Source organism: Ralstonia sp. 25C (assembly GCF_051904805.1).
Lineage (GTDB): Bacteria > Pseudomonadota > Gammaproteobacteria > Burkholderiales > Burkholderiaceae > Ralstonia.
The window spans coordinates 3,923,791-3,979,874 of the sequence record NZ_CP196737.1 but is presented as its reverse complement, the minus strand read 5'-3'; the positions used below and the strand labels follow the sequence as shown (position 1 = coordinate 3,979,874).

Here is a 56,084-nt window from a genome sequence, read left to right as displayed (position 1 = left end):
CGCCTATCGGCACGGGCACGCGGCCGCCGGTACAGACGAACACACCATCCCGCCGCAGGCCATCAAGCCGGTTCATGATGCCGATGAAATCCGCCACATGCCGGTTGGCCGGCTGGAAGTAAATCTCACGCGGCGTGCCGATCTGCGCGATGCGGCCGGCTTCCATGACGACGATGCGATCGGCCAGTGCCATCGCCTCTTCCTGATCGTGCGTGACGTAGATGGTGGTGATGCCGAGGCTGCGCAGCAGGCGGTCCATCTCGGCACGCACGGATTCGCGCAGCTTGGCGTCGAGCGCCGTGAGCGGTTCATCGAGCAGCAGCACGCGCGGCTCCGGTGCCAACGCGCGCGCCAATGCCACACGTTGACGCTGCCCGCCGGAGAGCTGGCTGACGCCCCGATCGGCATACGGCGTGAGGTGCATCATCTCCAGCAGCGTGTCGGCGCGGGCGCTGATCTGCGCATCGGACAAACTGTTGTGCCGACGTTGGATGCGCAGGCCGTATTCGACATTGCTGCGCACGCTCAGGTTGGGGAACAGCGCGTAGCTCTGGAACACCATGCCGACGCGGCGGCGCTCAATCGGGCGCGCGGTGACGTCTTCGTCGCCAAAGTGCACGGTGCCGCCGGCATCGGGCGCCTCCAGCCCAGCGACGATGCGCAGCGTGGTGGTCTTGCCGCAGCCGGAGGGGCCGAGCAGTACGACGGTTTCACCCGCCGCAATGTCGAGGTCCATCGACTCCAGCACACGCTGGCCGCCGAAGTGTTTGCCGCAGCCACGCAACCGGATCGGCACGGGCGCGAGATGTAGGGGTTCGTTGCTCATCAGGAAGCCTTTCCGTTGTTCACTCGCAAGCCGCCAAAGCGCTGCATCAGCACCAGCAGCGGCACGATCATGACGAAGAAGATCAGCGTGTACGCGCTGGCAATCTCCAGGCGCATCGACGCATAGGTGTCGGCCAGGCCGACCGGCAGGGTCTTGGTTTCGGGCGTGTGCAGCATCCAGGTCAGGTTGAATTCGCCCACGGACAGCGTCACCACCGTCAGCGCGCCGGCCAGGATGCCAGGCTGCACGTTGGGCAGCACGATGGTGCGAAAGCGCTGAGCAAACGTGGCGCCCAGGCTGGCTGCGCCCTCCTCCAGCGTCTTCAGGTTCTGCCCCGATGCCACGGCTGCTACTGAGCGCACCATGAACGGCAGCGTGAACACCACGTGCCCGACCACGATGAACCACAGGCTCTCGCGAAACCCGCCAAAGCCGCCGTACGCCACGATCAACCCCAGCGCCGTCGCCAACCCCGGTAGCGCCACCGGCAGCGTCAGAAATTCTTCGATCAGGCGACTCGTACGGCTCTGGCGGCGTGCCAGCACATAGCCGGCCGGCACACCTGCGGCCAGCACGATCACCAGCGTGCACAGCGCCACCAGCAGCGACATCCATATCGACGCCTGATACATGTCCCACACCTGCGCGACCCAGTCGAGCGTCCAACCGCTCTTGAACCCGCGGATGTAGTTGCGCGTCAGACCCACGGCCATCGACAGCACGACTGGCACGATCAGGAACAGGCACAGCAGCAGCGTGACGAGCCACTGCGAGAAAGAAAGCAGGCGCTTCATGCTGCGGCTCCCGTCGGGCTACCGCTCGCCGTGCGCGCAATCGCCAGCACCAACCACGTCACCACGCCCAGCACGACCGACAGCGCCGCTGCCATCGCGATCCCTGCGTTGAGCGTGAACTCGGTATAGATCGTCATCGGCAACACGTCGATATCGGTAGCAAGAGTGAACGCCGTGCCGAACGCGCCCATCGACGTGGCAAAGCAGATCGCCCCGGAGGCGATGAGCGCGGGCGCCAGGCCCGGCACCAGCACATCGCGCGTCACCTGCCACGACGATGCACCCAGCGAGCGCGCCGCTTCTTCCAATGATCGATCGAGTTTCTCGGCCGCCGCCATCACCGTCAGCACCACGCGGGGGATCGAGAAATACAGGTAACCGAGAAACAGCCCGCCGATGGAATAGGCGAAGACCCATTTCTCGCCGATGAGCTTGTGCGTGACATCGCCCAGCAGGCCCTGGCGGCCGGCCAGCAGGATCACCATGAAGCCGACCACCACACCCGGAAACGCCAGCGGAAACGTCAGCATGGCGGTGATCATCCGCTTGCCTGGCACGTCATGGCGCACCAGGAACAGCCCGGCGATGGTCGACAGCACCAGCGTGGCCAGCGTCACCGCCGCTGACAGCACCACCGTTGAAAGCAGGCTGCTGAGGTAGCGCGACGTGGTCAGCGCCGCCGTATACGTGGCGACAACGCCTTCGCTGCCGCTTACCCGCAGCAGCGCGGCCATCGGCAGCAGCCAGAACGCGCAGAACAGCGCGACGGCCGGCGCCAGCAGCGCCACCCGCCACCGTGCGGGCAGCACCGCATCCTCTGGCAAGGTGGTTCGGGTGACGGTGCTCATGCTCAGCGAACCTCGTTCAGATAACGCGTGCCGAAGGCCTGCTGGCCGGCTGCCATCTTGTTGAAATCCACTGTCTTGGCGCGGGCGTATTCGCTGGCCGGCAGGAAGCGCGAGGCGGCTTCCTTGCTCATGGCGTTGGCGCGCACCGGGCGCAGGTAGGCGTTGGCCCACAGCGTCTGGCCTTCGTCCGACAGCACAAAGTCGAGCACCTTCTTGGCGTTGTCCGCATGCGGCGCGCCGGCGGTCAGGCTCATCACGTAGGGCACGGCAATCGTGCCTTCCTGCGGGATCACGAACTCCACGTTGGCGTGGTCCTTGTACTTGGCGCGATAGGCGTTGAAGTCGTAGTCGAGCAGGATGGGGATTTCACCCGCAACAACGCGTGCGTAGGCCGTCTGCTTTGGCACGATCGGGGCGTTCTTCTTCAGTTGCTTGAACCATTCGATGCCAGGGGTGAAGTTGTCGAGCGTACCGCCCAGTGCCTGGTTGACGGCCACAGCGCCCACGTAACCAACAAAGGCGCTGCTCGGGTCCAGGTAGCCGACCATGCCCTTGTATTCGGGCTTGAGCAGGTCTTTCCACGAGCGCGGTACGGGCTTGCCTTCCAGTGCGTCCTTGTTGACGAAGAAGCCGAGCGTGCCGGAGTGGATTGAGAAAAACGCGCCGTCCGGGTCCTTCATGCCGGCCGGAATGTCATCCCAGTGCTTGGGCTTGTAATTGGCGACCAAGCCCTTCTCCTTGGCCTGATACGCAGACGTAATGCCGAGGTAGGCCACGTCGGCCACCGGGTGCGACTTCTCCGCCAACATCTGCGCGATGGCCTGGCCGGAGTTCTTGTTGTCGAACGGCACGGTGATGCCGGTCTTGTCCTTGATGGCCTTGATCTGGCTGGCCCAGTCAGCCCATTCGGGCGGGCAGTTGTAGCAGATGGCGACCTGCTGGCCAGCAGGCTGAGCCTGCACCGGCGCGGCCACGGCAAATGCGCCGGCAGCCACGAGGCCGCATGCACGCAGCCATTGAACGAGACGTTTCATCGAGACGCTCCTTGCGTATCAGACGTGAGGGAAGAAACAACGGAGAGAGACACTTCGGCCGGCGCCTTGGCCAGCGTGCCGCCCGCGAGCAGCCGGTGCGGCAACGTGATCGACGGCACCACCTCCCCGGCGATGCGGCGGGCGAGCGCCAGCGCGGCGTCGGTGCCGATTTGGCGATGCGGCTGCGCGACCGTCGCCAGCGCAGGCGAGAGCCACTGCCCCATCGCCAGGCCGTCGAAGCCGACCACGCTGACGTCTTCGGGCACGCGCAGGCCCATTTCGCGCAGCGAGCGGATGGTGAGCAGCGCCAGGCGGTCATTGCTGCAGAAGATGGCCGTCGGGCGCGGCGGCGCCAACAGGCGGGCCAGCTCGGCGGGCAGCACGGCGTCGGCGTTGAAGTCGATTTCGATGGGCGATTGCGGGGCGATGCCGGCAGCTTCCAGTGCTTCGCGATAGCCGTCGTGGCGCAGCGCCGCGCGGTCGGACGCCGCCAGCGTGCCGGTCAGCATGCGGATCTGCCGATGCCCCTGCGCCAGCAACGCACAGATGGCGTCGCGCGCGGCGGCGCGGTTATCGACCGTCACGCTGCATCGCGCGGGAATGCGCGCCTGACCAGCGGTTTCGTTGTAGGCCAGCACATAGGGCACGTGCTCGGCATCCAACCGATCGAGGTGCGGGTTGGCGGCCGCATCGGCCACCGTCAGGATCAAGCCGTTGACGCGTTGCTCGAGCATGGTTTCGATGGCACGGGCCTCGCGCTCGCGGTCGTAGGCGGTGGTCATGAGCATCACTCGCTGACCCGTGACCGAGGCGGCATCTTCAATGCCCTGCATGCATTCGGCAAACACCGGGTTGGCGAGCGACGGCAGCACCACGCCGACAAGCCCCGTACGCTCTGCACGCAACTGCCGGCCCAACGCATTCGGGCGGTATTGCAGCGCGTCCATGGCGGCCTGCACGCGGGCCAGCGTCGAGGCGCTCACGCGCTCCGGCGTATTGACCGCACGCGATACCGTGGCGATCGAAATGCCGGCATGCGTTGCCACGTCCTTGATGCTGCTTCCCATGGTGCCCCCTGGAATGTGTAAACGTTTACATCGTAGGTGCCGGGAGTGACCGTTTCATGACAAAGATGCTGCACTGCAGTCATCGCTGCAATGCAGCATCGCGATTGTTGTGGCTGGCAAAGTTACAAGGCTCGCATATGCTTCTTACCAATCTGAGCCAGCCAGACGCGCCAGTGCACGCGCCAAGGCATGGCCCACTTGCTGCTCTACCTCGTTGCTCAGCCGTGCTTGCCGCCCCGCTCTGGAGACTCCATGCGTGTATCGCCTGTACTCGATGTGCCCGCCACCGCCCTGCCAGTCTTGATGCAGCAATACGGGGTGGTACGGGCACAGTCCCTGGCCCTGGCCGCGCCGCTGTCCGACGCCGATGCCACAGTCCAATCCATGGACGACGCGAGCCCCGCCAAGTGGCACCTGGCCCATACGACGTGGTTCTTCGAGGAGTTCATCCTCGGGCCCAACGTGCCGGGCTATCGCTCGCCCAATCCGCGCTACCGCTACCTGTTCAACTCGTATTACGAGACAGTGGGCGCGCGGCACCCACGTCCACGCCGGGGCATGCTCACGCGCCCGACGCTCGACGAGGTGCGCGCCTATCGCGCCCACGTCGACGCGGCCATGCAGCGCTTGCTTGCGGATGGCGTGACGGACGACCTTGCGCGGCTGATCACCCTGGGCCTGCACCACGAGCAGCAGCACCAAGAGTTGCTGCTGACCGATCTGCTCCACTTGCTCGCGCAAAACCCGCTGTGTCCGGCCTATACCGATACACCTGTGCCGCGTGTGCATGCAGCACCCGTGCAGCCGGGCTGGGTCAGCTTTCAAGGAGGCGCCGTGCAGATCGGCCAGACCGATTCCAGCACCGGCTTCATGTTCGACTGCGAAGGCCCACGCCACACGGTCTGGCTGGAGCCGTATGCGCTGGCCACGCACCCCGTCACCAACCGGGATTGGCTCGCTTTCATGCAGGACGGCGGGTATCGGCAGCCCACGCTGTGGTTGTCCGACGGTTGGGCCTGGGTGCAGCGCGAAGGCATCGACGCCCCCCTCTACTGGCGTGCCGGTACGGACGAGGGCGAAAGTTGGCAGCAGATGTCGCTACACGGCCTGCAACCGGTGGAGCTGGACGCGCCCGTCACGCACATCAGCTTCTACGAGGCCGATGCCTATGCCCGCTGGGTCGGTGCGCGCCTGCCCACCGAAGCCGAGTGGGAACACGCCGCCGAAGGCCTGCCCGTGCAGGGCAACTTCGCTGGACGAGGTGCCCTGCGCCCACTGCCCGACCACGGCATCGCCGAGGCCGGCAGCTTGCGTCAGATGTTCGGTGACGTGTGGGAATGGACCGCCAGCCCCTACGGCCCGTACCCCGGCTTCGAGCCAGCCGAGGGTGCCGTGGGCGAATACAACGGCAAGTTCATGTGCAGCCAGATGGTGCTGCGAGGTGGGTCGTGCGTGTCGCCCGAGGGGCACCTGCGGCCGACGTATCGCAACTTCTTCTACCCGCACCAGCGGTGGCAATTCACCGGGGTGCGGTTGGCGCGGCGGGCGTAGCCGCCACAGCCGGGCGCCTAGCGGTTGCTGTCGAACAGCATGTTGGTGGGGGTGCCGACCGTGTCCTGGCTGCTGGGCGCAGCGGCAGCCGGCTTGGCGGCCGGCATTGGCGTCGGCGCCTCAGGCACTGCTGGTTTGCTGGCGTGAGCGGCTGGAACTGAAGCGGGCGGCGCTGCCGGCGTCGGTACGGGTGCCGGCTTGGCGCCCTGCTCGGCCAGCTTGCGGCGGCGAGATTCCAGCCCCGCCGCAATCTCGTCCTGGTGATACCGCTTGGCAAAGTCGATCACGTCCATCTTCTGCTGGTTGCGCAGGTTCATGTCCGCGCCTTCGTCCAGTAGCAGCTTCACCGTCGTGATATGGCCGTTCATGGCCGCCATCATCAGCGGCGTCGTGGCGTTGGGGCTTTCCGCATCAATGTAGGCCGCGTGGTCGAGCAGGTATTTGACGACATCGTCGTGCCCATTGGTGGCAGCGTAGTGCAGCGCGGTCCAACCGGTCTTGTTGACCTCCACGTCATACGTTTCCACCATCAGCTTCACCATGGGCAAGAGGCCCTGGTAAGCCGCCATCATCAGCGCGTTCTCGCCGGCGGCATTGGCGCGCTCGAAATCGATGTTCTTGGCGCGGATCAGCGCTTCCGCCACTTCGATGTTCTTCTCCTTGAGCGCATCCACCAGCAGCGGCGTGCCGTCACGCGTATTCAGGTTCGGGTCCACGCCCTGCGCAACGTACTTCTGCACCAGCACCGGCCGGTTGTACTCCACCGCTGCACGCAGGTCGTCTTGCGGCGTGGCGAATGCGGCGCTCGACAGCACCATCGCCAAGCTGGCGGCCAGTGTGATTTTTCTCATGCTTTGCTTCAAGTGATACCGCAACTTATCGCGGTATTTTGTTGAATAGATGGAAGAAATTCTCGGTGGTCACGCTGGCGATGCGCTCCAGCGGTTCGCCACGCAGCGTGGCGAGGAACTCGCCCACGTGCCGCACGTAAGCCGGCTCGTTGGTCTTGCCGCGGAAAGGCACGGGCGCCAAGTACGGCGAATCCGTCTCGATCAGCATGCGGTCCAGCGGCACCTTCTTGGCGGTTTCCTGCAGGTCCGCCGCGCTCTTGAACGTGACGATGCCCGAGAAGGAAATGTAGAAGCCCAGGTCCAGCGCGGCCTTGGCCACGTCCCAGCTTTCGGTAAAGCAGTGCATGACGCCGCGCGCAGCCTCGGCGCCCTCTTCGCGCATGATGGCCAGCGTGTCGTCTGCGGCGGAGCGCGTATGGATCACCAGCGGTTTGCCGGTCTGCTTGGAGGCACGGATATGCGTGCGGAAGCGATCGCGCTGCCACTCCATATCGGCCACGGTGCGATCGCCCAGGCGGTAGTAGTCGAGCCCCGTCTCGCCGATGCCGACTACGCGCGGGTGGTCGGCCAGCGCCAGCAGGCGCTCCAAGGTGGGCTCTTCAATGCGCGTGCCTTCTTCGATGTCGGCTTCGGCATCGGGGTGCACGCCCACGGTGGCGTACACGTTCGGCTCCTGCTCGGCGATCTCCAGCACGCTCGGGAAGTCTTCCAGCGTGACGGAAATGCACAGCGCGTGCGTGACGCGGTTCTCGCGCATGCGCGTCAGCAACTCAGGCAAACGCGCGCGCAAGTCGGGGAAATTGATGTGGCAGTGGGAGTCGACAAACATCGAATAATCAGAAAGTTACGGCGCAAACTTCGTGCGCCGTATCAGGGAAATGTCAGAGGGTTTGCGTGGGCCGCTGCGAGTTGATCTGCTTGCCCAGCAGTTCTTCGATTACGCGGCGCAGGATGCGGCATTGCTCATCTTCACCCAGGTGCACGCCGATGCCGGGTGTCTTGGCTGGCGTGCCGACTGGCGTAATCCACGCCACCTTGCCGGCCACTTGGTATTTCTGCGGGCGATCCAGCAGCGACAGCACGAGGAAGACCTCCTCACCAATCCGGTATGGGCGCTGGGTCGGCACAAAGATGCCCCCGTTCTTCAGGAACGGCATGTAGGCGGCGTGCAGACCGGCTTCATCCTTGATGGCCAGGGAGACGATGCCCGGACGCGTCGGCGCGCCGGGGGCCATACCGGGCGCGGCAGGCGTACCAGGGGCGACGGGAGTGCCAGGCGTGCGAAGAGGTGCAGTGCTCACGGAGATTCCAGAAGTTCAGGTTCAGGCAGCCGGAAAAAGCTGCCGGTAATCCAGCAAAAGGCTTTCGATGACGAGCCGCGCGGCCAGCGGATGCTGCTCGGTACGGCGCCGCTCCGGCAAAGCACGCGCGAAACGTTCCAGGCGGTCCAGCGGGATGGCGTTTGCGCAACGCTGCAAACCATCACGTTGCGCGGGGAAGTACCGTGGCCGCCCCGCCAGCCGTGCCGCCATCAAATCAAAGATCCAACGGTGCATGGTACTGAGAACGGCAGGGACCGACAATTTCTGTAAATGTTCGGCCGTCGCCAGCGCGTCCAGCTTGGCACCTTGGCCAAGCTGTTCGAGCAGAAATTGCAGCAGCGGGCGGTCTTCGGACTCGGCGGCGGCCAGCGCGGCCAGCGGCGCGTTACCGAACTCGGCCAGCAGACTCTGGGCATGCGGCACGCCCTGCTGCTCCAGCCACTGGCGTGCAGCCTCGGGCTGCGGTGGTTGCAATGGAAACTGCCGGCAGCGCGACAGGATGGTCGGCAGGATGCGGTCGATGCGATCCGTCACCAGCAGGAACACGGTATTCTGCGGCGGCTCCTCCAGCGTCTTGAGCAGCGCGTTAGCGCCTTCGGTCTGCAGCGCGTCGAGCGGATACAGCAGCACCACCCGCAACCCAGCCCGATGCGTGCCTACGCCCACCGCCTCGATCAGGTTGCGCACCTGCTCCATGCGGATGATTTTGCTGGGTGCCTTCTTCTTGCCCTCGGCGTCTTTTTCCACCTCGGGCGCCTCTTCCATGGCTTCAGGGCGCACGAGGTGGAAGTCCGGGTGGTTGCCCTGGACGAACCAGTTGCAGGCTGCGCACGTGCCGCACGGCTGACCATCCGCGGCAGGTGTGTCGCACAGCAAGCCTTGCGCGAAGTGCATGGCGAAATCGCGCTTGCCAGTGCCGGCCTGACCGTTGAGCAGAATCGCGTGCGGCAGCTTGGCCCGCATGGCTTGCAGGCGGGACCAATCAGCGGATTGCCAGGGATAAAGCATCATGAATCAATGGGTTGCGTCAGATTGTTGATGCAAAAACTCGCCGTGAAACCATTATTTCCGGATCAGAAATGGCCTGCAGAATCAGAGCGTTGCGAGCAAGTTCTCCAGGTCTTTCTGGATATCACTGCGGTCCCGATTGGCGTTGAGCACGACAAAGCGGCCGGGCTCAGCGGCTGCCCGGCGCAAGTATTCGGCGCGCGTGCGCAGGAAGAATTGCGCGGACTCGGCTTCAAACTTGTCGGGCGTGCGGGCATCGGCCAAGCGCGCGGCGGCAATCTCGGGGGCCAGATCGAACAGGATGGTCTTCGTCGGTTGCAGGCCTTGTTGGACCCACTGCTCTAGCGCTTCGAGCCGGTCGATGGCCAGGCCCCTGCCCCCACCTTGGTAGGCGAAGGTGGCGTCAGTAAAGCGGTCGGAGATCACCCAGTCGCCAGCGTCGAGGGCGGGCTGAATCACCTCGGCGATGTGCTCGCGGCGGCTGGCGAACATCAGCAGCGCTTCGGTTTCCAGGTGCATGCGCTCGTGCAGCAGCACCTCGCGCAGACGCTCGCCCAGGGGGGTGCCGCCCGGCTCACGGGTGATCACCACCTTTTTGCCTTGCGGCGCCAGTTTGGCCTGCAGTTGCTGTGCAAACCACGCGATGTGCGTGCTCTTGCCTGCGCCGTCGATGCCTTCGAATGTGATGAATTTGCCGGTCATGGTTGGCCGCGCTGGTATTTGTTGACGGCCCGGTTGTGGTCCGTCAGGTTGGTCGAAAACTGGCTGCTGCCATCGCCGCGCGCCACGAAATACAGCGCGTCGGACGGCGCCGGGTTCAGCGCCGCCTGCAGCGACGCCATGCCCGGCAGCGCGATCGGCGTGGGCGGCAGGCCAGTGCGCGTGTAGGTGTTGTATGGCGTGTCGGTCTGCAGATCGCGCTTGCGCAAATTGCCGTCAAAGCCCGCGCCAATGCCGTAGATCACGGTCGGGTCCGTCTGCAGCAGCATGTTCTTGCGCAGGCGGTTGACGAACACGGCGGCAATCATCGGGCGCTCCAGCTTCTGGCCGGTCTCTTTTTCGACGATGGACGCCATGGTCAGCGCCTCGTACGGCGTCTTGTACGGCAGATCCAGCGCGCGCTTGGCCCACGCCTCGTTCAGGCGCTTCTGCATGGCTTGGTAGGCGTGGCGGTAAAGCTCTACATCGCTGCTGCCGCGCGCGAACAGATAGGTATCGGGGAAGAACAAGCCTTCCGGGTTGGCCTCCGACGCGCCGATCTTGCGCATCAAGTCCGCATCGGACAGCCCCGCCGTGTCGTGCTTGAGCGCGGGCTCGGCGTCGACCACCGCCCGCATCTGGCGCATGTTCCAGCCTTCAATCACGGTGACGACGTAGTGCGTGACCTCGCCGCGGGCCATCTTGTCGATGATCGACCACGGCGTCGCACCGGCTTCCAACGCGTAGCCGCCAGCCTTCAGGCTCTTGGCGTTGCCCGTCGCGCGCGCCACCAGCGAGAACAGCTGCGGCTGCACGCCCACGCCGGCACTGGCGAGTTGCTTGCCGACCGAGATCACGCTCGAGTTCGGCTTGATCACCACCTCCAGCGGCGAGGCCGCCAGGCTCACCGGTTGCTGGGCCCACCACACCACACCGCCTGCGGCCGCCAGCGCAAGCAAGACCGCCAGCAGAATCAAGCGCTTGAAAAATGAGAGCATCGTATTTGCATCTGACGTGTGGAACCCGCCGACGCCGACGATTCCCGCACGCTTGAAATGGATAGACAGGGCACAAACTGCCCGTTGGACAGCCCAATATAATACCGGGTCACACTAGGCAGCCCCGCACACCATGAATGATGTCTTTCACGATTTCGTCGATACGCTGAGCTTTCCACCGCTCGACGTACAGTTTGACGCCGCTGCGCGCGGCAACGTGCTGTGCGCGCCGACCGATCTGGCGCGTATCGCCGTCGAAGGCGCCGACGCCGCCGAATTTCTCCACAACCAGCTCACCAATGCCGTAACGGGCCTCGGCCTGAACCAGGCGCGGCTGGCCGGCTACTGCTCGCCCAAGGGCCGTCTGCTGGCCACGCTGCTGGTGTGGCGTCAGGCCGATACGATCGTCCTGCAGACCGACAAGCAGATCGCGCCCGCGCTGACCAAGCGCCTGTCGATGTTTGTGCTGCGCGCCAAGGCCAAGCTGCGCCCGATGGACGAGTTCATCGGCATCGGTGTTGCCGGGCCGGATGCGGCCGAAGCGCTGCGTGAAGCCGGCGCCGTGCTGCCCGAGCCCGACACGGTGTACGCGGTGGCGCAGCAGCCCGCCACGGTTGGCCAGCAAGTCGGCGCGGTCGTCCGCCTGCCTGACGCTGATGGCCGCCCGCGCTATCAATGGATGGTGCACGCCGAGCACTTCCAGTACGCCTGGAAGACGCTGTCGTCGCGCCTGTCACTGGTCGGTACCGAAGTCTGGGATTGGATGAGCCTGCAGGCAGGTGTACCGCACATCACCTTGCCAACGCAGGAACAGTTCGTCCCGCAGATGGTGAATCTGGAACTGCTCGGTGGCGTCGATTTCCGCAAGGGTTGCTATCCGGGCCAGGAAATCGTCGCGCGCAGCCAGTATCGCGGCACGCTCAAGCGCCGCATGCAGCGCGCGCACGTCAACGCCCCCACGTCGGCCGGTGCCGAGGTCTACAGCGCCGCCGATCCGAGCCAACCGTGCGGCATGGTCGTCAATGCCGCGATGGCGCCAGATGGCGGTACGGATCTGCTGGTCGAGTTGAAGCTGGATGCACTCGATAACGTCATCCGCCTCGCCACGGCGGATGGCCCCGTGCTGACGCTGCAGAACCTGCCGTACACCATTCCTGCGCCCGAAAACGCCTGACACCGGACCCCACCATGGCCGACCATCTGTTCGTCTACTTCCGCATTGCCGAGCGTGACGCTGCTGCGGCCCTGCCACGCTGGCAGCGCTGGCTCGACACCGTGGAAGAGGCGACGGGCGTGGCCGGTGAGTTGATGCGCCGCCCCGAAATACGCGACGGGCAAGCCACGTGGATGGAGTCGTATCACGACGTTCCATCTGCGTTTGCCGCCACACTGGCCGGCTTATGGGAAACCGGCGGCCCGCGCGAATTCGTCGTGGGCGAACGTCACGCGGAGTTGTTTGTCGATCTGGAAAACGGCTGACAACGCTACGCTGCAATCGACTCGCAAAAGTTCGGCAGGCTGCTATGCTTGGCCGAAGCCCGCACAACACACGTCGTCACAAATGAGGTGATCGATCGCCGTTCGTTGTGCGGCATGTTCAAAGGAAGTGCTCATGTGTTTGATTCTCACGGCCTGGCAAGCCCATCCCGCCTATGCGCTGGTGGTGGCCGCCAACCGGGACGAATTCTATGACCGCCCTGCCGCGCCACTGGCGTGGTGGAGCGATGCGCCCAACGTGCTGGCCGGGCGTGACATGGCCCAGGTGGTCGGCCAAGCCGGCACGTGGATGGGCATGACGCGCGATGGCCGCTTTGCCGCGCTGACCAACTATCGCGCCCCCTCCGAACGCCGTCCCGATGCACGCTCGCGCGGTGAACTCGTCTCCAATTTCCTGACGGCGGACGACGCATCGATCCCGGCGTATCTCGACAGCCTGACCGCCCGCGACCGCGCCTACAACGGCTACAACCTGCTGACCGCCACGCGCGATGAGCTCTGGTGGACCAGCAACCGCGCCGATGCGCCGCGCAAGCTCGCGCCCGGGGTCTACGGGCTTTCCAACGCGCTGCTTGATACACCGTGGTTCAAGGTGCGGCACCGCATGGCCGCGTTTGCCGAAGCGCTGGCCGCTGATACCGGCCAGACAGGTGGAAAGGGCAACGCGCTGGACGTGGCGCGCTATATCGACCTGATGGCGGAAACGCGCGAGGCGCCAACGGGTGCCCTGCCCGCTACCGGCGTGGCACCGGAGTGGGAAAAGCTGCTCTCCGCCGCGTTTATCCGCTCCCCGCGCTACGGCACGCGTGCGACTACGGTGCTGCGCATCCGCCACGACGGCTGCTTCGACGTGACCGAGCGTCGCTTCGATGCCCAAGGCCAGATCGGCGAGACACGCTACCTCGGCGTGCTCGACACCGTCACCCACGCCGATACCTGACCTCCCTTACGCGGCTTCCTGTTTGGCCGCGGCAAGCTGATCCGCTTCCGTCACCGCGGCGCCACCTGGGCGCAGCGCCGAGTGCTCGCGTTTGGAGTGCACGAGCGGATAGAACATCTGGGCCGTCCAGCGTTCTGGGCCGAACAACTGGTCGTCTTGCAGGCCGATCTGCGCCGGGTATTTGCGCGTGATATGAGCCGTGCCAAATAGCACATCCCAGAAGAACAGCAGGTTGCCGAAGTTGCCCTTGTAGTGACCGATGCCGTCGGCATTGGTGAGCGCGTGGTGTGCCCAGTGCGTGGCCGGCGTGGAGATCGTGCGCTCGACCATCCACATCAGCGGACGCAATGCGCGGATGCGGTACAGCGGTGCATCCCAGGGCCACGCGCAATGCGCGCCAATGATGACCGCCAGCTTGATCACCAGATACGCCGCATAGACAGGGCCAAAACCGAGGTACACGGCCACGCCGCCGATCCACAGGCCGGGCATCATCAGGTAGTAGAAAAAGTTGTTGCGGTACGTGATCCGCACGCTCATGTACGACGCGCTGTGGTGCGCACGGTGCAGCGGCCACAGCAGCGGCGTATGCGAGGCACGATGCCAGAGGTATTGCGTCAGGTCGTCGCCGATCAGCAGCAGGCCCGCCATGGCCCACCAGGGCCACTGGCTCCAGGCATTGTGCTGCGCGGGAATGAGCCATTGGCAGAGCGCGTTGCTGCCCAGCAGTGCAATCGGCTGGGTCACGGCGAGCAGGCTGATGAACATCAGCGCTTCCAGCCACGCATCGTTAGCCGTCGCGCGGCCGCGCACTGTGCTCTGGTAGCGCCGGCTGATGAATTCCATGGCGGTAAAGCCGAGGAGGCAGACCACGATCAGGGCGTGCTCCATGTGCGAACTCATTCGGTGTTCCTCGCATTGGATGAGTGTGGAGGCAAGCGTAGGCGTGGCATTTCAATGCGTCCAATGCATAATCAGTATCCGTTCAATGCAATGGACGCAATACATGGATCTGCGACGCCTGAGTCACGTTGTTGCCCTGGCTGACACGCTGCACTTCGCCCGCGCGGCAGAGCGTGTGCACCTGAGCCAGCCCGCCTTCAGCCGCAGCATCCAGGCGATCGAGGATGAACTTGGCATCCGCCTGTTCGACCGCGACACCGGCGACGTCCGCCCCACCCCCGCCGGCGAATTCGTCATCGCGCGAGCGCGGCACTTGCTGTTCGAAGCGCGCTGCCTGCGGCGGGATGTCAACCTCTACCGCGACAGCCAACTGGGCGACACGGCCTTCGGCGTCGGGCCACTGTTGACGGCCACGCTCATGCCGCAAGCGTTGCGTGAGTTGCGTCAGCAACATCCGCAAGTCGCGCTGCGCATGGAAGTCGGCAACTGGGTGCAACTGCTGGAGAGCCTCCGCAGCGAGAGCATCGAGTTCTTCGCCGCTGACGTACGCGACATGCCCAAAGATGCCGCGCTGGACGTCCAACGGATCGGCGGACAGCCACCTCACCTGTATGTGCGCGCCGGCCATCCGCTGGCCGGGCGTGCGCCTACGCTGGGCGAAGTGTGGGAATACGGCATTGCCGTGCCGAAGCTGCTGAGCCCGTCAAAGGTGGAGTTGGCTGCGCTGCTGGGTCTGCCGGCAGGTCAGGAAGCCAGCATTGCGCTGGAGTGCGACAACTACGGCGTGCTGAAGACGGTGGCGCTGACCACCGACACCGTGCTGGGCGCGACGGATGCCGCAGTCCGGGAGGAGCTGGAATCCGGCGCGCTGGTCCGGCTGGCGGTACAGGGCTGGCTGTCGACACCATCCACGACCGGCATTGTGCGGCTACACGGCAGAACTGCATCGCCGGCGGCGCAGGCGGCCATCGCAGCCATCGTGCGGGCCGCCCAGGCGATCAACGTGTAGGTAGGTTGCGTTAGAACGTGTTCACGATCCTACTGCGCGGCCCTGATCGGGGCTCATGCGCTGCTCGAAATCCTCATGTACTTGAGTACATTCCGGTTTCTGCGCTGCTCTTCACCCCGCTGAGGGCCGCTCGCTACGGATCGTGAACACGTTCTTACAGCACGCGGCGCATGGTCCGGTGCGGAATGCCGGCCTCTTCAAACTCATCTCCCTCGGGGACGAAACCGACGCGGGCATAAAACGGCATCGCGTGGGTTTGTGCGTTGAGGACGAGCTCCGGATACCCCAGCGCCTGGGCCTTGCTGATCAGCGCTTCGAGCACGCGTGCCCCCACGCCCGTACCGCGCGCTTCCTTGCGCACGGCCATGCGCCCGATATGGCCATCGGGCAGCAAGCGGCCGGTAGCGACCGAGCGCCCTGCAGCATCACGCGCCAGGGCGTGCCAACACTGGTCGTCCCACTCGTCCCATTCGAGCTCAACAGGCACGCCCTGCTCGATGACAAACACGTCGTAGCGGATGGCACGCGCGTCTTCACGCACAGCGTCCCAGCGGTCGACGGTAATAGCGGCAGCACCGGCGAGCGGGCGGACAGATTCAGGGGCAGTCATGCTCAGTTCTCACACTTCAGGCTTCAGGACTTCAAAATTGAGGATGCGCTCGCGCAGCATGTCGGGGATCGGCGCTGAAGTCTGCGTGGCAGGGTCGGCGCACACGTAGATCACTTCGCCGGTGACGAGATGTTCATCGGCGCGATACATCTCGATGATAAAGCGCATGCTTGAGCGGCCCAGGCGCGCCACACGGCAGCGCAGGTCCAGCTCGTCGTCAAAACGCGCGGACGCATGATATTCGAGCGTGGATTTGACCACGTAGAAGTCGACGCCAAACGTATCCACGACCTCCACCGGATACCGCACGCCGATGCTGCGCCAGTACTCGGTGATGCACACATCGGCATACAGCAGGTAATGGCCGTTGAAGACGATGCCCTGTGCATCGACTTCGGCCCAGCGCACGCGCAACGGCGTGCTGTGGCGGAAATCCTCGATCGCCATGCGGTCTCCTTTTGTTTCTCGTTGTCGCTTATTCCGTCTCGGTGCCGAAGGCGCGGCGCAACGCGTCGGCGGCATCCCGGTGGGCGTCTTCAACGGCCGGGACGAAGCGGCCGATCTTGAAGAAATCGTGAATCATGCCTGCGTAGAGCTTCAGCTCAACCGGCACTTCGGCCGCGCGCAGCTTGTTCGCGTAGCCGATGCCGGCATCGCGGATGGGGTCAAAGCCGGCCACGGCAATCCACGTGGGGCACACGCCGGTCACATCCGCGCCGTGGCCGCCGGCATCCAGCGGGGCGAAGCGCCAGTCGTCGCGGTCGGCGTCGGTGCGCAGGTATTGCGAGAAGAACCAGCGGATCATCTCCTGCGTCAGCAGGTAGCCCTCGGCAAATTCGCGGTGCGATGGTGTGTTCTCGTGCGCTGTGGTACCGGGGTAGATCAGCAGTTGCAGAACCGGTGCGAGACCTCGGTTGCGCGCCTCGATGGCCGTGACGGCGGCCAGCGTGCCACCGGCGCTATCACCGCCAAACGCGATGCGTGCAGGGTCGGCGCCAATGGTGGCGGCTTCATCGAACACCCATTGCAGCACGTCGAAGGCATCGTTCGCTGCGGTGGGGAATTTCCAATCGGGGCCGAGCCGGTAATCGACCGACAACACCATCGCCCCCGATTTGGCAGCGAGCGAGCGGCACAGCGCGTCGTGCGTCTTGATGCTGCCCACCGTGAAACCGCCGCCATGGAAGTACACCAGCAACGGCAGCGGATCGGCCCAGCTCGCTTCGCGCGCGGCATACGTGCGAATGGGGATGGGATAACCATCGCGCGCCGTGACTGTCAGGTCATGCACCGATTCCAGCGGAATGGCAGGGATGTCGACAATGGGGCTGCTCTTTTCGTAGGCGATCTTGGCGTCGGCGGGGTCGAGTGCGTTCAACGGTGGACGCTTGGCGCGCGCCACCAGATCCAGCAATTGGGCGACGTGCGGGTCGAGAGACGGAGACTGCATGGGCGACAACTGAACGATCGTTCTAATTTGGCTATTATCAGGGACTCCATTGAACCACGCCCGCACAGCAAGACGGGCGACGTGGACGAACAACACCATCCGGAGACAGCGCATGGCCCTCATCTACTACCTCACCCACGTCCACCTTGGCTTTGGCACGATTGCCGAGCTGAAAAGCGAATGCGCGCGCGTGGGCATCCGCCGGCCGATGATCGTGACCGACAAGGGCGTGGCTGCCGTCGGATTGGCGCAGCGCGCCATAGATGCCACGGGCGGCTTGCCGGTGACCGTGTTCGACGAGACGCCCTCCAACCCGACCGAGGCGATGGTGTTGAAGGCCACCGCGCAATACAAGGACGCCGGCTGCGATGGGTTGATCGCCATTGGCGGCGGATCGTCGATCGACCTGGCCAAGGGCATTGCCATTGCGGCGACGCATCCGGCACCGCTCACCACGTACGCGACCATCGAGGGCGGCAGCGGCAAGATCACCGAGGCAGCAGCGCCCCTGATCGCCGTTCCCACCACGGCGGGCACCGGCAGCGAGGTGGCGCGCGGCGCGATCATCATTCTGGAAGACGGCCGCAAGCTTGGCTTTCACTCCTGGCACCTGCTACCCAAATCAGCCATCTGCGATGCGGAGTTGACGCTGGGCCTACCGCCCGCGCTGACAGCGGCTACCGGCATGGATGCCATCGCGCATTGCATCGAAACGTTCCTCGCACCCGCCTTCAACCCGCCTGCAGACGGCATCGCGCTCGACGGCCTGGAACGTGCCTGGGCCAACATTGAACGCGCCACGCGGGATGGCTCTGACCGCGACGCGCGGCTGAACATGATGAGCGCGTCCATGCAGGGTGCGATGGCGTTTCAGAAGGGGCTGGGGTGCGTGCATTCGCTGTCGCACCCGCTGGGTGGCGTGAAGGTCAACGGCAAGACGGGGCTGCACCATGGCACGTTGAACGCGGTGGTGTTGCCAGCGGTGCTGCGCTTCAACGAGACGGCGGAAACTGTGGTGCGCGACAACCGCTACGCCCGCATGCGTCGCGTGATGAATCTGCCGGAGGGGGCCGACCTTGCCCAGGCCGTGCATGACCTCACGGCCCGCCTGGGCTTGCCGACCGGCCTGCGCCAGATGGGCGTACCAGAAGACGCGTTGGAGCACGTGGTGGAAGGCGCCCTACTCGACCACTGCCACAAGACCAATCCGCGCATCGCCACGGCAGATGACTACCGCCGCATGCTGGCGGAGTCGATGTAACGCAGAGCGCGCTACGAAACAAACGGCCGGATCAGCGCGGTGATGCGCTCCGGCTGTTCGTGCACGACCCAGTGCGTGCCATTGGGAATGCGCTCGAGCCGCATATCCGGAATGAAACGCTCCAGCCCGTTGAGCAGACTCTTCGGCAGCGCCATGTCCATTTCGCCCCAGATCACCAGCGTAGGCACCTTCACGACAAAGGCTTCGGGTGGCATCTGGTCGATGCGCAGCGGCGCCGTGCCCTCCGTGGGCGGATGCAAAGGGGACGCGCGGTAGTAGTTCACCCCGCCAGTCAAGCCATGCGAGCTGCCCTCGCCAGGCTGGCTCCAGGCCGCGTGGTAGCGCGAGCGCACCTCTGGCGTAAACCACTCGGCCACGGGCTGGCCCATGCCGTGGAAAAAACCTTCGAGCTTCTCAAAGTCGTTGGCAGCCAGCGCTTCTTCCGAACCCGGCTGGCGCAGCCAGTTCATGTACGCGGATGACGCCTGCTGCGCCGGATCGCTCAGCAGCGCATTCGCAAACACCCATGGGTGCGGCGAATTGACGATGACCAATCGCTCGACCAATTCGGGATGTTGGATCGCCAGGTTCCAGCAGATCGCACCACCCCAGTCGTGCGCGACCACGATAGCGCGCTCATACCCAAGCGCCGTGATGAATTGCTCCAGATCCTGCACCAGGAACTTCGGGCGATACGCATCCACTGCAGCCGGCTTGCTCGACAGGTTGAAGCCACGCATGTCGGGCGCGACGGCAAAGTGTGTGTCGCCAAACGCGGCGAGCTGCGCTTCCCACTCGACCCAGAACTCGGGAAAGCCATGCACGAACAGCATCAGCGGCGCGCCGCGCTTGCCGGCGCTGGCGTAATGCAGCCGTGTGCCGTTGGGCAGGTCGGCAAACTGCGATTCGGTAATAGACGCTGCGGCGGCGGCCGTTGCTGTGTTCATGGCGATTCCCGAGTCTTCATGTGAGGGTTACCCGCGCAGCGCATCCACCAGACGCGCGCGCACGTCCGGCTTGCTTTCGAATGGGTCGGACGGATTGCGCTGCGAAACGATGTCTTCAAAACGGTGCTGCACCGGCGCCAGCGACTGCGGGTGCGAGTAGATGTAGAAGCCCGCGTTGCGGATGGCATCGAACGTTAACTGGGCGACCTCCTCGGCGGTCACCTTGCCGGAGCTGACGGCTTTGTCCGACATGGCTTGCGCCACGAGTTGCGACTTGGTGGGCGGCGCGTTATTCGCGAGATCCTGCGGACGATTGCGATGCGATTGCGTAATGCCGGTCGGTACAAAGTACGGGCACAGCACCGAGCAATGAATCTGCTCGGTCACCAGGCTCAGGTCTTGGTACAGCGATTCGGACAGCGCCACCACCGCATGCTTGGACACGTTGTAGATGCCCATGGCCGGCGCGTTCAGCAGCCCCGCCATCGATGCCGTGTTGACGATATGGCCTTCGTACGACGGGTCTTTCTTGGCAGCCTCCAGCATCAGTGGCGTGAAGATGCGCACACCGTGGATCACGCCATGCAGGTTCACGCTGAGTACCCAGTCCCAATCCTTCTCAGTGTTCTCCCACACCAGGCCACCTGCGCCCACGCCAGCGTTGTTGAATAGCAGGTTGACCTTGCCGAACGTCTTGATGGCAGCATCGGCCAGCGCCTGTACGTCTTCCACCTTCGACACGTCGACGCGCAAGCCGATCACTTCCACACCCTGCGCCGCGAACTCGGCGACTGTGGCATCCAGCGCGTCCTGCTGGATATCGGCCAGCACCAGCTTCATGCCCAACCCGGCCGCGTTCTTGGCGAACTCCTTGCCGAACCCCGACGCACCACCCGTGATGACGGCCACGCCGCCTGCGAATTGCTTCATGTGTGTCTCTCTCGTGTTGTTGTCATGAAATGCGATGGAATGGCGACGCCTGTCAGCCTGCCGCCTCAACCTTGCGCACGGCGTAACCCACGCGCGGGAAATGCACCACCACCTGGCCGACGCGCGGGTCTTCACGCAACACGCCAACGGAATCGCGCGTGGAGACAACCAGCTCGCCTTCGATGGGATCGACACCGTAGTCGACCGCTGCCACCGTCACGCGCGTGCCCTTGGGAAGGTCGTAGCGATCGTCGAACGGGGCATTCGTTTCGGTCAGCGCGCGCGGCGTGGCGGCCTTGGCGATGTCCAGGGCCTCAGCGGGCGTCATCGGTTGGGCTTGCGAGTGGCCGAATGCCGCAATGCGATGCATCCATGCCACGACTTCGGGGTGGGCATCCAGAATGCCCGCGACGGCCGTTGCTCGGCGGATGAACCACAGGCAGTGGTAGACGGAAAAATCCGCCACCGTCGGCTGCTCGCCAAACAGGAAGATGTGCTCGCCGGTGGCGAACTGCCGCTCCAACTGCGCGAGGAATACGTGCAGCGTGGACGTGGCTTCCGGTAGCGGCGTACGCAGACCAATGCCGCCCGCGCGCATCGCCTTCCGGTCTTCCACGAAGGCTTTGACAGCCGCTTCTGGCATGTTGCCGAACAGGCTTTGGAAGCCCGCCGGCTGCATCACAAAGGTGGCAGACGCCCAGAACAGCGTCGTATCCGCCCACTGCGCCATGGCGAATACCGCAGCGGCATGCTCCGACGGCACGAGCTTCGGCAGCGGATGAATCGATTCGAGCACCTGCGTAATCAGCGCGGTATCGCAATAAATGTCCGCGCCGATCTGCAGGAATGGCGTACGCCGATAGCCGCCCGTGAGCGGCATCACATCCGGTTTGGGCAGGATGACCGGCACGGTGACGGACTTCCACGGCTGGTCTTTGTAGCCGAGGATCAAGCGCACCTTCTCTGAAAACGGCGAGGTGGCGTAGTGATGCAGGATCAGGTCCGTCATGGAAGCTCCAGAAATTTGCAGGCCGATCAATCGAGCAGATCGGGTTGTTCTTTGACGATGCGCGCGTACAGCGGCTGAAACTGGAACCACCCTGCCTGCGCAGACCCGACGATGGAATACGCCTGTCGCGCGGCAGCATCGGAAATCGTGCGCGGGGCCTCGCCGGTGCGCGCGGCAGCGGCTTCGGCAAGCAGTTGCACCTGGCAGGAGCGCTCCATCGTAATGAACCACCAGGCGGCTTCGTCGACCGTCTTGCCGACGGTCAGCAGGCCGTGGTTCTGCAGGATCGCGGCCTTGTTATCACCCAGTGCTTCGGCAATGCGCTGGCCTTCATCCAGCTCGACCACCACGCCGCCGAAATCGTCATACAGCGCATGATCGTCATAGAAGGCACACACGTCTTGCGTGAGCGGATCAAGCTTGCGGCCCAGCGTCGACCAAGCACGGCCATACGTGCTGTGGGAATGCGCAGCGGCCACGGCATCGGGGCGTGCCTGATGCACGCGGGAGTGAATCGCAAACGCCGCTGCATTGACCGGGTAATCGCCCTCCACCACGTTGCCGTGGTGGTCACAGCGGATGAGGTTCGACACCGTCACCTGACTGAAATGCACGCCGAAGGGGTTCACCCAGAAGCTGTCCTGGTGCTCCGGATCGCGCGCGGTGATATGCCCTGCCACGCCCTCATCGAAGCCGAATTTGGAGAACAAGCGAAACGCCGCAGCAAGGCGCTGCTTGCGGTGCAGGCGCTCTTCTTCCACGGTCGCAAATTGCGGCGGACGCGGCAGGTTGCGATAGCGCGCAGCGACCTCGGGGCTGAGGCTGGCGCTCATGCTGTCGGGCCGCTTGGCTTGTGCCGTTTCAGGTGCGTTCATGGTGTCTCCTTCACGCATTGATTGTGGGTGGGCCATTCTGTTGCGGCCCTCATCCCGCGGACTGTCAAGCGATTGACAGTCCGCACATTGACGTCGAAACGTCAGACCAGCTTCACGAGCTGCTTGCCGAAGTTCTTGCCCTTGAGCAGGCCCATGAAGGCTTCCGGCGCACTTGCCAGACCGTCTGCCACGCTCTCGCGGAACTTCAGCTTGCCCTGTGCTACGAAGCCGCCCAGTTCACGCAGTGCTTCCGGCCACACGTCCATGTGCTCGGAGACGATGAAGCCTTCAATGGTCAGGCGCGACACGAGGATCAACTGCGGGTTCTGCAGCGGCAGCGGCTGACCGTCGTAACCGGCGATCATGCCGCACATGGCGATGCGGCCGAACGCGTTCATGCGCGACAGCACGGCATCCAGGATCGGGCCACCAACGTTCTCGAAGTACGAGTCGATACCGTCCGGCGTGGCTTCCTTGAGCATCTTGTAAAGCTCTTTCGGATCCTTAGCGGCCTTGTAGTCGATGCAGGCATCAAAGCCCAGCTCGTTGACCACGTAGTCGCACTTGTCCTTGCCGCCGGCAAAGCCCACGGCACGGCAACCCTTGAGCTTGGCGAGTTGGCCAACCACGCTGCCCACCGCACCCGACGCGGCGCTCACCGCCACGGTCTGGCCGGGCTTCGGCAGCATGATCTTGTTCAGGCCGTACCATGCGGTCACGCCGGGCATGCCCACCGAACCCAGATACGCCGACAGCGGAATGTGGCGCGTATCCACCTTCTGGATGCCGCGCCCATCGGAGATGCCGATCTCCTGCCACCCGAACATGCCGACCACGCTGTCGCCCACGGCAAACGATGGGTTCTTGCTGGCTTCCACCACACCCACCGTGCCGCCGATCATCACTTCATTCAGCGGCTGGGGTTCCGCATACGACTTGCTGTCGTTCATCCGGCCGCGCATGTACGGATCGAGCGACAGGAAATGGTTGCGCACCAGCACCTGGCCGTCCTGCAGTTCGGGGATATCCGCCGTCTCCAGGCGGAAGTTGTCAGGCGTGACGGCACCTTGCGGACGGGAAGCCAGAACAATGCGTTGATACGTCTTCGACATGAATCGCTCCTAGGTATTCAGATATTCGAGTAGGTCACTTCTGGTGCATGAAGAATTCAGCCAGCGCGCCGAAGGCCGGCAGCGTAACCGGATCATTGGCGGCGTTGGTGGCAATGGGGTGCGAGGCGTAACGCACGATGGTCATCTGGGCCACCGGATCAATATAGATGGCCTGACCATGGATGCCGCGCGCCTCGATGGCGTGGTGGCTGTTGTTCGAGATCCACCACATGTCGCGGTACGACCAGCCCGGCAGCGTGGCGTAACCTGCCTTGGCAAATTTGGCCGGGTCTCCTCCCTTGTGGATGCCATCGATCACGCTCTTGGGCAGGATCTGCTTGCCGTTGAAGCGGCCGTTGTTGCGGATCATCTCCCCAAAGCGCGCGAGGTCGGGCAGCGTCGTGCTCAGGCCCCCACCACCGAACTCCGTGCCGATGCTGTCCAGCGAGAAGTACGCGTCGCTCTGTGCGCCCATCGGTTGCCAGATACGTTCGGACAGTAGCGCTGCGGTCGACTTGCCGGAAGCGCGGCGCACGATCCAGGCAAGCACCTCGGCGTTGACGGTTTTGTAGCCGAACGCGTCGTCGTGCTGGCCTTCCTTTTTCGTGGTGACGAGGTAGTCGTAGAAGCCGGCCGGGCCCTTGTAGTCGGCCGGGCGCGGCAGCACGCCGCCGGCGCGGGCATACGTCCAGATATCGGCGTTCGGGTCGGCGTAGTTCTCGGAGAAACGCACGCCGACCGTCATGTCCATCACCTGGCGCACGGTCGCGTCACCATAAGCGCTGTCCTTCAGCTCGGGCACGTATTGCGTCACGGGCGCCGCCGGGTCGAGTTTGCCGTCTGCCACCAACGTGGCCGCCAACGTACCGACAAACGATTTCGTGACCGACATGGCGATGTGCTGCGTGTGCGCATCGAGCGCGCCAAAGTAGCGCTCATACACAACCTTACCCTTGTGCATGACGAGGATGCCGTCGGTGTACGTCAACTTCAGCATCTCGGCAAAGGTGCGGCGCGTGCCCGCAGCATCGGTAAAGAGCACGCCGCCGATATCCTGCTCGGCACGGGGCAGCTTGCTCGCCGGGCCATCGCCGCGCCAGACCACACGCGTGGGCAGGAACTCGCGCACATGGCTGAAGCCGTAACGCGTGCGCGGGAACACGTTGCCCACCATGTCAAAGCGGATGATGCGATCAGGCGGCGGCGGGAAGCCCTGCATCCAGCCCATCTTGTTTGGGTCGGAGTCGTCTGCCGTGAGGGGCTTCTGTACCGGAGGGTTCGGGGCAGGCGGTACCTGCACGGCGGTAGGCGTCTCCGCGGCTGGCGTCGAATTGGAGGCGCATCCTTCCAAGGTCATGGTCAGTCCGATGCAGCAAAGCAGCGTGATGGCAAGAGCGTCCGCCGTCCGCCGTGCGGGTTGTTGCATGGTTGTCTCCGTGGTTGCTTTTCTTATGTGCCGGACGCTGTCCGGTGTGCAACTGGGTACTGCCTGACTGCAACTGCGTAGGTCAATTAGCCGTCCGCGCCTGGCTCGGGTGTGCGCGGCGGCACTCGGCTGGCAATCTGCGCGCGCTTGACGAACTTGAACGTGCCCGAGCCGCGCGCGACCAGCTTGTCATCGGCATCCCTCACCTCGCCTTCGCAGAACGCCATGGTGGTGGACTGGTGCACGCATCGCGCGCTTGCCCTGAGCGTGCCGCGCCCGGGCTGCATGAACGCCGTCTTCATCTCGATCGTCACCACGCCGCGGCCATGCACGTCGGCCGAGCGGCCAGCCATGGCCATCGCCACATCGAGCATCGTCATGGTCACGCCGCCGTGGGCCATTTCCCAGCTGTTCATGTGCTGGGCCTCGAGTGCGAGTTCGACGATGCCCTCGCCGCCCTCCGCCTTCAGGCAACGCATGCCCAGAAGCTTCAGGAAAGGGATGTCGATCGGAAAACCGTTGTTGTCTGCGCTCATGCTGCGTTCAAAAGAGTGTCTAAGTCCAGAAACAGCCGAAATTAGACCACGCTCACGCCACCGTCCACGGCCAGGATCTGGCCCGTGATGTGTTTGGAGGCGTCCGATGCGAACAGCGCAGCCACGCCCTTGAGGTCTTCCTCATCGCCAATGCGGTGCAGCGGCGAGCGTTCGGCCAGCTTGTCCACGCCGAGCTTTTCCAGCGAGCCACGCGTCATCTTCGAGGGGAAGAAGCCCGGCGCAATGGCGTTGACGGTGATGTTGTGTTCGCCCCATTCCCCAGCCAGTGCGCGCGTGAAATTGACCACGGCGCCCTTGCTGGTGTTGTAGGCAATCGTATCCAACGAGCCCGGCGGGTTGCCCTTCAGGCCGGCAATCGATGCCACGTTGACGATCTTCCCGTACTTGCGCGGGATCATCGAACGCTTGCCGATCTGCTGCGTCAGCAGGAACAGGCCACGGATGTTCAGGTTCATCACCTTGTCCCAGGCTTCCACCGGGTGGTCTTCCGCCGGTGCGCCCCACGTGGCGCCCGCATTGTTGACGAGGATGTCGATGTGCCCCAGCTTGGCGAGCGCCTCGTCGGCCAAGCGCTGGATGTCCGCTTCGACAGCACCGTCGGCGGCAATCCAGTCGGCCTCGATGCCCAACGACTTCAGATGCGCCTGCGCTTCCTTCAGTTCATCGGCCTTGCGCGCGGACAGCACGATGCGTGCGCCCTGCTCACCCAGTGCTTCGGCAATCTGCAGGCCGAGCCCGCGCGAGCCACCGGTGATGAGTGCAGTTTTGCCGGAAAGATCGAACAGATGCTTGAGCGTACCCATGGTGTCTCCTGTCTCGTTGTTGTGTGCGCCGGCTTAGAACCAGGCGTCCTGCATATCCAGCGTCGTCGTGTCGAGCGAGCCCAGCAGTGCAATCTGCGGGTCGATCTTCGGCAGCTCCCACTGGAAGAAGTAGCGTGCAGCCTGCAGCTTGCCTCGGTAGAAATCGGCGTCTTCGCCTTGTGCGTTTGGCAATGCCTTCGCGGCAGTCAGCGCCTGTTCCAGCCAGAGCCAGGCCACGACGACGTGGCCGAACGCTTCCAGATAGATCGATGCGTTAGCCAGCGTCACACGCGGGTCACCTGCTGCCCACAGCGTCTGCGTGACCTTGGCCAGCTTTTGCGTGGCCATGCCGAGTGCACGGCCGTAGCTGAGCAGCGTTTCGTCACCGCTTTCCAGCGCGCGGCCGACCGTGGTCTGCACGCGCTCGCCCAGCGCCGCAAAGGCGGCCCCGTCCTGCATCACGACCTTCCGGCCCAGCAAATCCAGACCCTGGATGCCGTGCGTGCCTTCGTGGATAGGGTTGAGGCGGTTGTCGCGGTAGAACTGTTCGACGTTGTATTCGCGCGTGTAGCCGTAGCCGCCGTGCACCTGAATCGCCAGGCTGTTGGCCTCCAGGCACCACTGCGACGGCCAGCTCTTCGCAATCGGCGTGAGGATGTCGAGCAGCAGCCCGAGCTTGGCGCGCTTGGTTGCATCCGTTTCACCGCGCTCTTCATCGACGAGCTTGGCGCAATAAAGGTTCAGGCCGAGCGCGCCTTCCACGTAGGCCTTCTGCGCCAGCAGCATGCGGCGCACGTCAGCGTGATCGACAATGCGGATTTGCGGGGACGCCGCATCCTTGCCCGACGGCCCGATCGGGCGACCTTGCGGGCGATTGCGTGCGTAATCCACCGCATGCAGATAACCGGTGTAGCCGAGCATCGTCGCGCCCATGCCAACGCCGATGCGCGCCTCGTTCATCATGTGGAACATGCATGCGAGGCCCTTGTGTGGCTCGCCGACGAGATAGCCGATGGCACCGGCGCGCGGCTGGCCATCGGCACCCTTCGGGCGAAACTGCGTGCCTTCGCCAAAGTTCAGCAGGCAGTTCGTCGTACCGCGATAACCCATCTTGTGGTTCAGGCCGGCCAGTACCACGTCATTGCGCTCACCCAGCGAGCCGTCTGCATTGACGAGGAACTTTGGCACGATGAACAGCGAGATGCCCTTCACGCCCGGAATCAGTTTGCCGTCCGGGCCGGGGATCTTCGCCAGCACGAGGTGGACGATGTTCTCCGACAGTTCGTGCTCGCCAGCGGAGATCCACATCTTGTTGCCGGTCAGGCGGTACTGCGCGCCCAGCGGCGATTCGCCTTCGTACTCCGCACGCGTGACGACATCCGACAGCGACGAGCCGGCCTGCGGTTCCGACAAACACATCGTGCCGTAGAAGCGGCCCTCCATCTCGGGCTGCACAAACGTTTCGATCTGCGCGGGCGTGCCGTGCGCGAGCAGCAGGTTGGCGTTGCCGATGGTGAGGAACGGATACGAGCTGGTGCCGACGTTGGCGGCCTTGAAGAAGCCGAAGCCAGCTTTCTCGACCACGGTGGGCAGTTGCATGCCGCCGCGCTCGAAGTCTTGGCCTGCGGCCATCAGGCCGGCCTTGTTGAAGGCGTCCAGCGCGATCTTTACTTCGGGGATGATGTGGACCTTGTTGCCGTCGAAGTGCGGTTCTTCCTGGTCGTTCTTCTTGTTGTGTGGGGCGAAGAGGTCCGTGGCGATGCGCTCGCAGGTATCGAGCGCGGCGTCGAATGTTTCGCGGGAGTGGTCGGCATAACGGGGAATGCTTGTGAGCGATTCCACGTCGAGCCATTCATAGAGCAGAAAGCTCAGGTCGCGGCGCGACAGCAGCAGAGAAGACATGATGTTAGTGGTCCATCCCTTGTTTCATCCCCTGCCGGGGCTGACTCACTTTCTTTGTCTTGCCAAAGAAAGTAAGCAAAGAAAGGCGCGCCCGAGATGGCGAAAGATTCCTTGAATTTCCGTAACCGGGCGGAGAAGGACCGAAACTCGCTGCGCTCAGACAGCGGTCCTTCTTTTTTCCGCCCGCTTACAGAAATTCAAGGCGCCATCTAGGGCAGGAACGTCAACGGCCAACCCGTCTGGGTGCATGCGCTGACACAGAGGTCAGCTCTGGCAGAAACAAATCAGGCTCCCGTTTTGAGTGGGAGCCTGTGTCTCTTTAGAGCACCTCAAACAGACCAGCAGCGCCTTGGCCGCCGCCGATGCACATGGTCACGACCACGTACTTGACGCCGCGGCGCTTGCCTTCGATCAGCGCGTGGCCGACCAGGCGCGCGCCTGACACACCATACGGGTGGCCCACGGCGATGGCGCCGCCGTTGACGTTCAGGCGATCCATCGGGATGCCCAGCTTGTCAGCGCAGTACAGCACCTGCACGGCGAACGCTTCATTCAGTTCCCACAGGCCGATGTCTTCGACCTTCAGGCCGGCTTTCTTGAGCAGCTTGGGCACGGCGAACACGGGGCCGATGCCCATTTCGTCCGGCTCGCAACCGGCCACGGCAAAGCCGCGGAACACGCCCAGCGGTTGCAGGCCCTTGGCGGCGGCGACCTTGCCGTTCATCACCACGGCTGCGGATGCGCCGTCGGAGAATTGGCTGGCGTTACCTGCCGTGACCACGCCACCCGGCATGGCGGTGCGGATCTTCGACACGCCTTCAAGCGTCGTGTCAGCGCGGATACCTTCGTCAGCGGAGATCGTGACTTCGCGCGTCATGAGCTGGCCGGTCTTGGCATCGGCCACGCCCATCACCGTGGTCATCGGGACGATTTCGTCGTTGAACTTGCCGGCAGCGGCTGCCGCAGCGGCGCGCTGCTGGCTCTGCACGCCGTATTCGTCCTGGCGCTCCTTGCTGATGTTGTAGCGCTTGGCGACGTTCTCGGCGGTCTGGAGCATGCTCCAGTAGATCTCGGGCTTGTGCTTGCGCAGCCAGCCTTCCTGCAGCATGTGGTGGTTCATCTCTTGCTGCACGCACGAGATGGATTCCACACCACCGGCCACGAAGATGTCGCCTTCATCGGCAATCACGCGCTGTGCGGCCATGGCGATGGTCTGCAGGCCCGACGAGCAGAAACGGTTGACGGTCGCGCCCGGCACGGTCACAGGGCAGCCGGCGCGCAGAGCGATCTGGCGGGCGATGTTGGCGCCGGTCGCGCCTTCCGGGTTCGCGCAGCCCATCAGGATGTCTTCCACTTCGCCCGGTTCGATCTTGGCGCGCTCGATAGCGTGCTGGACTGCGTGGCCGCCCAGCGTAGCGCCGTGCGTCATGTTGAAGGCGCCCTTCCAGCTCTTGGCCAGGCCGGTACGTGCGGTGGAAACGATGACTGCTTCGGTCATGGTGTTGCTCCTCGTATCTGGTGGCGGGCGCACTGCATCAGCAAGCGCCCGGTATCTCTGTTATCCGTTCAGAATCTCGTGCGACTGCAACCGTGCGATGCCCGCATCCGTCATGCGCTGCCACGCCTGTGCGAGCGACCCGTTCAGGTCAATCGCGCGGCAGGCATCTTCGATGACGGCGACTTCCAGCCCCGCAGCACGGGCATCCAGCGCGGACCACGCCACGCAAAAGTCTGTGGCCAGCCCCACGCAGAACACTCGCTTGATCCCAAGCTCGCGCAGATAGCCCAGCAGGCCGGTCGGCGTCTTGCGATCCGCCTCAAAGAAGGCGGAGTAGCTGTCGATGTGCGGGTGATAGCCCTTGCGGACGATCAGTTGCGCATGCGGCACGTCCAGCCCATCGGCCAGCGCGGCGCCGGTGCTGTGCTGCACGCAATGCACCGGCCACAGCACCTGCTGCCCGTACGGCAGCTCGATCGTGCCGAAAGGCTGCGTGCCCGCATGGTTGGCCGCGAACGACACGTGCTCACTCGGGTGCCAGTCCTGCGTCAGCACAACGCGCCCGAATGCCTTGGCGAGCTGGTTGACGGCCGGGATGACCTGGTCGCCGTCAGGCACAGCCAGCGCACCGCCGGGCAGAAAATCGTTCTGCACGTCGATGATCAGCAGGCAATCGGTGGGCGTGAGTTGCATGGCGGTCTAGTCGCAGTTCGATGAATTAGCCGTTGAAGCCTTTGCCTTCGTCAGCCAGCTTCTGCAGCAGCGGCGCCGGCTTCCAGGCTTCGCCGTGATAGCCCTTGCTGTAGCGGTGCATGGCTTGCGCGACGTTGTACAGGCCGACGGTGTCTGCGTAGAGCATCGGGCCGCCGCGGAACAGCGGGAAGCCATAGCCGGTCAGGTAGACCATGTCGATGTCCGACGCCTTGGAGGCGATGCCCTCTTCCAGGATCTTCGCGCCTTCGTTGACCAGCGCGAACACCAGGCGCTCGACGATCTCTTCATCCGAAATCTTGCGGCGCGTGATGCCCAGATCCTTCGAGTGCTGGACGATCATGTCGTTGACCTGCTGGTTCGGGTACGGCTTGCGGTCACCCGCCTTGTAGTCGTACCAGCCGCCGCCGGTCTTCTGACCGAAGCGGCCCATTTCGCACAGCAGGTCAGCCGTCTTCGAGTAGACGATGTCCGGCTTGTCCACGGCGCGGCGCTTGCGGATGGCCCAGCCGATGTCGTTACCAGCGAGGTCGCCCATGCGGAACGGGCCCATCGCAAAGCCAAACTTCTCGATGGCCTTGTCAACTTGCTCCGGCAGCGCGCCTTCGTCCAGCAGATAACCGGCCTGACGGCTGTACTGCTCGATCATGCGGTTGCCGATGAAGCCGTCGCACACGCCCGACACCACGGCCGTCTTCTTGATGGCCTTGGCCAGCTTCATGACGGTGGCCAGCACATCCTTGGCGGTGTCCTTGCCGCGCACGACTTCCAGCAGCTTCATCACGTTGGCCGGGCTGAAGAAGTGCATGCCGACCACGTCTTGCGGGCGCTTGGTGAAGCTGGCGATCTTGTCCACGTCCAGCGTGGAGGTATTCGAGGCCAGGATCGCACCCTGCTTGACGACATCGTCCAGCTTCTTGAACACGACTTCCTTGACGCCCATTTCTTCGAACACGGCCTCGATGACGAGGTCGGCGTCCTTGAGGTCGTCGTAGGACAGCGTCGGGGTCAGCAGGGCCATGCGCTGCTCGACCTTCTCTTGCGTCAGCTTGCCCTTCTTGGCGCTGTTCTCGTAGTTCTTGCGGATGGTGGCAACGCCGCGGTCCAGCGCTTCCTGCTTCGTTTCCAAGATCGTGACCGGAATACCCGCGTTCAGGAAGTTCATGGAAATACCGCCGCCCATGGTGCCGGCGCCGACCACGGCAACCTTTTCCACCTTGCGCACCGGCGTGTCTTCCGGCACATCGGGGATCTTGCTGGCAGCGCGTTCGCCGAAGAAGGCGTGACGCAGCGCGCGCGATTCAGACGTGTTCACCAGTTCGATAAACAGGTCGCGCTCGAATTTGATGCCATCGTCAAAGCGCTTTTCGACGGCAGCCTGCACGGCGTCGACGCACTTGCCCGGTGCCGGGAAGTTCTTGGCGACTGCGGCAACGGTGTTGCGCGCGAATTGCAGGAAACCTTGCGGGTTGTCGTGCTCGACCTTGCGATCGCGCAGCTTGGGCAGCTTGCCGTCGGCAGCGGCCTTGAGCGCGAAGTCGATGGCGCCGGCCATCAGATCGCCTTCGATCATCTGGTCGAACAGGCCGCTCTTGGCCAGCTTTTCCGACAGGATGGGCGTGCCCGAGACGATCATGTTCAGAGCCGGTTCCAGGCCGATCGCGCGCGGCAGACGCTGCGTGCCACCTGCGCCCGGCAGGATGCCCAGCTTCACTTCCGGCAGCGCGATCTGCGCGCCCGGTGCAGCCACACGGTAGTGGCAACCCATCGCTAGCTCCAGCCCGCCGCCCATCGCCACCGAGTGGATAGCCGCCACGACCGGCTTGCTGCTCGACTCCACTGCTTTGATGACGGAATGCAGTGACGGCTCCTGGCTTGCCTTGGGGGTGTTGAACTCGCGGATATCAGCGCCGCCCGAAAAGGCCTTTCCAGCGCCAGTGATCACGATGGCCTTGACGTTCGGATCGTCGCTCGCCTTGACCATGCCTTCAACAATGCCCAGCCGCGTGGAATGGCCAAGGCCGTTGACGGGCGGGTTGCTGAGCGTGATGACGGCAACGCCGTCCTGGACCTTGTACTCCGCTGTCATGCTGGTTCCTTTGGTGGAGCGAGGGCCGGTTGTAAAACTCACCGTGCCTCGCGGTTGAACTGTCTCTTGAGTATCGTTTTTTTAACGCGCGGTAAGGCCGCGACTCGACACAGAATACACAAAAAAGCACGGTCGTTCAATTTCTATTTTTCCGTTGCGCGGCGCCGTCCGGCGGGCGATGTTGCCGCCCGGCCCCTATCCGAGCGCGGTGACGGAAGCGTCAATTTTTTGCCCGCTCCGTGACGGTTTTGATAGAGTCGCGCATTTCGTCGCTCGGGACGAGCTTGGCGCCCATCAGGCGCGGGAACGTCTCGTCACATTAGTCGATTGAGCTCGCGATCCGAGCAAAATCGTCCACTCTGTATTCATGTCAGAAAAACACGCCACCCCGTCCGCAGAGACGCCGGGCTTGCGCCGCACCTTGCGCGCGCGCCACCTCACCATGATCGCCATCGGCGGATCGATCGGTACCGGGCTGTTCGTGGCCTCGGGCGCATCGGTCTCGCAGGCAGGCCCCGGTGGCGCACTCGCCGCCTACATCCTGATCGGGGTGATGGTCTATTTCCTGATGACCAGCCTGGGCGAACTTGCCGCCTACATGCCTGTTTCCGGCTCGTTCGCCACCTACGGCGCGCTGTATGTGGACGAGGGATTCGGCTTCGCGCTCGGCTGGAACTATTGGTACAACTGGGCGGTAACGATTGCCGTGGAGCTGGCGGCCGCGCAGCTCGTCATGCATTACTGGTTCCCCGATATACCGGGCGTGCTGTGGAGTGCGGTGTTTCTCCTCATCATGTTCCTGCTCAACGCCATTTCCGTACGCGGTTTTGGCGAGGCGGAATACTGGTTTGCGCTCATCAAGGTCGTCACTGTCATCTTCTTTATCGGGATCGGCCTGGCGATGATCTTCGGGATCATGAAAGGCGGTCCGCAATCGGGCCTGCAGAACCTGACGATGGGCGATGCGCCGTTCGTGGGCGGGCTGCCGGCGATGATCGGCGTGGCGATGATTGCGGGGTTCTCGTTTCAGGGGACGGAGCTGATCGGCGTGGCGGCGGGTGAATCAGCGGACCCGGCGCGGACGATTCCGCGCGCGGTCAAGCAGGTGTTCTGGCGGATTCTGCTGTTCTACGTGCTGGCGATTTTCATCATCGGTGTGCTGGTGCCGTACACCGATCCGAACCTGCTCTCGACGGAAGTCACCAACATTGGCGTGAGCCCGTTCACGCTGGTGTTCAAGCATGCAGGGCTGGCGTTTGCGGCCGGGCTGATGAACGCCGTGATCCTGACCGCTGTACTGTCGGCGGGTAACTCGGGCATGTATGCATCTACACGCATGCTCTACAACCTGGCCACGGAGGGCCGTGCGCCGCGCATCTTTGCGCAACTCACCAAGAACGGCGTGCCGCGCAATGCGCTGCTGGCCACGACGGCTGTTGGCGCGCTGTGTTTCCTCAGCTCGCTGTATGGCGACAAGACGGTCTACTTGTGGCTGCTGAACACGTCGGGCATGACCGGCTTTGTAGCGTGGCTGGGCATTGCCATCAGCCACTATCGCTTCCGCAAGGGACTGGTGGCGCAGGGGCATGATCCGGCGCAGTTGCCGTATCGCTCGAAGTTCTTCCCGTACGGCCCGCTGTTTGCGTTCGGGCTGTGCCTGGTGATTACGCTCGGCCAGAACTATCAGGCGTTCACCAGCGGCACGATTGACTGGCCCGCGGTGATTGCCACCTACATCGGCATTCCGGTCTTCTTCCTGATCTGGATCGGGTACCGGCTGGTGCGGGGTGGCGGCATTGTCCGTTACCACGACATGCACTTCCCGCGGCCGCCGGTGGTGCGTGATCCGCTGGCCGGCCAGGACCCTGGCCCCGAACTGCTGACCGTCGCCGCACGCACGCAGCAATAACATTCGACCCGCCTGCCGTTTGCCTTGCATTCGGCGGGCGTTTTTCATTTGCGCGCCCCACCTTGGCGCACCCGCTATGCACACACCGATTACCCCGACCGGCCTCGAAGCCCAATCCGAACTACGACGACGCCTGCGCTCGCGCCATCTGATGATGATCGCCCTGGGCGGCGCCATCGGCACGGGGTTGTTCGTCGCATCCGGCGCATCCATTGCGCAGGCCGGCCCCGGCGGCGCGCTGCTGACGTATGTGCTGCTCGGCGCGATGGTCTATAGCCTGATGACGAGCCTGGGCGAGCTGGCAGTGCACCTGCCCGTCTCCGGTTCGTTCGTCACCTATAGCCGGCTGTACGTCGAAGAAGGCTTTGGCTTCGCGCTGGGCTGGAACTACTGGTTTGCGCTGGCGGTGTCGGTGGCAGTGGAACTGGCGGCCGCGCAACTGGTGATGAAGTACTGGTTCCCAGGCGTGTCGGGCATGGTGTGGAGCGCCGCATTCCTGCTGCTGATGTTCGGCCTCAACGCCGTCTCGGTCCGTGGCTTTGGCGAAGCGGAATACTGGTTTTCGATGATCAAGGTGGTGACGATCGTCGTGTTCCTGATCATCGGGCTGGCGATGATCTTCGGCATCATGCACGGCGGCCCATCGTCGGGCTGGCACAACTTCACCATCGGCGAGGCGCCGTTCGTCGGCGGGCTACCGGCCATGGTGGGCGTGGCAATGATTGCGGGGTTCTCGTTCCAGGGCGTTGAGACCATCGGCGTGGCCGCAGGCGAGGCAGAGAACCCCTCGCGCACCATCCCGCGCGCCATCCGCCAGACGTTCTGGCGCATCCTGCTGTTCTACGTGCTGGCGATCCTGATCATCGGCGTGCTGCTGCCGTACACCGATCCGAGCCTGCTGCGTAACGAGGCGACGGATGTTGCCGTGAGCCCATTCGCCCTGGTGTTCCAGCACGCCGGTCTGGCGTTCGCCGCTGGGATGATGAATGCGGTGGTGCTGACCGCGCTGCTGTCGTCCGGCACGTCGAGCCTGTACGTGTCGACGCGGATTCTGTATGACCTCGCGCTCGAAAAGCAGGCGCCGCGCTGGTTTGCCAAGGTGTCAGCCAACGGCGTGCCGCACCGCGCGCTGCTGGCCACCTCTGCCGTGGGGGCGCTGTGCTTCTTCAGCTCGCTGTTTGGCGATCAGGTGGTGTACCTGTGGCTGCTGAACACGTCGGCGGTGACGTGCTTCATTGCGTGGTTTGGCATTGCGCTGGCGCACTACCGCTTCCGCAAGGGCTTCGTGAGCCAGGGGCATTCGGTGAATCAATTGGCGTATCGGTCGCCGTTCTTCCCGTTCGGGCCGATCATGGTGGCGATCCTGTGTGTGGTGATCATTCTTGGGCAGAACACCACGGCGCTATTTGCGCCCATTGATAACTTTGGCCCCTTCGTCGCTACGTATTGCGGGGTGTTCCTGTTTGTGGCGATCTGGCTGGGATACCGCTGGAAGTTCAAGACGCGGTTTGTGCGGTATGCCGATATGCAGTTCAGTGTGGTGCACCTCAAGCAAGAGGTGAACACTTCAACGCCAGCCGACTCAAGTGCAGGCGTCGTTGCTGCCTCTACGACGCCTACCCCACGTTAAGCCTGCCCAGGCTTACGGCCCAGCCGCCCGCAGCGTGGAGAGATTGACCGCATTGGCCATCGCCGCATAACCCCCATCATTGGGGTGCAGGTGATCCCCGCTGTCGTACGCCGGCAGCAGGGTGCGCGGGCTCGCCGGATCACGCACCGCGGCATCGAAATCCACCGCGGCATCGAAATCCACCGCGGCATCGAAATCCACCACGGCATCAAACGCGCCACTGGAGCGAATCCACTGGTTCACCGCTTGGCGCGTTGCTTCTTTCTGCGGTGACCAGTAGTTCGGGTACGGCACTTCTGACCCCATGAACGGCGTCAGCGTGCCGCCCATCACCTTGATGCCATGCTCGCGGCTGCGCACAAGGATCTGCACTGCAGGCCACTGCCCCCGGGCCGGCCGGCGCCGTCGAGATAATCCGACGGCGATTTATTTCAGGAGCATAAAAAAGAAAATCAATATTTCTCTCCTCCTCGCCTCCAGGGACATTCAAATAACCTCACGTCCCATTCCAATTCGCGCGGGCGCGTTTAACCTCTCTCCCGCGGATGCCTGCACGGTGCGCTTTCCTGGTTGAGCAGATATCGCCTTGCCGAGTCTGCGTGAAGGATTTACGAGCCGGAAGCCGTGCGCCGCCGCACGCATGTCTCAATGAAACTGAGGAGGTCGGGATAATGAAAAAAGGAAGTGATTGGCGTAATGCGCTGGAAATGCGTTGCACTGCCGAATCGGGCGGCCATCGCCGTCTGTTCTCTCACCGGTATGTTGCCGCAGCGTTGATTTCACTCGCGTTGTTCGGCTGCGGCGGCGGAAGCGATGACGCATCCACAGGCAACGCAACTACGCAAAGCAGCAGCGCATCGGGCTCGGCACAAACGGGCTCCGGCTCTGGCGACGCCAAGCGGGTCATGGGTACGGACACCAACTCCGCCGCCGCGATTCTCAGCAAGATGGGCAAGGTCGGGCGCGTTCAGATCGGCTTGGGTTCGGGGCAATCGATCGACGATATGAAGGCCCAGGGCATTCGGCCTGACATTGTCGACGTTTACCTCGTAGGCGTTGGCTCAGGCGCCTGGCCTTCGTGGAACAGCCCGACCGGTGCGTACGTGACCTATCAGGCCAAAAATGCCATCAGCTATGGCGCGACCCCGATGTTCACGCTCTACGGGATGGCCCAGCGGGGCGACAGTAACCTGAGTGGCATCAACGATCCGAGCTTCATGAATGACTACTGGTCGCAAGCGCGGACGATGTATGACCGCATTAACGAGCTGGATACCGCGGTGCTGGTCAACCTCGAGCCGGACTTTTGGCCGTACGTCTACGCGCAGGCGCCTAACCACGACATGACCCAAATGCCCGCCGTGGTCAATAACCAGCCGGAATGCAGCTGGATGGCGAACACCGCCGCCAACATCGGTAGCTGCCTGGTGTCGATGGCGCGTTGGCATGCGCCCAAGGCACTGATCGGCTTCCCCCCGGCATTCTGGAATGCCACGCCAGATGTATTCGCAAAGCAAATGCAACTCATCGGCGCGGACCGGGCCGATTTCATCGTTGCGCAGACGAGCGACCGGGATGCCGGCTGCCTCGAACTCGCGCAGCTGGATGAGTGCAAGGGCCGCACTGGTCCGTTCTATCTGGACGAGAACAACGTCAACACGCCCAATTTCCACCAACAGCAAAACTCCTACTCAGCCTATCGCGACGCGCTGGGCAATGGGCTTCCGATTCTGTGGTGGCAAACGCCGTTGGGTGTGGCATCCGACACGCCTGGCGGCACGCCGAGCCACTTCCGGGACAACCATGTTGACTACATGTTGCGCAACACGTGGGAGTACGGCGGCATGCATACCTTTGCCATTGTGTTTGGCGGCGGCGGTACCTATTCGACGAACATCAATACGGATGGAGGCCAGTTTGCGCGCCTCTTCGGTCAGTATCTGGCGTCGGGGGGCGTTGCTGCGTTCTAAACATGAAGCATGAATCAGAGGGGTGCATTGGCGCCCCTCTGATCACCATCACACTTCCAACCACTCCTGCCGAACCTTCGCGTCGGCCTTCAGCTCCGCAGGCGTGCCTTCAAACACGATCTGCCCATGCCCCATCACATACACCCGCTGTGAGATGTCCAGCGCGATGGCGAGCTTCTGCTCCACCAGCAGCACGGAAATCCCCCGCTCCTTGAGCGTCTTCAGGTATTCGCCCACCAGCGTGACGATCAACGGTGCGAGGCCTTCGGTCGGCTCATCGATGATGATGAAATCCGGGTCGCCCATCAGCGTGCGGCACAGCGTCAGCATCTGCTGCTCGCCACCGGAGAGCACACCGGCCGCGGTGTTCTCACGCTCCTTCAAGCGCGGGAACATCTGGTACATGTCCTCCAGCTGCCAGCGCGGCTTGGGGCTATTCGGATTGCGTTTCTCGCCCAGCAGCAAGTTCTGGCGCACCGTCAGCGTGGGGAAGATGTCGCGGTTCTCGGGCACGTAGCCGATGCCCTTGTGCGCCACCTCGAAGGTGCGCAAGCCGCTCACGTTCTTGCCGCGCAGCAGAATCTCGCCCTCGTGCCTGACCATGCCCATGATCGATTTGGCGAGCGTCGAGCGTCCCACCCCATTGCGCCCAAGCAGCGCGACGATCTCGCCCTCGCCCACGTGCATGTCGACACCATGCAGGATGTGGCTCTTGCCGTAGTACGCGTGCAGGCCGCGCACCTCCAGCATCGGAGTATTGGTTGCCATCAATGCGCTCCTGCAGGTTCGTCCAGCGTGGTGCCCAGGTAGGCCTCCTTCACGCGACGGTTGTTGCGGATGGCCTCGGGTGTGTCGGTAGCGATGACCTCGCCATAGACCAGCACCGAGATGCGATCCGCCAAGCCGAAGACGACGCTCATGTCGTGCTCCACCATCACCAGCGTCTTGCCCACGGTGACCTTGCGGATGAGGTCCACCGCGTGGTCGGATTCGGACCGGCTCATGCCAGCCGTCGGCTCGTCCAGCAGGATCACATCGGCACCGCCCGCGATGGTGATACCGATCTCGAGCGCGCGCTGCTCGGCATAAGTCAGCAGGCCGGCGGCGGCATCGCGCCGGTGCGTCATGCCGATCTGCTCGAGCACCTCTTCCGCGCGTTCACGTGCATCGCGCAGCTCGGCCAGCTTGTGCCAGAACGAATACTTATAGCCAAGCGACCAGAGCACCGCGCAGCGCAGGTTTTCGAACACCGAAAGCCGATGAAAGATGTTGGTGATCTGGAAGCTGCGTGACAGGCCCTTGCGGTTGATCTCGTACGGCGCCAGGCCGCCAATCTCTTCGCCATTCAGCTTCACGCTGCCCGAGGTGGCCGGGAAGCGGCCCGAGATCAAGTTGAACGTGGTCGACTTGCCGGCGCCGTTCGGGCCGATGAGCGCATGGCGCTCGCCCTTGCCGATGGTGAGGTTGACGCCGCGAATGATCTCTGTGGCGCCAAAGCGCTTGCGGACGTCGCGCAACTCAAGCGCTGCGGTTGGCCCAAACGTCGGTTGGCTCATGGTTGCGGCTCCTGCAATGCGTTGTCCCAAGCTGTGCGCAGCTTGCCCGCTGCGGCACGCAGGCCGAAGGCGCCCACCAGCCACAGGACGGCGGTGATGATCCACGGCTTCAAAGTCGTCGGTGCGACCGCCAGGCCGAACAGCGTTGCAACGCCGCCGGAGCTGTCATCCTGCACCGCGTAGATCATTTCCACGGTCGAGATCAGCGCCACCAGCAAGATGATTGCCGGCACGATCGCTACGCCGTAAGCCGGCAGCAATGTTTTGAGCTGGCCCCGCCGCACGATCGGCAGATGCATCACCAACAGACTCGCGATGCCGCCCGGCGCGTACATGACCATCAGCACGAAGAACAGGCCCAGATAGAGTAGCCACGCCTTGGTGATGCCGGACAGCGCTACGGTAAAGAACACCGTGAGCACCGCACCGATGATCGGCCCGAAAAAGCTACCCATGCCGCCAATGAACGCCGCCAACAGCACCGAGCCCGAGCGCACAGCCGATACGTTCTCCGCCGTCACGATCTCAAAGTTGATGCATGACAGTGCGCCCGCAATGCCGGCAAAAAACGCCGACAGAATCACCACCAGATACCGCACACGCTGCGTGTTGTAGCCGATGAATTCCACGCGCTCGGGGTTGTCGCGCACGGCGTTGGCGATGCGGCCCAGCGGCGTTTGCGTCCAGGCGTACATCAGCGCCATCGAGATCAGGCACCACGCGGCGATCAGGTAATACACCTGCCGCGCCGGCCCGAACGAGACGCCGGCCAGCGCATCGCCGATGCTGCGGTTGGTCGAAACACCGCCCTCCCCGCCAAAGAAATCCGGGAACATCAGCGCGCTGGCGAAGACCATTTCGCCGATACCGAGCGTGATCATGGCAAACGTGGTGCCGGATTTCTTGGTGGTGACGTAGCCGAAGATCACGCCGAACAGCGCGCCGCCCAGGCCGCCCGCAATGGGCAGCAGCGCCACGGCCAGCGGCCCCCCGATGCCTAGCGCTTGCACGGCGCCGATCTTGTTGAGCACATGCACCGCCATGAAGGCACCCAGCCCCGAATAGACGGCGTGCCCGAAAGACAGCATGCCGGACTGCCCCAGCAGCATGTTGTACGACAGCGCGAAGATGATCATGATGCCCATCTGCGAGAGCAGCGTGATCGCAAAACCCTGCGACCAGATGAGCGGCAGCACGATCATCACCAGTGCGGTCGTGCTCCAGATCAGCCAGCGCGCGAGGTTGACGGGCCTGAACCGCATCGTGCGCGCACGATCATTGGCCGGCAGCGTGTGTTGTTGCGCTTGTTGCATGGTGCGTTCCATTTAGCTCTCCCGCGTACCCATCAGCCCGCGCGGGCGGAAGATCAGCATCAGCACCAGCAGCAGATATGGCAGCACCGGTGCAACTTGCGCAATCGTCAGGTTCCAGACGGAGATAAGCGGCACATCCGGGTTGAGCGTGACGCCGATCTTGGCGAGCACGCTGGTCACCGAAATATCCAGCGTGACGGCAAAGGTCTGGATGCAGCCGATGAGCAGCGACGCGATGAACGCCCCCACCAGCGACCCCATACCGCCCACCACCGCCACCACGAAGACGATGGAGCCCACCGCCGCCGCCATCGACGGCTCGGTCACGAAGGCATTGCCGCCGATCACGCCTGCGAGCCCCGCCAGCGCACAGCCGCCGCCAAACACCAGCATGAACACGCGTGGCACGTTGTGGCCCAGCGCTTCCACCATGTCCGGATGCGTGAGCGCTGCCTGGATGACGAGCCCGATGCGCGTGCGCGTGAGCAGCAGGAAAATGCCCACCAGCATCAGCAGCGACACCAGCATCATGAACGCGCGATACTTCGGGAACGACGACGTGAACAGCGTGAACAGCGGCCCATCCAGCGCATCCGGCACGCGGTACGGCACGGCCGGCAGGCCCCACACCAGCTTCACCCCCTCTTCAATGAGATAGGCCAGGCCGAAGGTGAACAGCAGTTCGGCGACGTGGCCGTAGCGGTGCACGGTGCGCAGACCGTAGCGCTCGACCACTGCGCCCAGCGCGCCCACCAGCAGCGGCGCCACGATCAACGCGGCCCAGAAGCCCAGATAGCCGCTGACCACGTAGGCGAAATACGCGCCCAGCATGTAGAAGCTGGCATGCGCAAAGTTGAGCACGCCCATCATGCTGAAGATCAGCGTCAGGCCCGAAGACAGCATGAACAGCAGCAACCCGTAGCTGATGCCGTTCAAGAGATTGATGACTAGGAATTCCACGCGACAGCCTTCCAGCAAATTCGAGCGAGGCATGGGCCAAACACCACCGGCCCATGGCGCTCGTTTAAAACATCGCCGCACGATAGCATCGGGCGGCCCTTCGGCATACCGTCCGCCGCGTTATTGAGGACGCTTCATCTGGCAGGAAGTCGGCTGCGACGCAACGTACTGGTCGAGCACCGCGTCGGTCTTCCAGCCGTAGCCGGTGTTTTCCTGGTCGTACTTGACCGTCTTGCCGTTGGTCTTTTCCCAGGTGGCGATGTAGAGCGGCTGCTGGCCCTGGTGGTCGGATGCGCGCATCTCGAAGCTGCCGTTCAGGCTGTCGACCTTTATACCTTCAAAGGCCTTGGCGACCTTGGCGGGCTCGATCGACTTGGTCTGCTTGACGGCCTTGGCCAGCATGGCAATGCCCGTGTACGACGCCATCAGGTAGTAATCGTCGTTGTACTTCTTCTTGTAGCCCTCGACGATATCGGCGCCCTTGTAGCCGTCGTTGTTGACGTTCCAGTAGGCGACGAACTTCACATGGTCTGCACCGGCTGCGCCCATGGCTGTCGGCACCCCGGTGGTGGCGGCGTAGTAGGTATAGAAGTTGGCGTTCAGGCCCGCGTCCTTGCCGGCCTTGATCAGCAGCGCGAGGTCACTGCCCCAGTTGCCGGTGATGACGGTATCGGCGCCAGACAATTTGATCTTCGAGACATACGGCGAGAAGTCCTTCACCTGCGCCAGCGGGTGCAGGTCTTCACCCACGATCTCGATGTCAGGGCGCTTGCGCTTCAGATATTCCTTGGCCGCGCGCGCCACTTGGTGCCCGAACGAGTAGTTCTGGTTGATCAGGTAGACCTTCTTGACCTTCGGGTCCTTCGCCAGGAAGCTCGTCAAGGCTTCCATCTTCATGTCGGAGTTCGCGTCCAAACGGAAGTGCCAGTAGTTGCACTTGCTGTTGGTCATGTCCGGGTCGACCGCCGCGTAGTTCAGGTAGACGATTTCCTTGCCCGGGTTGCGCTCGTTGTACTTGGCTACCGCGTCTTCGAGTGCCATGCCCACGCTCGAGCCGTTGCCCTGCACGATGTAGTGGATGCCCTGGTCAGCCACCTGCTTGAGCACGGTCAGGCTTTCTTGCGGCGAGAGCTTGTTGTCAAAACCCACCACCTCGAACTTGGTGCCATCGCCGGCCCAGTTCTTCTGCGTGGCGAGATCGGCGATGTACTGCCAGCTGCGCAACTGGTTCTGGCCCAGCGCGCCCATCAGGCCAGACAGCGGATCGATCCAGGCAATCTTGACGGTTTCGGCGGCGGACGCTGCGGCGGGCGCCACCGCCCCACCGATTGCCGCGACACATGCAACAGCCACAACCAACGGACGGAACTTCGTCATGCGTGTCTCCTTCATGTGGTGGAGCGCCGACGAGTCACTCTTCCGCATGCCACGAGCGGGCATGTCGGCTGCTGGCGTCTCCAGGTTGCAACGCGTCCGGGCTTCATTCCGCCGCACCATCGTCATGGATGTACGGCAGCCGTCCCTGATCCGGTTGTCTTACGTCCGCCGTCCTCATGCCTGGCTTTGGTCAGTGCACGCGCGGCGGTTTCTGTTTTGTCCTTATTTTTGTCGTTAAGCCTGCGCGGTTGGGAACTGGTAGTCCTTGAACTGCTCGCGCAACTTCAGCTTCTGCATCTTCCCCGTCGCCGTCAGCGGAATCTCGGTCACGAATACCACGTCATCCGGAATCCACCACTTGGCGATCTTGCCTTCGAAAAACTTCTGCATCTCCTCGCGCGTGAGTTCCATGCCGGGCTTCTTCATCACCACCAGCAGCGGGCGTTCATCCCACTTTGGGTGACGGCACGAGATGCATGCGGCCATATGCACGGCCGGGTGCGCGGCGGCCACGTTCTCCACATCAATAGACGAGATCCATTCGCCGCCGGACTTGATCACATCCTTGCTGCGGTCGGTGATCTGCATGTAGCCGTCGGGGTCGATGTTGGCCACGTCACCGGTTGGGAACCAGCCGTCCACCAGCGGCGAGATGTCGTTGCGGTAGTAGCTCTGGATCGTCCACGGCCCGCGCACGTAGAGGTCGCCGAACGCCTTGCCATCCCACGGCAACTCTTGGCCTTCGGCATCGACGATCTTCATTTCCACGCCGTAGATGGCGCGCCCCTGGCGTTCCAGCACGTGCTGCTTGGTTTCCTCCGGCAAGTCGGCATGCTTGCTCATCAGCTTGCACGTCGTGCCCAGCGGCGACATTTCGGTCATGCCCCAGGCGTGGATGGTCTCGACGTCCAGCGCTTTGAGCGTCCGGATCATGGCCGGCGGAGCAGCCGACCCGCCGATCACCGTCTTGCGGAATGTCGAAAACTTCAGGTTATTAGCCTGCACGTGCTGCAGCAGGCCGAGCCACACGGTCGGCACGCCCGCCGAGAAGCTCACTTTCTCTTGCTCAAAGAGTTCGTAGAGCGACGCCCCATCCAGCTTCGGCCCCGGAAAGACCAGCTTGGCGCCCACCAGCGGCACTGAATACGGCAAGCCCCAGGCGTTCACGTGGAACATCGGCACCACCGGCAGGATCACGTCCTGGGCAGAACACCCCAGCGCATCCGGCATGGCAGAGGCATACGAATGCAGCACCGTGGAGCGATGCGAATACAGCGCGCCTTTCGGGTTGCCGGTCGTGCCCGACGTGTAGCAGAGGCTGGACGCGGTGTTCTCGTCGAACTGCGGCCAGGTGTATTCGACGCTCTGCGCGTCCAGCAGCTCCTCGTAGCAGAGCATCGGCACGCTGGAGGTGGGCATGTGCGCGCGATCGGTCATCGCCACCCAGCCCTTCACGTTCGGGCAGTGCGGCGCGATGCCTTCCACCAGTGGCACGAAGGTCAGGTCGAAGAAGACGTATTGGTCGTCGGCGTGGTTGACGATGTAGGCAATCTGGTCGGGAAACAGTCGCGGGTTGATGGTGTGGCACACCGAACCCGAGCCAGAGACGCCGTAGTAGATCTCCAGGTGGCGGTAGCCATTCCAGGCCAGCGTGCCGACACGCTCGCCAGGCTGCACGCCCAGTGCGGCCAACGCGTTGGCCAGTTGCTTGGAACGGTCTCGCACTTGCCGGTACGTGGTGCGATGGATATCGCCTTCCACGCGGCGCGACACAACTTCAGTCGAACCGGAATTACGCGCGGCATGTTCGATGATGGTCGAGATGAGCAACGGCGTGCTCATCATTTGTCCCATCAGAGCCATGGTGTCTCCTAAAAAACTGAACAACCGTTCTATTTTTTGGCCGATTGTTCCCGTGATCGTCTAACGCGTCAACGGGATATTGTTGTGCGCTGCCGCATGACAAACAATCGCAGCCCCCGTGTATACCCAGCCACCTGAAAAACCCGCTGAACCGTTGTGGTGCAAGGGTTCGCGGGCTGCAGCTTTTTTTACTCGCAAGTACAATACGCGATAGCGTTGCTGCGTCTCAACATGGCGTTTTCCCTACGGTGAGTGCCCTTCTGCGCACCCCGCCACGTATAACATTTGACGAAACGGCACTGTTTTTGCGCCGCTTCTCGTGCTAGCCCGGTCGCCCCCTCATGCCCACCTCCTCCGCCAACTTGCCTGACGATTCCCTTGTGAGCGCCTTCGATTGGCCCGGCCGCCCTGCCGCAGCCCCAGGGTTCGCCGCGCTGGGCGAGCGTTTTCTGACACGGTTGCCGCCGCAACCCATGCCAACGGGCGGTGCGCCCTACCTTGTGGGTTTTTCGCCCGACGCCGCTGCGCCGTTGGGCCTCACACAGGCTGAGTTGGAGTCCGCAGCCGGATTGAACGTCTTTACCGGCAACGCCATCGCCGCATGGAGCGATCCGCTCGCCACGGTGTATTCGGGTCACCAGTTCGGTGTGTGGGCTGGCCAGTTGGGCGATGGCCGCGCGCTACTGCTCGCCGAACTGCAAACCAAAAACGGTCCCTGCGAAGTCCAGCTCAAAGGCGCCGGCCGCACGCCCTATTCCCGCATGGCCGATGGGCGTGCCGTGCTGCGTTCGTCCATCCGCGAGTTCCTGTGCTCGGAAGCCATGGCCGGCTTGGGCATCCCCACCACGCGCGCACTGTGCGTCACCGGCAGCGATGCGCCCGTGCGCCGTGAAGAGATCGAAACTGCCGCTGTCGTCACGCGCCTGGCGCCCTCGTTCGTGCGCTTCGGCCACTTCGAGCACTTTGCCGCCGGCGAGAAGCTGCCCGAACTACGCGCACTCGCCGATTACGTCATCGACCGTTTCTATCCCGCCTGCCGTAGCGAGCCGCAGCCCTACCTCGCCCTGCTGCGCGAAGTCGCCCGCCGCACGGCTGAACTGATGGCCGACTGGCAAGCCGTCGGCTTCTGCCACGGCGTGATGAACACCGACAACATGTCGATCCTCGGCCTCACGCTCGACTACGGCCCGTTCGGCTTCCTGGACGGCTTCAACGCCAACCACATCTGCAACCACTCCGACACCAGCGGCCGCTACGCCTACGCCCAGCAGCCGCAGATCGGCTACTGGAACCTGTTCTGCCTCGCGCAGGCGCTGCTGCCGTTATTCGGCGAAGACCCTGACAATTTCGTCGCGTTGAACGACGAAGCGCAAGCCCAACCCGCCATCGACGCCGCGCAAAACGTCCTGCTGACCTACCGCGACGTCTACGGCGCAGCTTTCTATGCACGCTATTGCGCCAAGCTCGGCCTGACGACCGCGCAGGACGAAGACGAAGCGCTCTTCGGCGACCTGTTCAAGCTGTTGCACAACCAGCGCACCGACTACACGCTCTTCTTCCGCCACCTCGCCGACGTGCGCCGCGACGACACCCCCGCCGCAGCCGAGGCCCGCACCGTGCGCGACTTCTTCTTCGACCGCGCCGCCGCTGACGTGTGGCTCGCCGCCTATCGGCAACGTCTGCAAGCCGAACCGCAATCCGACGACGAACGCGCCGCCGCCATGCGCCGCGTCAACCCAAAGTACGTGCTGCGCAACCACCTGGCCGAAATCGCCATCCGCCGCGCCAAGGAAAAGGATTTCTCCGAGGTCGAAAACTTGCGTGCCGTGCTGGCGCGCCCGTTCGACGATCACCCCGGCTTCGAGCACTACGCCCAGCCGGCACCCGACTGGGCGTCGTCACTGGAAGTGAGCTGCTCGTCGTAATGATCGATTGAGGCCGTGCTCTAATGCGCGCCTGTCAGGATCGACGCCCCAGCACGACAAACACACACCGGCCGCCCCAAAACCGCCAACAGGCCGCCGGCAATACCAACCAGGAGTCTCACCACCATGACCGTCCACAAGACCGACGCCGAATGGCGCGACCAACTGACCGATATCGAATACCGCGTCACCCGCGAAGCCGCCACCGAACGCCCCTTCACCGGCAAGTACTGGGACCACTGGGACCGCGGCGTCTACAACTGCGTGTGCTGCGGCACGCCGCTGTTCGAATCGTCGACCAAGTTTGACGCCGGCTGCGGCTGGCCGAGCTATTTCCAGCCCATCAACGGCGAGGTGATCGCCGAGAAAACCGACCGCTCGCACGGCATGCTGCGCATCGAAGTGCAGTGCAAGAACTGCGGCGCGCACCTGGGCCACGTGTTCGAAGACGGCCCTGCGCCGACCGGCCTGCGGTATTGCATCAACTCGGCTGCGCTAAAATTCGGCGATTGATTGTTCGCACAAGCCCACAGAAGCACACCCGCATGAAATTCCTGTTCGATCTGTTCCCGGTCATCCTGTTCTTTGCTGCCTTCAAGGTGGCCGGTATTTATGTGGCGACCACCGTCGCGATGGCCGCCACCGTGCTGCAGATCGCCTGGGTGTGGTTCAAGCACCGCAAGGTCAACGCCATGCAGTGGCTGTCGCTGCTCATCATTGGCGTGTTTGGTGGCGCCACGCTCATCTTCCATAACGACACATTCATCAAGTGGAAGCCGACGGTGCTGTACTGGCTGTTCGGCGTGGTGCTGCTGGGCAGCGTGGTGTTCGTCCGCAAGAACCTCATCCGCGCCATGATGGAGCAGCAAGTCTCCTTGCCGGAGGCGATGTGGGGCCGCCTGAACGCGGTGTGGGCGGTCTTCTTCCTCGCCATGGGCTGCCTGAACCTGTACGTGGCGTACAACTTCGACACGGACGTCTGGGTCAACTTCAAGCTGTTCGGCTCGATGGGCCTGATGGTGGTGTTCATCATCATCCAGAGCATCTGGCTGGCGCGCCACATGCAGGAGCGCCCCGCCAATGCGGCCAACGACGCCAAGATCGGAGACGACCGCTGATGGCTGCAGATCCGCGCGAAATCGAACGCCTGCTGCGCGAGGCCTTCCAGCCTGACCACCTCACCGTAGAAGACGACAGCGCCAAGCACGCCGGCCACGCGGGCGCGGCATCGGGCGGCGGTCATTACAACGTCGATATTGTCAGCGCGGCCTTTACCGGCAAGAGCCGGGTGGCGCGACATCGCATGGTGTATGATGCGCTGCGCACGCTGTGGCCGGCGGCAATCCATGCCCTGGCGATCCGCGCTGTCACTCCTGAAGAAAACACGTAAGCGCTTCTACGCTCACTCGTCCTTCCCTCGAACGCAATCCCATGAAGATTTCCAGCCTCACTGCCAGCCTGCTGGCTGTTGCCCTTGCTGCGATCGCTGCACCGGCCCTGGCCCAGAACGCCGCCGTCGTCAACGGCAAGGCCATCCCGAGCGCCAAGGTGGACGCGCTGATCAAGAAGTCGGGCCAACCCGAATCGCCGGAACTGCGCAGCAAAGCGCGCGACATGCTGATCGACCGCGAACTGATCGAGCAGGACGCTCTCAAGCGCGGCCTGCTGGAGCGCGACGACGTGCAGGAGCAGCTCGCCCAGTCCCGCCTGAACGTGCTGGTGGCCGCTGAGTTCGAGGACTACGTCAAGAACAGCCCCACCACCGACGAAGAACTGCACAAGCAGTACGACAAGATCAAGGCGCAGTTCGGCAACGGCAAGGAATACCACGCTCACCACATCCTGGTGGACAAGGAAGCCGACGCGAAGGCCATCATCGCCAAGCTCAAGGGTGGCGCCAAGTTTGAAGACATTGCCAAGGCACAATCGAAGGACAAGGGATCGGGCGCCAATGGCGGCGATCTGGACTGGGCCAACCCGGGCACCTACGTGCCGGAATTCTCGGCCGCGCTGACCGGCCTGAAGAAGGGTCAGATCACCCAGACGCCGGTCAAGACGCAATTCGGCTGGCACGTGATCCGCCTGGACGACACCCGCGACGCGAAGATCCCGTCGTTCGAAGACGTCAAGCCGCAACTGCTCGACATGATGATGGGCGACCAGAACTGGCAGCGTGCCAAGTTCCAGGCCATGCTGAAGGACCTGCGCGAAAAGGCGAAGATCCAGTAAGCACCGGCCCGTTGGGGCAGTCAAAAAAAAGGGGCCACGTGCCCCTTTTTGATTTGATGGACCGGCCGCGTGATGCACGACTAGAAATCCCCCGGGCCCCCATGTTCTTTTGAAGCGTTTGCTGAAAAGCATTGTAATTTGTCCCATAATGTGCGCCCACGTGCGCCGAAATTGCACTGCTTCGGTGCACTCAAGAACAGCTGAAAACCAACCACGCCAGCACGGGCATATCCCGCCCATCGCCAGAGCGAAACCACCCAAAAGGAAACAGGAGATCCTTATGTCCCGCTTCAAGAACGCCTTCCGCATTGCTGCGCTTGCTGCCATCCCGATGGCCCTTCTGCAAGCCACGCCGGCACTGGCGCAGGCCACCAAGTCGGTCGAAGTGCTGGCCATCGTTGAGCACCCGGCGCTCGACGCCATCCGCGACGGCGCCAAGGAGCAGCTCAAGGCAGAAGGCTTCGATGCCGGCAAGAACCTGAAGTGGGAATACCAGAGCGCGCAAGGCAGCACCGCCACGGCCGCGCAGATCGCCCGTAAGTTCATCGGTGACAAGCCGGATGCCATCGTCGCGATCGCCACGCCGTCGGCGCAGGCTGTTGTGGCGGCTACCAAGTCGATCCCGGTGGTGTATTCGGGCGTGACGGACCCGGTTGCCGCGCAACTGGTCAAGAGCTGGCAGCCGAACAGCACCAACGTGACCGGCGTGTCGGACAAGTTGCCGCTGGACAAGCAAATCGCCCTGATCAAGCGCGTAGTGCCGAATGCCAAGCGCGTCGGCATGGTCTACAACCCGGGTGAAGCCAACTCGGCCGTGGTCGTGGAAGAGCTGAAGAAGCTGCTGCCCGCTGCCGGCATGACGCTGGTGACGTCGGCGGCGCCGCGCACTGTGGACATCGCCCCGGCCGCCAAGAACCTGATCGGCAAGGTCGACGTCATCTACACGAACACCGACAACAACGTGGTGTCGGCGTATGAGTCGCTGGTGAAGGTGGCCAACGAAGCGAAGATCCCGCTGGTGGCCGGCGACACCGACAGCGTGAAGCGTGGTGCCATCGCCGCGCTGGGCATCAACTACTACAAGCTGGGCCAGCAGACCGGCAAGGTTGTCGCCCGCATCCTGAAGGGTGAGAAGCCGGGCGCGATCGCCTCGGCCGGCAGCACCGACCTGGAACTGTTCGTGAACGAAGGCGCCGCCAAGAAGCAAGGCGTGACCCTGTCGGCAGACCTGCTGAAGGACGCCAAGGAAGTCATCAAGTAACTCGCAAGGCGCCAGGTCGGCTTCCGCTCAACGGAGCCGGCCCGGCGCGGGTCTGGCTGCCCGAGCCCCAACGTGGCTATCCGCCGCATAGTGGCCGGGCGCTTACGCTCCTACCCACAAGCGTCCCCGTTCATTGCACATAGGCCGGTGCCCAACCACCGAGCTCATCTCTGTCATGTCACTGTTTTCATTACTCGGCGCCCTGGAGATCGGTCTGATCTTCAGTCTCGTGGCGCTCGGGGTGCTGATCTCCTTCCGCATCCTCAACTTCCCTGACCTCACTGTCGACGGCAGCTTCCCCATGGGCGGCGCCGTGGCGGCCACGCTCATCGCGGGCGGACACGATCCGTTCGTGTCGACGCTGTGTGGCACGCTGGCCGGTGCCTTTGCGGGCTTCGTCACCGGCTGGCTCAACGTGCGCCTGAAGATCATGGATCTGCTCGCCAGTATCCTGATGATGATCGCGCTGTACTCGGTCAACCTGCGCATCATGGGCAAGCCGAACGTGCCGCTCATCTCCGAGCCGACCGTGTTCTCGATGCTCCAGCCGGAGTGGATGCCTGACTACGTCTTCCGCCCGGTGCTGCTGGCCGTGGTGGTGGTCGTGGTCAAGCTGTTGGTGGACTGGTTCTTCTCAACGCAGATCGGCCTGTCACTGCGTGCTACGGGTGCCAACCCGCGCATGGCACGCGCCCAGGGCGTTGCCACCGGTGCCGCTACGCTGGCCGGTATGGCGCTGTCCAACGCGCTGGTGGCCCTTGCCGGTGCGCTCTACGCGCAAACGCAAGGCGGCGCGGACGTGTCGATGGGTATCGGCACCATCGTGATCGGCCTGGCCGCCGTCATCATCGGCGAGACCGTGCTGCCGGCACGCCGCCTGGTGCTGACCACGCTGGCTGTGGTGATTGGCGCGATCCTGTATCGCTTCTTCATCGCCCTGGCGCTCAACAGCGATTTCATCGGCCTGCAGGCGCAGGATCTGAACATGGTGACCGCCGCGCTGGTGGTAATCGCCCTCGTGCTTCCCGGTGTGCGCCGCAAGGTGTTCGGCAAGCTGGCGAAGAACGGTACCAAGGGGAACTGACATGCTGAGCGCACAAGGACTCACCCTCACCTTCAATCCGGGCACGCCCATCGAGACGCGCGCGCTGCGCGGCCTGTCGCTGGAGATCCCCACGGGCCAGTTCGTGGCCGTGATCGGCTCGAACGGCGCCGGCAAGTCGACGTTCCTGAACTCCATCAGCGGCGACCAGCTGGTCGATTCGGGCAGCATCACCATCAACGGTGAGGACGTCACCCGCAAGACCGCATGGCAACGCGCCGACAAGGTCGCCCGCGTGTTCCAGGACCCGATGGCCGGTACCTGCGAGAACCTGACCATCGAAGAGAACATGTCGCTGGCCATGTGCCGCGGCCAGCGTCGTGGCTTTGCGTTCGCGACCAACCGCAAGTGGCGCGAGATCTTCCGCGAGCAACTGCGTCGGTTGGACCTCGGTCTGGAAAACCGCCTGACGGATCGCATCGGCCTACTCTCGGGTGGCCAGCGTCAGGCCGTGAGCCTGCTGATGGCCTCGCTGCAACCGTCGCGCATTCTGCTGCTGGATGAGCACACCGCCGCGCTGGACCCGAAAACGGCTGCCTTCGTGCTGGAGCTGACCGCCAAGATCGTCTCGGAGAGCAAGCTGACGACGATGATGGTCACGCACTCCATGCGGCAGGCGCTCGACTACGGCGACCGCACGGTGATGCTGCACCAGGGCAACGTGATCCTCGATGTGCAGGGCGAGGAGCGCAAAGGCCTGGACGTGCCGCACCTGCTGCAGAAGTTCGAGGAAACGCGCGGCGCCAAGGTGGACGACGACGCGCTGCTGCTCGGCTGATCCATCGCAGCACATCAACATCACATCGGCGGGCTCCCTTAGCGGAGCCCGCGACATTTCCAGCCCATGAGCAAGGCACGCCGCCCCGTCATCAGCATCGCGCCCGACCAGAACACGGAGGACGCGCCCACGCTGTCAAAAGGACAGCGGTCATTCAACGCGCTGATCAAGCAGATCGAGAATCGGCGCAAACGGCTGGCGGACTGGGAAGCCGCCACGACGCAATTCCAGGCGCGCTATGCCGGCGAGTTCGTACCGCTGAAGCGCACCCATACGGAATTGCAAATCCGCATGATCCACAGCCTGGACCGAGCCTACGAGCACGAGGGCCTCAGCAAGCCCGAACGCCGCAAGGTGTCCGCCCTCATCGTCGATTTGGCTGGCGACCTAATCGACGAAGACGCCAGCCTCAAGCCCATCTACAACAAGTACAGCGGATCGAATTTCGACCGTGAAATCGCAGCACAAGCTGCCGAGTTGAAATCGCGACTGGAAGCGGTGCTCGGTGTCGATCTGGGCGATGACGCGGATGGGCACTCGCACGAAGACCTGCTGCAACGCGCCCGAGCGCACATCGCGCAACAGGCCGCGAAGAAAGCCGCGATTGCAAGCAAGCGCGAAGCCCGCCGCGCCGCCCGGCAGAAATCCCCCAAACAACTTGCGGCAGAAGCACGTGAAGAAGAGGAGCAGGCGCAGATCACCCTGTCGATCCGCGAGGTCTATCGCAAGCTCGCCAGCGCCTTGCACCCTGACCGGGAGACCGACCCGCAGGAACGCGACCGGAAGACAAAGCTCATGCAGCGTGTCAACGAGGCGTATGACAAGAACAATCTGCTGCAACTGCTGGAGTTGCAGCTTGAGTTGGATCACATCGACCAGCGCTCCATCAACCACATCAGCGAAGCGCGGCTGACGCACTACAACGAGATTCTGAAAGACCAGGTGCGCGAACTGGATCGGCAGATCCATCGTGCCGAGATGGGGTTTCGGCACACGTACAGGTATCAGCGGTTTGGGGCGCTATCTCCGGAGACGGCGTTACAGGACCTTGCCGCCAATATCGACAGGCTCCAGCACAGCATTCGCGATCTCGAGCAGGACCTTGCCGCCTTTAGCGACATCAAGCCGTTGCGACGCATGCTGAAATCTCGCTCGGCCGGTGACTGATGCCGCTTTGAGCGGGGCGCTCCAGCCAAACAAAACGGGCACCCGAAGGTGCCCGTTTTCATTACAGCGATCGACTGGTTGGCCGGTCGATCAGAAGCGGTGCTGCAGACCCGCCGTCACGCCCATCTGGCTGTTGCCGTAGCCGACCACATCACGCGACAGGCTCACGTTCTGGCCGTTCTGCGCCTTGGCGTAGGCCACCGACAGATAGGCCGTGGTGCGCTTGGACAGTGCGTACTGGCCACGCAGCGAGAACAGGATCGGGTCGGCCGAGTTGTTCACGCCCTTGATGTTCTGCTTGTACACCGCGCCGTACAGCGTGAATGCCGGCGTGAAGTCGTAGCTGGCGCCTGCCCAGTACATGTCGCTGCGCTGCGTGGCGGCGGTCGTGGTGAATGCGCGCTTGTAGTTGCGGTAGCCCGCGAACAGCTTCAGGGCGCCGAAGTCGTAGCTGGCACCAGCGTGGATGCCTTGGATGTAGTCGGTCGTGTCCGCCGGCGTGGTGCTCGTGCCTGCGCCGTTCTGGCGGTCCCACGTGGCTGCGGCCGAGAAGCCGCCCACGCTGTAGCCGACACCCAGGTCGTACTTGGACGAACTCTTGAAGTTGCCCGCCACCTCGCCAAAGCCCACCGTCGCACCCAGCTTCAGGCCGCCGAACGTGCCGTCATAGCGCACGGCGTTGGACGAACGCGAGAACAGGCCGTCCTTGCGGTCGCCCGTTGCCGTGGACGACGTAGCCCACGAGTAGTTCGGTGCGTAGCCCATCGGGTCGTACGGCAGCATGAAATCGTACGTGGTCGTGAAGGTGCGACCCGCCACCACCTGACCGAAGCCACCTGCCAGACCCACCACAGCGCGGCGGTCGAACAGCGTGTTGTCGGTGTCGAGCTTGCCGGTGTCGATGGCGATGCCGCTTTCCAGGTTGAAGACCGCCTTCAGGCCCCCGCCCAGGTCTTCCGTGCCGCGCATGCCCCAGCGCGAGGTGTTCTTGCCGCCCGACACCAGACGGGTGGCGCTGCCGCCGTTCGGGCCGGCGTGGTTCACGTACTCGATGCCCGAGTCGACGATCCCATACAGGGTCACGTTGGACGATTGCGCGGCTGCAGTGCCGGCGGTGGCGAACGCAACGGCCGCCAGCGCCATCGAAGTCATTTTCATCAGGTCTCCCTTATTCGTTGTCCTTCCTCGCTTTTGCCGCAAAGGCCGCCGTGGCGGGCTTTTGGGCGGGACGGATCGTATGAGGGACGCACTTTCAGTTCACTTTCGATTGCCGGGAAATTAGTAGGGTGTACCCAAGGGGCTCGGGAGTTTCCCTAGCTTCAAAACGCTGGGGGATGTCTGTATTTCTCTGCGGCTTGTTGAGAAAAATCCGATATGCGCATCCTGTTGGTGGAAGACAACCTGAAGCTGGCCAGCACGCTGGAAGAAGCCCTGAGCCTGGCCGGCTTCACGGTCGATTGCGTGCACGATGGCCACGCGGCCGATCTGCTGCTCACCACGCAGGATTACGCGCTGGCGATTCTCGACATCGGCCTGCCGCGCCTGGATGGGCTGGAAGTGCTGCGCCGCCTGCGCGCCCGCAAGAATTCGCTGCCGGTGATGATCCTGACCGCCCACGGCGCCGTGGAAGAACGCGTGCGCGGCCTGAACCTCGGAGCTGACGATTACCTTGCGAAACCGTTCGACCTGACCGAGGTGGAAGCGCGCGCCCGCGCACTCATCCGTCGCAGCCACGGCCACGAGAGCACCCAACTGCAATGCGGCCCGCTGCACTACGACGGCATCAGCGGCGCCTTCACACTCAACGGCGAATTGCTCGCCCTCACCGGCCGCGAGCGTGCCGTGCTGGAAGTGCTGATGCTGCGCGACGGCCGCGCCGTCAACAAAGCGGCCATCTCGGAAAAGATCTTCAGCATCAACGAATCCGTCAACGCAGATGCCATCGAGATCTACGTGCACCGTCTGCGCAAGAAGCTCGACGGCAGCGGCGTGGCGATCGTGATGCTGCGCGGGCTGGGCTATCTGCTGGAAGCCACCCCATGAGGGCGGCCAGCCTGCGCCGGCAGCTCTCACTGTGGTTGGTGCTGCCGCTGTTGGCGCTGCTCGCGCTCGATGCCTGGCTGACCTACGCGCGCGCCATGACTGCGGCCAACGCGGCGTTCGACCGCACGCTCGAAGCATCGCTCAAAGCCATGCGCGACGGTGTGCGCCTGCGTGATGAGCATTTCGCTATCGACCTGCCCTACCTCGCGCTGGAAATTCTCGAATCGGAAACGGGCAGCAGCATCTTCTACCGGCTCGTCGATACCAACGGCGCCACGCTCACCGGCTACGACGGCCTGCCGATGCCGAGCGGCCGTCAGCCCCCGCCGTATCGCACCGTGTTCTATGACACGGCGTTCCGTGGCATGCAGGTCCGCATGGCCGCCCAGCCCGTGCCGGTGCAGGATTCGCAACAAGCGCCACAGTCCGCGCAAATCCAAATGGTATGGCTGCTGGTGGGCGAAACCTTGGAGC

The 56,084-nt window shown here is 63.6% G+C and carries 55 protein-coding genes (2 of these 55 only partly in view); 20 read left to right on the top strand and 35 right to left on the bottom strand.

Annotated elements, in window-relative coordinates:
* The 5 genes in view from ACS7SF_RS18515 to ACS7SF_RS18495 are tightly spaced (at most 2 nt apart) and all read right to left on the bottom strand, a layout consistent with a single transcriptional unit that may run on beyond the window.
* A protein-coding gene (locus ACS7SF_RS18515; RefSeq protein ID WP_439891093.1) for an ABC transporter ATP-binding protein crosses the window boundary here: on the bottom strand, positions 1-826 show its 5' portion. The gene continues 236 nt to the left of window position 1, outside the view; only the first 826 of its 1,062 coding nucleotides appear in the window; its start codon is at positions 824-826; the stop codon falls past the left edge of the window.
* On the bottom strand, positions 826-1,620 hold the full coding sequence (locus ACS7SF_RS18510) for an ABC transporter permease (protein WP_439891092.1): 795 nt from the start codon (positions 1,618-1,620) through the stop codon (positions 826-828). Before ACS7SF_RS18510 ends, ACS7SF_RS18515 begins: the two co-directional genes overlap by 1 nt.
* Positions 1,617-2,468 carry an ABC transporter permease gene (locus ACS7SF_RS18505; RefSeq protein WP_439891091.1) on the bottom strand — a complete coding sequence of 284 codons (852 nt, stop codon included), beginning with the start codon at positions 2,466-2,468 and terminating at the stop codon, positions 1,617-1,619. The genes ACS7SF_RS18510 and ACS7SF_RS18505 overlap by 4 nt, the downstream gene beginning before the upstream one ends.
* 2 nt (positions 2,469-2,470) lie before the next feature.
* The gene (locus ACS7SF_RS18500) at positions 2,471-3,502 is read right to left on the bottom strand and encodes an ABC transporter substrate-binding protein (protein WP_439891090.1); all 1,032 of its coding nucleotides are present in this window, start codon (positions 3,500-3,502) and stop codon (positions 2,471-2,473) included.
* Positions 3,499-4,569 carry a LacI family DNA-binding transcriptional regulator gene (locus tag ACS7SF_RS18495; RefSeq protein WP_439891089.1) on the bottom strand — a complete coding sequence of 357 codons (1,071 nt, stop codon included), beginning with the start codon at positions 4,567-4,569 and terminating at the stop codon, positions 3,499-3,501. Before ACS7SF_RS18495 ends, ACS7SF_RS18500 begins: the two co-directional genes overlap by 4 nt.
* A 252-nt stretch (positions 4,570-4,821) precedes the next feature.
* Here ACS7SF_RS18495 and egtB point away from each other — a divergent pair, with 252 nt between their 5' ends.
* On the top strand, positions 4,822-6,120 hold the full coding sequence (gene egtB / locus ACS7SF_RS18490) for an ergothioneine biosynthesis protein EgtB (protein WP_439891088.1): 1,299 nt from the start codon (positions 4,822-4,824) through the stop codon (positions 6,118-6,120).
* A 17-nt stretch (positions 6,121-6,137) separates the two neighbouring features.
* Here the strand turns inward: egtB and ACS7SF_RS18485 are convergent, their stop codons facing one another.
* The 6 genes from ACS7SF_RS18485 to mltG all read right to left on the bottom strand — a co-directional run bounded on the left by ACS7SF_RS18485 (position 6,138) and on the right by mltG (position 10,998).
* Positions 6,138-6,971 (bottom strand): ankyrin repeat domain-containing protein, encoded by an 834-nt coding sequence (locus tag ACS7SF_RS18485; RefSeq protein WP_439891087.1) that lies wholly within the window; start codon positions 6,969-6,971, stop codon positions 6,138-6,140.
* A gap of 25 nt (positions 6,972-6,996) precedes the next feature.
* Positions 6,997-7,800 carry a TatD family hydrolase gene (locus ACS7SF_RS18480; RefSeq protein WP_439891086.1) on the bottom strand — a complete coding sequence of 268 codons (804 nt, stop codon included), beginning with the start codon at positions 7,798-7,800 and terminating at the stop codon, positions 6,997-6,999.
* A gap of 52 nt (positions 7,801-7,852) precedes the next feature.
* Positions 7,853-8,272: a PilZ domain-containing protein gene (locus tag ACS7SF_RS18475; protein WP_439891085.1), complete on the bottom strand. Its 420-nt coding sequence runs from the start codon at positions 8,270-8,272 to the stop codon at positions 7,853-7,855.
* Positions 8,273-8,293: 21 nt separating this feature from the next.
* Positions 8,294-9,304: a DNA polymerase III subunit delta' gene (locus tag ACS7SF_RS18470; protein WP_439891084.1), complete on the bottom strand. Its 1,011-nt coding sequence runs from the start codon at positions 9,302-9,304 to the stop codon at positions 8,294-8,296.
* An 81-nt stretch (positions 9,305-9,385) separates the two neighbouring features.
* Positions 9,386-10,003, bottom strand: coding sequence for a dTMP kinase (gene tmk, locus ACS7SF_RS18465; RefSeq protein ID WP_439891083.1), 618 nt, complete (start codon positions 10,001-10,003; stop codon positions 9,386-9,388).
* Positions 10,000-10,998 (bottom strand): endolytic transglycosylase MltG, encoded by a 999-nt coding sequence (mltG, locus tag ACS7SF_RS18460; RefSeq protein WP_439891082.1) that lies wholly within the window; start codon positions 10,996-10,998, stop codon positions 10,000-10,002. The genes tmk and mltG overlap by 4 nt, the downstream gene beginning before the upstream one ends.
* A 133-nt stretch (positions 10,999-11,131) precedes the next feature.
* Between mltG and ygfZ the strand changes: the two genes are divergently transcribed.
* From ygfZ to ACS7SF_RS18445, 3 genes are all read left to right on the top strand, one after another.
* Entirely contained in the window at positions 11,132-12,172 is a 1,041-nt protein-coding gene (gene ygfZ, locus ACS7SF_RS18455) for a CAF17-like 4Fe-4S cluster assembly/insertion protein YgfZ (protein ID WP_439891081.1), read from the top strand.
* Between the two features lie 14 nt (positions 12,173-12,186).
* Positions 12,187-12,477, top strand: a complete 291-nt coding sequence (locus ACS7SF_RS18450; RefSeq protein ID WP_439891080.1) for a DUF4936 family protein — start codon at positions 12,187-12,189, stop codon at positions 12,475-12,477.
* 133 nt (positions 12,478-12,610) lie between these two features.
* Positions 12,611-13,435: an NRDE family protein gene (locus ACS7SF_RS18445; protein ID WP_439891079.1), complete on the top strand. Its 825-nt coding sequence runs from the start codon at positions 12,611-12,613 to the stop codon at positions 13,433-13,435.
* 6 nt (positions 13,436-13,441) lie between these two features.
* Here the strand turns inward: ACS7SF_RS18445 and ACS7SF_RS18440 are convergent, their stop codons facing one another.
* A complete protein-coding gene (locus ACS7SF_RS18440; protein ID WP_439891078.1) occupies positions 13,442-14,338 on the bottom strand; it encodes a sterol desaturase family protein in 897 nt (298 codons plus the stop codon).
* A gap of 103 nt (positions 14,339-14,441) precedes the next feature.
* Between ACS7SF_RS18440 and ACS7SF_RS18435 the strand changes: the two genes are divergently transcribed.
* Positions 14,442-15,347: a LysR family transcriptional regulator gene (locus ACS7SF_RS18435; protein ID WP_439891077.1), complete on the top strand. Its 906-nt coding sequence runs from the start codon at positions 14,442-14,444 to the stop codon at positions 15,345-15,347.
* 154 nt (positions 15,348-15,501) lie between these two features.
* On the opposite strand, the gene ACS7SF_RS18430 is transcribed toward ACS7SF_RS18435, so the two are convergent.
* The 3 genes from ACS7SF_RS18430 to ACS7SF_RS18420 are packed head-to-tail and all read right to left on the bottom strand — an operon-like array spanning position 15,502 to position 17,407.
* Complete coding sequence (locus ACS7SF_RS18430; RefSeq protein ID WP_439891076.1) at positions 15,502-15,957, bottom strand: GNAT family N-acetyltransferase; 456 nt, start codon at positions 15,955-15,957, stop codon at positions 15,502-15,504.
* 9 nt (positions 15,958-15,966) lie between these two features.
* Positions 15,967-16,404, bottom strand: coding sequence for an acyl-CoA thioesterase (locus tag ACS7SF_RS18425; protein ID WP_439891075.1), 438 nt, complete (start codon positions 16,402-16,404; stop codon positions 15,967-15,969).
* A gap of 28 nt (positions 16,405-16,432) precedes the next feature.
* Positions 16,433-17,407: an alpha/beta hydrolase gene (locus ACS7SF_RS18420; RefSeq protein ID WP_439891074.1), complete on the bottom strand. Its 975-nt coding sequence runs from the start codon at positions 17,405-17,407 to the stop codon at positions 16,433-16,435.
* A 112-nt stretch (positions 17,408-17,519) separates the two neighbouring features.
* Here ACS7SF_RS18420 and ACS7SF_RS18415 point away from each other — a divergent pair, with 112 nt between their 5' ends.
* Entirely contained in the window at positions 17,520-18,668 is a 1,149-nt protein-coding gene (locus tag ACS7SF_RS18415; protein WP_439891073.1) for an iron-containing alcohol dehydrogenase, read from the top strand.
* 11 nt (positions 18,669-18,679) lie between these two features.
* On the opposite strand, the gene ACS7SF_RS18410 is transcribed toward ACS7SF_RS18415, so the two are convergent.
* The 12 genes from ACS7SF_RS18410 to ACS7SF_RS18355 form a co-directional block, all read right to left on the bottom strand.
* Positions 18,680-19,615, bottom strand: a complete 936-nt coding sequence (locus tag ACS7SF_RS18410; RefSeq protein WP_439891072.1) for an alpha/beta fold hydrolase — start codon at positions 19,613-19,615, stop codon at positions 18,680-18,682.
* Positions 19,616-19,642: 27 nt separating this feature from the next.
* Positions 19,643-20,545 carry an SDR family oxidoreductase gene (locus tag ACS7SF_RS18405; RefSeq protein ID WP_439891071.1) on the bottom strand — a complete coding sequence of 301 codons (903 nt, stop codon included), beginning with the start codon at positions 20,543-20,545 and terminating at the stop codon, positions 19,643-19,645.
* Between the two features lie 52 nt (positions 20,546-20,597).
* Positions 20,598-21,554 (bottom strand): glutathione S-transferase family protein, encoded by a 957-nt coding sequence (locus tag ACS7SF_RS18400; protein WP_439891070.1) that lies wholly within the window; start codon positions 21,552-21,554, stop codon positions 20,598-20,600.
* A gap of 26 nt (positions 21,555-21,580) precedes the next feature.
* Positions 21,581-22,429: a class II aldolase/adducin family protein gene (locus ACS7SF_RS18395; protein ID WP_439891069.1), complete on the bottom strand. Its 849-nt coding sequence runs from the start codon at positions 22,427-22,429 to the stop codon at positions 21,581-21,583.
* Between the two features lie 101 nt (positions 22,430-22,530).
* Complete coding sequence (locus tag ACS7SF_RS18390) at positions 22,531-23,541, bottom strand: NADP-dependent oxidoreductase (RefSeq protein ID WP_439891068.1); 1,011 nt, start codon at positions 23,539-23,541, stop codon at positions 22,531-22,533.
* Positions 23,542-23,575: 34 nt separating this feature from the next.
* A complete protein-coding gene (locus ACS7SF_RS18385; RefSeq protein ID WP_439891067.1) occupies positions 23,576-24,967 on the bottom strand; it encodes a serine hydrolase domain-containing protein in 1,392 nt (463 codons plus the stop codon).
* An 86-nt stretch (positions 24,968-25,053) separates the two neighbouring features.
* Positions 25,054-25,503 carry a PaaI family thioesterase gene (locus tag ACS7SF_RS18380; RefSeq protein ID WP_426398554.1) on the bottom strand — a complete coding sequence of 150 codons (450 nt, stop codon included), beginning with the start codon at positions 25,501-25,503 and terminating at the stop codon, positions 25,054-25,056.
* Between the two features lie 41 nt (positions 25,504-25,544).
* A complete protein-coding gene (locus ACS7SF_RS18375) occupies positions 25,545-26,327 on the bottom strand; it encodes an SDR family oxidoreductase (RefSeq protein ID WP_439891066.1) in 783 nt (260 codons plus the stop codon).
* A 33-nt stretch (positions 26,328-26,360) separates the two neighbouring features.
* Entirely contained in the window at positions 26,361-28,229 is a 1,869-nt protein-coding gene (locus ACS7SF_RS18370; RefSeq protein WP_439891065.1) for an acyl-CoA dehydrogenase, read from the bottom strand.
* Positions 28,230-28,548: 319 nt separating this feature from the next.
* Positions 28,549-29,727, bottom strand: coding sequence for an acetyl-CoA C-acyltransferase (locus ACS7SF_RS18365; protein ID WP_439891064.1), 1,179 nt, complete (start codon positions 29,725-29,727; stop codon positions 28,549-28,551).
* Positions 29,728-29,787: 60 nt separating this feature from the next.
* Positions 29,788-30,420: a bifunctional nicotinamidase/pyrazinamidase gene (gene pncA, locus ACS7SF_RS18360; RefSeq protein WP_439891063.1), complete on the bottom strand. Its 633-nt coding sequence runs from the start codon at positions 30,418-30,420 to the stop codon at positions 29,788-29,790.
* Between the two features lie 25 nt (positions 30,421-30,445).
* Complete coding sequence (locus ACS7SF_RS18355; RefSeq protein ID WP_439891062.1) at positions 30,446-32,527, bottom strand: 3-hydroxyacyl-CoA dehydrogenase NAD-binding domain-containing protein; 2,082 nt, start codon at positions 32,525-32,527, stop codon at positions 30,446-30,448.
* Positions 32,528-32,894: 367 nt separating this feature from the next.
* Between ACS7SF_RS18355 and ACS7SF_RS18350 the strand changes: the two genes are divergently transcribed.
* Together ACS7SF_RS18350 and ACS7SF_RS18345 are read left to right on the top strand one after the other, a co-directional pair.
* Positions 32,895-34,436, top strand: coding sequence for an amino acid permease (locus ACS7SF_RS18350; protein ID WP_439891061.1), 1,542 nt, complete (start codon positions 32,895-32,897; stop codon positions 34,434-34,436).
* Positions 34,437-34,512: 76 nt separating this feature from the next.
* On the top strand, positions 34,513-36,066 hold the full coding sequence (locus tag ACS7SF_RS18345; protein ID WP_439891060.1) for an amino acid permease: 1,554 nt from the start codon (positions 34,513-34,515) through the stop codon (positions 36,064-36,066).
* 12 nt (positions 36,067-36,078) lie between these two features.
* Here ACS7SF_RS18345 and ACS7SF_RS18340 read toward each other — a convergent pair whose 3' ends face one another.
* Positions 36,079-36,438: a GDSL-type esterase/lipase family protein gene (locus tag ACS7SF_RS18340; protein ID WP_439891059.1), complete on the bottom strand. Its 360-nt coding sequence runs from the start codon at positions 36,436-36,438 to the stop codon at positions 36,079-36,081.
* A gap of 227 nt (positions 36,439-36,665) precedes the next feature.
* On the opposite strand from ACS7SF_RS18340, the gene ACS7SF_RS18335 reads away from it, so the two are divergent.
* Entirely contained in the window at positions 36,666-38,036 is a 1,371-nt protein-coding gene (locus ACS7SF_RS18335; protein WP_439891058.1) for a hypothetical protein, read from the top strand.
* Between the two features lie 48 nt (positions 38,037-38,084).
* Here the strand turns inward: ACS7SF_RS18335 and ACS7SF_RS18330 are convergent, their stop codons facing one another.
* The 6 genes from ACS7SF_RS18330 to ACS7SF_RS18305 form a co-directional block, all read right to left on the bottom strand.
* Positions 38,085-38,804, bottom strand: a complete 720-nt coding sequence (locus tag ACS7SF_RS18330) for an ABC transporter ATP-binding protein (protein WP_439891057.1) — start codon at positions 38,802-38,804, stop codon at positions 38,085-38,087.
* Entirely contained in the window at positions 38,804-39,592 is a 789-nt protein-coding gene (locus tag ACS7SF_RS18325) for an ABC transporter ATP-binding protein (RefSeq protein WP_439891056.1), read from the bottom strand. The genes ACS7SF_RS18330 and ACS7SF_RS18325 overlap by 1 nt, the downstream gene beginning before the upstream one ends.
* A complete protein-coding gene (locus tag ACS7SF_RS18320; RefSeq protein WP_439891055.1) occupies positions 39,589-40,917 on the bottom strand; it encodes a branched-chain amino acid ABC transporter permease in 1,329 nt (442 codons plus the stop codon). Before ACS7SF_RS18320 ends, ACS7SF_RS18325 begins: the two co-directional genes overlap by 4 nt.
* On the bottom strand, positions 40,918-41,865 hold the full coding sequence (locus ACS7SF_RS18315) for a branched-chain amino acid ABC transporter permease (protein ID WP_439892801.1): 948 nt from the start codon (positions 41,863-41,865) through the stop codon (positions 40,918-40,920).
* Positions 41,866-41,985: 120 nt separating this feature from the next.
* Positions 41,986-43,242, bottom strand: a complete 1,257-nt coding sequence (locus ACS7SF_RS18310; RefSeq protein WP_439891054.1) for a branched-chain amino acid ABC transporter substrate-binding protein — start codon at positions 43,240-43,242, stop codon at positions 41,986-41,988.
* Positions 43,243-43,476: 234 nt separating this feature from the next.
* Positions 43,477-45,105 (bottom strand): 3-(methylthio)propionyl-CoA ligase, encoded by a 1,629-nt coding sequence (locus ACS7SF_RS18305; RefSeq protein ID WP_439891053.1) that lies wholly within the window; start codon positions 45,103-45,105, stop codon positions 43,477-43,479.
* A gap of 341 nt (positions 45,106-45,446) precedes the next feature.
* Here ACS7SF_RS18305 and ACS7SF_RS18300 point away from each other — a divergent pair, with 341 nt between their 5' ends.
* From ACS7SF_RS18300 to ACS7SF_RS18260, 9 genes are all read left to right on the top strand, one after another.
* On the top strand, positions 45,447-47,030 hold the full coding sequence (locus ACS7SF_RS18300; protein WP_439891052.1) for a protein adenylyltransferase SelO: 1,584 nt from the start codon (positions 45,447-45,449) through the stop codon (positions 47,028-47,030).
* A gap of 126 nt (positions 47,031-47,156) precedes the next feature.
* Positions 47,157-47,543, top strand: a complete 387-nt coding sequence (msrB, locus tag ACS7SF_RS18295; protein ID WP_426398539.1) for a peptide-methionine (R)-S-oxide reductase MsrB — start codon at positions 47,157-47,159, stop codon at positions 47,541-47,543.
* Between the two features lie 32 nt (positions 47,544-47,575).
* Positions 47,576-48,148 (top strand): septation protein A, encoded by a 573-nt coding sequence (locus ACS7SF_RS18290; RefSeq protein WP_439891051.1) that lies wholly within the window; start codon positions 47,576-47,578, stop codon positions 48,146-48,148.
* Positions 48,148-48,420, top strand: coding sequence for a BolA family protein (locus ACS7SF_RS18285; protein WP_439891050.1), 273 nt, complete (start codon positions 48,148-48,150; stop codon positions 48,418-48,420). The genes ACS7SF_RS18290 and ACS7SF_RS18285 overlap by 1 nt, the downstream gene beginning before the upstream one ends.
* A gap of 41 nt (positions 48,421-48,461) precedes the next feature.
* Positions 48,462-49,259: a peptidylprolyl isomerase gene (locus ACS7SF_RS18280; protein ID WP_439891049.1), complete on the top strand. Its 798-nt coding sequence runs from the start codon at positions 48,462-48,464 to the stop codon at positions 49,257-49,259.
* 280 nt (positions 49,260-49,539) lie between these two features.
* Positions 49,540-50,520 (top strand): ABC transporter substrate-binding protein, encoded by a 981-nt coding sequence (locus ACS7SF_RS18275; protein WP_439891048.1) that lies wholly within the window; start codon positions 49,540-49,542, stop codon positions 50,518-50,520.
* 175 nt (positions 50,521-50,695) lie between these two features.
* Positions 50,696-51,604 carry an ABC transporter permease gene (locus ACS7SF_RS18270; RefSeq protein WP_439891047.1) on the top strand — a complete coding sequence of 303 codons (909 nt, stop codon included), beginning with the start codon at positions 50,696-50,698 and terminating at the stop codon, positions 51,602-51,604.
* 1 nt (position 51,605) lies between these two features.
* Positions 51,606-52,400 (top strand): ABC transporter ATP-binding protein, encoded by a 795-nt coding sequence (locus ACS7SF_RS18265; RefSeq protein WP_439891046.1) that lies wholly within the window; start codon positions 51,606-51,608, stop codon positions 52,398-52,400.
* Between the two features lie 66 nt (positions 52,401-52,466).
* The gene (locus tag ACS7SF_RS18260) at positions 52,467-53,567 is read left to right on the top strand and encodes a J domain-containing protein (RefSeq protein WP_439891045.1); all 1,101 of its coding nucleotides are present in this window, start codon (positions 52,467-52,469) and stop codon (positions 53,565-53,567) included.
* A 90-nt stretch (positions 53,568-53,657) separates the two neighbouring features.
* Here the strand turns inward: ACS7SF_RS18260 and ACS7SF_RS18255 are convergent, their stop codons facing one another.
* Positions 53,658-54,725, bottom strand: coding sequence for a porin (locus ACS7SF_RS18255; protein ID WP_439891044.1), 1,068 nt, complete (start codon positions 54,723-54,725; stop codon positions 53,658-53,660).
* Between the two features lie 216 nt (positions 54,726-54,941).
* Between ACS7SF_RS18255 and ACS7SF_RS18250 the strand changes: the two genes are divergently transcribed.
* The gene (locus tag ACS7SF_RS18250; protein WP_439891043.1) at positions 54,942-55,610 is read left to right on the top strand and encodes a response regulator; all 669 of its coding nucleotides are present in this window, start codon (positions 54,942-54,944) and stop codon (positions 55,608-55,610) included.
* Positions 55,607-56,084 carry the start of a sensor histidine kinase gene (locus tag ACS7SF_RS18245; RefSeq protein WP_439891042.1) on the top strand. It continues 956 nt past the right edge of the window, so the window shows 478 of its 1,434 coding nt (coding positions 1-478); it begins with the start codon at positions 55,607-55,609; the stop codon falls past the right edge of the window. Before ACS7SF_RS18250 ends, ACS7SF_RS18245 begins: the two co-directional genes overlap by 4 nt.

Coding starts and splice junctions, on each gene's coding strand:
- ACS7SF_RS18495 (WP_439891089.1), bottom strand. CDS start 4,569: ATGGGAAGCAGCATCAAGGACGTGGCAACGCATGCCGGCATTTCGATC.
- ACS7SF_RS18260 (WP_439891045.1), top strand. CDS start 52,467: ATGAGCAAGGCACGCCGCCCCGTCATCAGCATCGCGCCCGACCAGAAC.
- ACS7SF_RS18265 (WP_439891046.1), top strand. CDS start 51,606: ATGCTGAGCGCACAAGGACTCACCCTCACCTTCAATCCGGGCACGCCC.
- pncA (WP_439891063.1), bottom strand. CDS start 30,420: ATGCAACTCACGCCCACCGATTGCCTGCTGATCATCGACGTGCAGAAC.
- ACS7SF_RS18375 (WP_439891066.1), bottom strand. CDS start 26,327: ATGGGTACGCTCAAGCATCTGTTCGATCTTTCCGGCAAAACTGCACTC.
- ACS7SF_RS18445 (WP_439891079.1), top strand. CDS start 12,611: ATGTGTTTGATTCTCACGGCCTGGCAAGCCCATCCCGCCTATGCGCTG.
- ACS7SF_RS18425 (WP_439891075.1), bottom strand. CDS start 16,404: ATGGCGATCGAGGATTTCCGCCACAGCACGCCGTTGCGCGTGCGCTGG.
- ACS7SF_RS18420 (WP_439891074.1), bottom strand. CDS start 17,407: ATGCAGTCTCCGTCTCTCGACCCGCACGTCGCCCAATTGCTGGATCTG.
- ACS7SF_RS18500 (WP_439891090.1), bottom strand. CDS start 3,502: ATGAAACGTCTCGTTCAATGGCTGCGTGCATGCGGCCTCGTGGCTGCC.
- ACS7SF_RS18410 (WP_439891072.1), bottom strand. CDS start 19,615: ATGAACACAGCAACGGCCGCCGCCGCAGCGTCTATTACCGAATCGCAG.
- ACS7SF_RS18450 (WP_439891080.1), top strand. CDS start 12,187: ATGGCCGACCATCTGTTCGTCTACTTCCGCATTGCCGAGCGTGACGCT.
- ACS7SF_RS18355 (WP_439891062.1), bottom strand. CDS start 32,527: ATGACAGCGGAGTACAAGGTCCAGGACGGCGTTGCCGTCATCACGCTC.
- ACS7SF_RS18320 (WP_439891055.1), bottom strand. CDS start 40,917: ATGGAACGCACCATGCAACAAGCGCAACAACACACGCTGCCGGCCAAT.
- ACS7SF_RS18395 (WP_439891069.1), bottom strand. CDS start 22,429: ATGAACGCACCTGAAACGGCACAAGCCAAGCGGCCCGACAGCATGAGC.
- ACS7SF_RS18385 (WP_439891067.1), bottom strand. CDS start 24,967: ATGCAACAACCCGCACGGCGGACGGCGGACGCTCTTGCCATCACGCTG.
- ACS7SF_RS18300 (WP_439891052.1), top strand. CDS start 45,447: ATGCCCACCTCCTCCGCCAACTTGCCTGACGATTCCCTTGTGAGCGCC.
- ACS7SF_RS18275 (WP_439891048.1), top strand. CDS start 49,540: ATGTCCCGCTTCAAGAACGCCTTCCGCATTGCTGCGCTTGCTGCCATC.
- ACS7SF_RS18345 (WP_439891060.1), top strand. CDS start 34,513: ATGCACACACCGATTACCCCGACCGGCCTCGAAGCCCAATCCGAACTA.
- ACS7SF_RS18510 (WP_439891092.1), bottom strand. CDS start 1,620: ATGAAGCGCCTGCTTTCTTTCTCGCAGTGGCTCGTCACGCTGCTGCTG.
- ACS7SF_RS18485 (WP_439891087.1), bottom strand. CDS start 6,971: ATGAGAAAAATCACACTGGCCGCCAGCTTGGCGATGGTGCTGTCGAGC.
- ygfZ (WP_439891081.1), top strand. CDS start 11,132: ATGAATGATGTCTTTCACGATTTCGTCGATACGCTGAGCTTTCCACCG.
- ACS7SF_RS18370 (WP_439891065.1), bottom strand. CDS start 28,229: ATGTCTTCTCTGCTGCTGTCGCGCCGCGACCTGAGCTTTCTGCTCTAT.
- ACS7SF_RS18365 (WP_439891064.1), bottom strand. CDS start 29,727: ATGACCGAAGCAGTCATCGTTTCCACCGCACGTACCGGCCTGGCCAAG.
- ACS7SF_RS18270 (WP_439891047.1), top strand. CDS start 50,696: ATGTCACTGTTTTCATTACTCGGCGCCCTGGAGATCGGTCTGATCTTC.
- ACS7SF_RS18285 (WP_439891050.1), top strand. CDS start 48,148: ATGGCTGCAGATCCGCGCGAAATCGAACGCCTGCTGCGCGAGGCCTTC.
- ACS7SF_RS18255 (WP_439891044.1), bottom strand. CDS start 54,725: ATGAAAATGACTTCGATGGCGCTGGCGGCCGTTGCGTTCGCCACCGCC.
- egtB (WP_439891088.1), top strand. CDS start 4,822: ATGCGTGTATCGCCTGTACTCGATGTGCCCGCCACCGCCCTGCCAGTC.
- ACS7SF_RS18505 (WP_439891091.1), bottom strand. CDS start 2,468: ATGAGCACCGTCACCCGAACCACCTTGCCAGAGGATGCGGTGCTGCCC.
- ACS7SF_RS18405 (WP_439891071.1), bottom strand. CDS start 20,545: ATGAAGCAATTCGCAGGCGGCGTGGCCGTCATCACGGGTGGTGCGTCG.
- ACS7SF_RS18350 (WP_439891061.1), top strand. CDS start 32,895: ATGTCAGAAAAACACGCCACCCCGTCCGCAGAGACGCCGGGCTTGCGC.
- ACS7SF_RS18380 (WP_426398554.1), bottom strand. CDS start 25,503: ATGAGCGCAGACAACAACGGTTTTCCGATCGACATCCCTTTCCTGAAG.
- ACS7SF_RS18305 (WP_439891053.1), bottom strand. CDS start 45,105: ATGGCTCTGATGGGACAAATGATGAGCACGCCGTTGCTCATCTCGACC.
- ACS7SF_RS18440 (WP_439891078.1), bottom strand. CDS start 14,338: ATGAGTTCGCACATGGAGCACGCCCTGATCGTGGTCTGCCTCCTCGGC.
- ACS7SF_RS18480 (WP_439891086.1), bottom strand. CDS start 7,800: ATGTTTGTCGACTCCCACTGCCACATCAATTTCCCCGACTTGCGCGCG.
- ACS7SF_RS18250 (WP_439891043.1), top strand. CDS start 54,942: ATGCGCATCCTGTTGGTGGAAGACAACCTGAAGCTGGCCAGCACGCTG.
- ACS7SF_RS18435 (WP_439891077.1), top strand. CDS start 14,442: ATGGATCTGCGACGCCTGAGTCACGTTGTTGCCCTGGCTGACACGCTG.
- ACS7SF_RS18280 (WP_439891049.1), top strand. CDS start 48,462: ATGAAGATTTCCAGCCTCACTGCCAGCCTGCTGGCTGTTGCCCTTGCT.
- ACS7SF_RS18310 (WP_439891054.1), bottom strand. CDS start 43,242: ATGACGAAGTTCCGTCCGTTGGTTGTGGCTGTTGCATGTGTCGCGGCA.
- msrB (WP_426398539.1), top strand. CDS start 47,157: ATGACCGTCCACAAGACCGACGCCGAATGGCGCGACCAACTGACCGAT.
- ACS7SF_RS18415 (WP_439891073.1), top strand. CDS start 17,520: ATGGCCCTCATCTACTACCTCACCCACGTCCACCTTGGCTTTGGCACG.
- ACS7SF_RS18390 (WP_439891068.1), bottom strand. CDS start 23,541: ATGTCGAAGACGTATCAACGCATTGTTCTGGCTTCCCGTCCGCAAGGT.
- ACS7SF_RS18430 (WP_439891076.1), bottom strand. CDS start 15,957: ATGACTGCCCCTGAATCTGTCCGCCCGCTCGCCGGTGCTGCCGCTATT.
- ACS7SF_RS18325 (WP_439891056.1), bottom strand. CDS start 39,592: ATGAGCCAACCGACGTTTGGGCCAACCGCAGCGCTTGAGTTGCGCGAC.
- tmk (WP_439891083.1), bottom strand. CDS start 10,003: ATGACCGGCAAATTCATCACATTCGAAGGCATCGACGGCGCAGGCAAG.
- ACS7SF_RS18470 (WP_439891084.1), bottom strand. CDS start 9,304: ATGATGCTTTATCCCTGGCAATCCGCTGATTGGTCCCGCCTGCAAGCC.
- ACS7SF_RS18330 (WP_439891057.1), bottom strand. CDS start 38,804: ATGGCAACCAATACTCCGATGCTGGAGGTGCGCGGCCTGCACGCGTAC.
- ACS7SF_RS18290 (WP_439891051.1), top strand. CDS start 47,576: ATGAAATTCCTGTTCGATCTGTTCCCGGTCATCCTGTTCTTTGCTGCC.
- mltG (WP_439891082.1), bottom strand. CDS start 10,998: ATGCTCTCATTTTTCAAGCGCTTGATTCTGCTGGCGGTCTTGCTTGCG.
- ACS7SF_RS18400 (WP_439891070.1), bottom strand. CDS start 21,554: ATGACGGACCTGATCCTGCATCACTACGCCACCTCGCCGTTTTCAGAG.